The organism is Pseudomonas sp. DCB_BI (genome assembly GCF_026240995.1).
Classification (GTDB): domain Bacteria; phylum Pseudomonadota; class Gammaproteobacteria; order Pseudomonadales; family Pseudomonadaceae; genus Aquipseudomonas.
Map to the genome: position 1 here is coordinate 1 of NZ_JAPFCG010000006.1, position 53,564 is coordinate 53,564.

Consider the following 53,564-nt stretch of genomic DNA (forward strand, 5'->3'; position numbering starts at 1 on the left):
GCCCCAATCCCGCTCCCACTGGGATTGCGGTAGATAATTCTATTGAGCAAGCCAGTTGTTTCCCTAGGGACTGCATCAGCCTCAAGCCTGCGGGGTACCTGTGGGAGCGGGCTTGCCCCGCGAAGCATCCAACACGGTGCATGGCACGGGCTTCGCCCGTGTTCGCGGGACAAGCCCGCTCCCACAATGGTCACTGCGCGAGATTCTAGAAATTGAGCAAGCCAGTTGTTTCCTCAGGTACTGCATCAGCCTCAAGCCTGCGGGGTACCTGTGGGAGCGGGCTTGTCCCGCGAAGTATCCAACACGGTGGATGGCACCGGCTCCGCCGGTGTTTGCGGCTAAAGCCGCTCCCACAGGGGGGCGCAAGATCCTGGAAATTGAGTAGGACAGTTGCTCCGACAGGTCTCGCTTAGCTTGCAGCAGAGGGCTCAAGCCAGCACGGCGGCCCAGGCGGAAACCAACAAAATCCCCGCCAACACCTGATTGAACACTCGCAACCGCTGTGGCGCCTGCAACCAGCGCGTACTTCCCACCCCCAGCATCGCCCACGCCGTCATGCAGGGCAGAGCGATAAGCCAGAACACCAGTGCCAGCATCCACACCGGCAACGAGGGTGCGGCGAATACCCCGACCACCGCCACAGCCATCAACCACACCTTGGGGTTCACCACCTGCAGCGAGGCGGCGCTGAATGCGCTGAAGCCTTGCCCATTGCCTTCCCGCAGCGGTGCAGCGGCACTGCGCAGCATCTTCCACGCCAGCCAGCTCAGCCACAGCACCCCGGCCCAGCTCATCAGCTGTTGCGCCAGCGGGTGACGCAGCAACAGCTCGCCCAGCCCCAGCCCGACCAGCAAAACAATCGTCGCCGCTGCGCCACAGGCCGCCAGGATCGGCGCCAGGCTGGCACGCAGGCCCAATCGGGCGCCATGGGCCAGGATCAACAGGTTGGTCGGCCCCGGGCTGATACTGGACACCAAAGCAAACAGGATGAAGGGCAACAACGACTGCGACATGGTCAAGCACTCCGAGAAATCGAAGCACCATGCTCGCGGCTTGCAGGCACTCAGTCTGGAAGGTTTGAGCAGCGCCTGCGGTAGTCCGCTGGGGTCAACTGGTAGGCGCGACGGAACCAGCGGCCCAAGTGACTTTGGTCGGCAAAGCCCAAGGCCACGGCCACTTCGGCAGGCGTCTGGCCCTGGGCAAGCAGACGCCGCGCACGGGCCAGGCGCAACTGGATCAGGTAGGCATGCGGTGCAATGCCGAACGCGGCCTTGAATGCACGGGTGAGGCGAAAACGGTCGATGCCGCAGGCTTGCGCCAGGTCCTCCAGGCCGATGTCGCGTTCCAGGTTGGCGTGCAGGTAGTCCCGCGCGCGCTGCGCGGTCAGCGGCAGGCGCGGGTCGGGGTTGACGCGCCGGCGCCAGTGCAGGTGGCGGGTCAGGCAGGCCAGCAGGTCATCGGTGGCGGTTTGCCGGACGATACGCAAGTCCTGGTCGTGCACGGCGCGGAAGGCGAGGCCGGTGGCCCGGGCCAGGCGCTCATCCTGGCACAGGGTATCGGCAAAGCTGGGCAGGCTGTTGCCTGGTGCTTGCTCGAACAGCGCCCGCAGTTGCTGGTCGAGCCAGGCCGGCTCCAGGTACAGCGTCGAATAGGTGAAGCCTTCGTCGGTGGGGGCCAAGCCGTCGTGAATGTCGCCGGGCTCAAGCAGGAACACCTGCCCGGGGGTACTGCGGTGGCGCACCCGGCGACAGTTGAACTGCTGCACGCCCTGCTCGGTCACGCCGACCAGGAAGCTGTCGTGCCAGTGCGGGTCGTAGGCATGCCCGACAAAATGCGCACGGACCGACTCGATGCCGGTGTCGGCATCTTGCTTGAAGTCGATCCAATTGCTCATGAAGGTGTGCCTTGGGGGTAAAGGGCTACCTTAGCGTACCCGGCCTGTTCAGTCTGGAACGATTGTGCAGCCGTTGGTCAGTGCCCGGTCACGCAGATGGTCGAAGCGCTCGCGCAGCCAGCGGTGCAATTGCGTCACCGCAGGCGTGAGTTGCTTGCGGTGTGGGCAGACCAGGGTGACTGGGGTCGCTTCGCCGAGGAGTTCGGGCAAGACGATTTCCAATTCTCCGGCGGCAATGTTGGCGCTCACATCCAGCCACGATTTATACACGATGCCCTCGCCTTGAATGGCCAGGCGGCGGATGACGTCGGCATCGTCGCTCACCAGTGGCCCGTGCACGTGCACGGTGCGGTTGCCCAGCTGCCATTTGTCGTACACCCGGTTGTGCTGCATGTACAGCAGGCAGGCATGTTGCTGCAGGGCGTCGGGGTTAGACGGGCGACCATGGCGGGCCAGGTAGTCGGGTGAGGCGACCAGCACCCGGCGGTTCCAGGCGGCCAGCGGCAGGGCTATGTAGTTGGCGTCCTGGTTGAGGCCATAGCGGATGGCCACATCCACTGGGTCGCGGTTGAGGTCGGCAATCTGGTCGGAGAGGAAGAAGCGCAGCTGCAACGCCGGGTGCTCACGGCGAAAGGCACTCAGCCACGGCAGCAGCATATTGCGACCCATGTCGGACGGCGCCGAAACCTGCAGGGTGCCGCGCAGGGTGTTGGGGGTGCCGTGCAGGTCCTCGTGGCCCTGGCGCAGGCTTTCCAGCACATTCAGCGCGGTGGGCAGGTAGCGCTCGCCCTCGGCGGTCAGGCGCAGGCTGCGGGTAGTGCGGGCAAACAGGCGCACATCCAGGTCGCGCTCCAGGCGCTTGATTGCCGCAGCCACCTGGCCAGGCAGCAGGCCGGCTTCGTGGGCGGCGGCAGTGAAGCTGCCCAGCACGCTGCTGCGGGCAAACAATTGCAGGTCGGTGACGCGCAGCATTTTCACTCCAGGGATGAAAGTGTTGCTGAATATTCCCACTTTTTCTTTTAGTAGGGAAATATAAGATGCCAGGCAAACCACGTTCATACCCGGAGCTGTTGCATGGATACCGTCTCGCTGGCCAAGCGCCGCTACACCACCAAAGCCTACGATGCCTCGCGCCGTATTCCTCAGGCCACTGTCGATGCCCTGCTTGAACAACTGCGCCACAGCCCGTCTTCGGTCAACTCCCAGCCATGGCACTTCGTTGTTGCCGACAGCGCTGAAGGGAAGGCCCGCCTGGCCAAGAGCACAGCCGAACGCTATGCCTATAACACCCCGAAGATTCTCGACGCCTCGCATGTGATTGTGTTTTGCAGTCGCACCGAGATGACTGAAACGCACCTGAACAGCGTGCTCGACCAAGAGGCTGCCGACGGGCGTTTCCGTGACGAGCAGGGGCGTGCGGCGCAGAACCAGAGCCGTCGCCATTATGTGGACCTGCACCGTTTCGACTATAAGGACGTGCAGCACTGGATGGAGAAGCAGACTTATCTGGCGTTGGGTACGGCCTTGCTGGGTGCGGCAGCGCACGGGCTGGATGCCACGCCGATCGAAGGTTTTGACAGTAAGCTTCTGGACGCGGAACTGGGGTTGCGCGAGCGTGGGTTCACCAGCGTGGTGATGCTCAGCCTGGGGTATCGCAGTGAGAGCGATTTCAATGCGGACCTGAGCAAATCGCGGTTGCCGGCTGCGCAGGTATTCACCTTCCTGTGAGTTCCTGGGGTCGCATCGCCAGGCGAGGAGCGCAGCCTTGGCCAGCGCGTCCCAACGCCGCCCAGGTTGTGCAATGCTGAGGCATTCACCTCGTCGAGCGCGGAGCAGTGCCTGGTCCCAGGCTGGCATTGCTCCGGCATATGCCGCATACTTGTCGGCAAACGCCGAATGAGGACCTTGCCATGCTTGCCGAAGTGCTTCGCGACAACGGTTACCATGCGTACCGGGCGCGCCTTGAGGCGCTGCTGGAAATCCCCGAATTCGCCAGTGACTTTGAAATCCACACCCGCATTACCCATGGTTTCGCAGCCACTTGGCTGGTGACACTGACCGAGCGTGGGGTGTTCACCCCCGTGGAGCGTGACCAGATCATTCCGTTGCGTACCCTGAAAACCCGCATCGAACGCGACCAACCGCTTACCGTGGAAGAAAGCGATCGGCTGTTCCGCTCGGCGCATATCACCGCCATGGCCGAGGCCGTGTTCGGCGAAGCGGGCAAGGCCAAGCGCTGGTTGTCCAAGCCCAAGGAGCGCTTCTCGGGGCTGACGCCGATGCAGATGCTCACCACCCAGCAAGGCACCACCCAAGTCGAAGAGATGCTGTTGCAGATCGCCGAGGGTTTTGGTCTGTGATTCTATGGCGCATCAGCGCTTATGCAGACTTGAGTGGTACCGGCGGCTTGCGTGTCAGTGGTCGCTGGCATCAGGCGGGGCGGCCGGTTGTGTATGCCGCGACCAGCCCGTCGGGGGCCATGCTCGAGGTGCTGGTGCACCTGGAGATCGACCCCGAGGATTTCCCCACCACCATGCGCTTGATCCGCATCGAGTTACCCGACACTGTTACGCAAGCGCAGCTGCCTGCCTTGCAGCCTGGCTGGTCTGGGCATACCGAGCTGACCCGCGCCCTGGGCAACCGCTTTCTGGACGACTGTTCAGCGTTGCTGTTGCCAGTACCGAGCGCGATCATGCCCAGTACCACCAATTACCTGTTCAACCCCCGGCACCCGCAGGCGCAGAGCGCGACGATCCAGGTCGAGGACTTCACCCCCGACAGCCGCTTGTTCTGACGCGTGTCTACCACAGTGCTGCCGATGCCGCTGCCAGCACCCGGGCGAACACTTCAAGCGCCTTGTCTACTTCGGCGTCGGTGCTGAAGCGGCCGATGCTCAAGCGTAGGCTGTTGCGTGCCTGGTGCTCATCCAGCCCCAGCGCCAGCAGCACATGCGACGCTGCATTGCTTGCCGAGTTACACGCCGAGGTGGTCGACAACGCCAGCTCGCTGGCCAGCGCTGCACTGTTGAAGCCGGTGTGGGCGATGCGCAGGTTGAGGGTATGGGGAATGCGCTGCGTAGCGCAGCCATTGAGGGTGACGCCGGGTAATGCCAGCAGGCCTTCGCGCAGGCGCTGGGCCAATTGCGCAAGGCGCAGGTGCTCGCTGTCGCCGGGTTGACCGGCCAGGGCGAAGGCGCTGCCCATACCGGCGATCTGGTGGGTTGCCAGGGTGCCTGAGCGCAGGCCCTGTTCATGGCCACCGCCGTGTATCTGCGCACGCATCAAGGCGCGGGCGCGTGGCCCCACATAGAGCGCACCGATACCCTTGGGCCCGTACACCTTGTGTGCCGAGAACGACATCAGGTCCACAGCCAGGGCGCTGAGGTCGATCGCCAGCTTGCCAACGGCTTGCGCCGCATCCACATGCAGCAGGGCGCCATGAGCGCGAACGCTTTCGCCAATCGCGGCAAAATCGGTGACTGTGCCCAGTTCGTTATTGACCGCCATCAGCGATACCAGGCGGGTATCGGCGCGCAACGCTGCTTGTACGGCAGCTGGCTGGATCAGGCCGGCGGCATCCGGTGCCAGGCGGGTAACGGCCCAGCCCTGGCGCTGAAGTTCGGCCACGGTGTCGAGCACTGCCTTGTGTTCCAGCTGGCTGGTGATCAGGTGCCCGGGCTGGCCGACGCCTTGGGCAATGCCCTTGAGCGCCAGATTGTTCGACTCGGTCGCGCCAGACGTCCACACCAGGTCCGCAGCTTGTGCACCAACGCGGTCGGCCACTTGCTGGCGGGCATGCTCCACTGCATCGCGGGCAGCCTGGCCGAACGCATGGCCGCTGGATGCCGGGTTGCCGAAGTTGGCCTGGCTGCCCAGGCAGGCGAGCATGGTCTCGATGACCCGGTCGTCGACCGGGGTAGTGGCGGCGTAGTCGAAGTAGAGCGGGGCGCTAGGCATTGGGGCGGGTCCATGTCAGTCGGCGATCGATGCAATCAGCGTACCCGCGGATTGAGAGATATTTTTCACTTACAGCAGCTCTTAACCAAGATTCTGTGAAAAATATTTCTACATGGAGTGATTTAGATAGAAATATTTTCTCGCTCTGATGAAGGGCATGCAAGCAGCCCCTCTTTGACCTGCTCAGGCTAGCTCTACAGCCCTTTCTTCATCGGCCACCACACGCTCGCACAACTCCGTGATCTGCTCGCGCATCCAGCGGTTAGCCGGGTCCTGGTCGGTACTTTCATGCCAATACAGGTGGGTTTCCAGCGCGGGCACTTCCACCGGCAGGGGGTGGTAACGCAGTTGATGGCGGCGGGCGAATCGCTCGGGCACAGTCATCGCCATGTCAGTCTGCTGCAACACCTGCGAAGCCATCAGGTAGTGTTGCGACCGCAGGGCTACCTTGCGTTGCACGCCCATCTTGCCCAACGCCAGGTCGACATAGCCCAGGCCGTTGCGGCGGCTGGAAATATGGATATGGGTCATGCCCAGGTAGCTGTCGAGGGTCAGCTTGCTGTCGGCCAGCGGGTGACCCTGGCGCAAGGCACACACGTAGCGGTCCTGCATCAGTTTGACGTGACGTACTTGCGGGTCGGTGTTCAAGGGGGCGTCGATGGCGAAGTCCAGGCGGCCAGCAGCGAGTTCCTTGGTGGTCTCGCGGCGCTTGCACAGAAAACTTTCGATCAGCACCCCTGGGGCCAGGCGGCGCAGGCGCTGGAACAGTGGTGGCAGGATTACCGCCTCGGTCAGGTCGGTCATGCTGATGCGGAAGGTCTTGTTGGCCTGTTGCGGGTTGAAGATGCGGCTTTCCTGGACCGAAGTGCGCAGCAGCGCCAGGGCGTTGCGCACCGGGCCAATGATGTTCTGCGCCATGGGCGTGGGCACCATGCCTTGCGCAGTGCGGACGAACAGCGGGTCGTTGAAGGTTTCGCGCAGCCGCGACAAGGCGTTGGACACTGCTGGCTGGGTGATGCCGACGATCTGCCCGGCGCGGGTCAGGTTGGCTTCGGTGTAGATCGCATCGAACACGATGAACAGATTGAGGTCGACCTTGCTGAGGTTCATGGGCGCCGCTCTTTGTTGGAATTATCAGCCGATCATATATCGGTTATGAATGTTTATACACGCGGAAAATAGACTAGGTGGATGGGGCCATGCTGCTCTAGGCTCTGGCCATGTACTCCGAACCGTGAAGGTAGCCCCGATGGATTTCGCCTATTCGCCCAAGGTCCAGGCACTGCGCGAGCGCGTCACAGCGTTCATGGACACCTACGTCTACCCCGCCGAGGCGGTGTTCGAACGCCAGGTTGCCGAGGGCGACCGCTGGCAGCCAACTGCAATCATGGAAGCGCTCAAGGCCAAGGCCCGCGCCGAAGGGCTGTGGAATCTGTTTCTGCCCGAGTCGGAATACGGCGCCGGCCTCAGCAACCTGGAGTACGCCCCACTGGCAGAAATCATGGGCCGCTCGCTGCTCGGGCCAGAGCCGTTCAACTGCTCGGCGCCGGATACCGGCAACATGGAAGTGCTGGTGCGTTATGGCAGCGAGGCGCAGAAACGCCAGTGGCTGGAGCCGCTGCTGCGTGGGGAGATCCGGTCGGCATTCGCCATGACCGAGCCGGACGTAGCCTCCTCGGACGCTACCAACATGGCCGCCACAGCCGTGCGTGACGGTGACGAATGGGTCATCAATGGCCGCAAGTGGTGGACCTCCGGCGCGTGCGACCCACGCTGCAAGGTCATGATCTTCATGGGCCTGTCCGACCCTGAAGGGCCACGCCACCAGCAGCATTCGATGGTCCTGGTGCCCACCGATGCGCCGGGCGTGAAGATCGTCCGCCCGTTGCCGGTATTCGGCTACGACGATGCGCCGCATGGCCATGCTGAAGTGCTGTTCGAAAACGTGCGGGTGCCCTATGAAAACGTGATTCTCGGCGAGGGCCGTGGTTTCGAGATCGCGCAGGGGCGCCTGGGCCCGGGGCGTATCCACCACTGCATGCGTTCGATCGGCATGGCCGAGCGTGCGCTGGAATTGATGTGCAAGCGCTCGGTTGAGCGCACGGCGTTCGGCCGGCCACTGGCACGCCTGGGCGGCAACATCGAAAAGATCGCCGACTCGCGCATGGAAATCGACATGGCCCGGCTGTTGACGCTGAAAGCGGCGTACATGATGGACACCGTCGGCAACAAGGTAGCACGCAGCGAAATTGCGCAAATCAAGGTGGTGGCACCGAACGTGGCTTTGCAGGTAATCGACCGGGCGATTCAGCTTCATGGCGGGGCAGGGGTGAGCGGCGATTTCCCGCTGGCCTACATGTATGCCATGCAGCGCACCCTGCGCCTGGCCGACGGGCCGGACGAAGTGCACCGGGCGGCGATTGGCAAATATGAAATTGGCAAGTATGTGCCGGTGGAGATGTTGCGCAGCGGGCGATAGCGGGTTGCTACCGCAAGTTCGGGATAACTTGTAGGAGGCTTCTGATTCTCTGTTCCAAGCGCTTGAGGCCGCCCTGTGGGTGATAGGTTTCTAACCCTATCCACCCACAGGGAGCTTGAGGATGCGCGTCAGCCTAGAGGGAAAAGGTCAGGCGGTAGATGGCGATGTGACCACAACGGGGGCCGTGTGTATTGCGACGGATGCGGGCTATCTCGACGAGGGTCGAATGGTGCTGCGCGAAGGTGACCACACCACGGCATGCCCTGTTTGTGGGCAGGTGGGAATGGTCGCCGAAGGTGTGGAGCATGTTATTTCCGATGGCCGCCGGGTGGCCATGGACGGTGCGCTGGTTCTCTGTGGTTGCTCGCCGGGCAGCAATCGGGTTGTTGCACCGGTAAATGAAATACCGCCGTCCAGGCATTCCGTTGCAGTGCGCGCGAATACCCACGTTGGCGAGCCTTCAACCCTCGTTTACCCCGAACGTTTCTCCCAACCCATTGCCGTGGCGATGCCCGGTACCCTGGAGCCTGGCTTCTACGTTATTCCGCGACGCATGTCATTCGCACAGGTACTGCTGGAATTGGCCGAACACGATGCCACGTTGCCGATTTCCCGGCTGCAGCGGCTCAACCCTACGTTCGAACAGGGGTTCAAGGCCGGGGAAATTTTCGTTATCGGTGATCCTGACAATGGTGGCGCCTGCACCCGCGAGGAAGGCCAGCTGATGGCGGCGGCGCAGCATGCGCGGCGTGCGCTGGCGGTGCTCGATTTCGCCGAAGCGGATTTCATGATGAAGCATCAGGCCGAGATTGCGGGGTTGCTCAGCGACGCTAGCCTGTCCATGGGCGTGGGCAAGGATATGCTGGACCAAGGTTTGAAGCAGGTCAGCCATACCTTGACCAGCATCGAGCAATTGCACCAGCGGGAGTTCATTCGCCACGGGCACTTGAACAGCCCGGGCTTTTTTGCTGAACGGCGGCGGCTTCTGCAGCAGCTGGATGGGCAGTTGAAAACAGCACTTTTGAACAAACAGTTGAACCTTGGGAACTATGAGCGCTTGAGGAAGAGCTTGAATATTTCGACCAAGAGTCTAGTCCATCACTGGTCGAAAGCGGGCGGGCCGGGGCAGATTCCGGGGTATGCGACGCATCTGGACAAGGTGGCACGGCTCAGCAAGTATCTTGAATATGGAGGGTATGCCGCGATTGGGTTAGGTGGAGCTTCTTCATATTTAAAGGTGCAAGACGCTTGTCGGGCTGAGGAGACCGAAGACTGTAAAAAAGTCAGACTGACCGAGACTGGAGGTTTTGCTACTGGAACCGCCGGAGCAATGGCTGGCACTTTAGGAGCAAACCTCGTATCGGGAACAATTTGTGCCGCTGTTACTATGGGTTCGGCAGGTCTGGCTGCGCCGGTATGCGGGATTGTACTGGTGGGCGTCAGCGGGATGGCCGGAGGAGTGCTGGGCGGGAAGCTCGGTGAGTTCGTAGGCGAGTTTATTTACGAGGCAACCAGTGATTGACATTACTGGCTGGCAATCACTTGCTAAAGTGGCGCTTCTATTAAGTCCTTTCGCTATCGTCATACCAGGATTAGTCCTTAGTGCTGTCTCGACGCTGACCAAAGATTATGATGCCGCCTGCTCGGCCATCACCAGTAACCCCTATTTTGAAAGCATCAAGCGTTATTGGGGTTCTGGGTCATTCAAGTGGCGCTGGATGACGCTATGTACGGTAAGTGGGCTAGTGGCATTTCCATGGTTAGCGCTGCGAATGGGTCAACTGGATGCTGGCGAGCTAAATGCGTTTCCGAAGAAGCTTAAACGCAGGTTGAAAATTTCAGCCTGGCTAAGCATGGCTGGATGCATCTGGATGGTGGTTGTATGGGCGTTATTTAAGTTCAAGTAGGGGAAATCAGACCCGCATCTGCGGGTCTTCCTCTTTCTGGTCGACAGCACGATCGGCATTTGCAGGTTGCTCGAGGGGCTGATCTACGATCACTACCTTCTCCCCCCGTGTCTTGATCAACGAAACCACCACCCCACCCAGCAACAACCCGAACGTCACCCCCAACGACACCAGCGCCGGCACCTTGCCCACCATGCCGTGATAGAAAATCTTGCACCCAATAAAGATAAGTACCAGCGCCAACGCATACTTGAGGTACACGAACCGGTGCATCAACGACGACAGCGCGAAGTACAGCGAGCGCAGCCCAAGAATGGCGAAGATGTTCGAGGTGTAGACAATGAACGGGTCCTGGGTAATGGCGAAGATGGCGGGCACGCTGTCGACCGCAAACACCAGGTCGGCCAGTTCGATCAGCACCAGTGCCAGGAACAACGGTGTGGCGTAGCGCAGCGCCTTGCTGTGGCCGGCCGGGGTCTGGCGGATGAAGAAGTGCGAGCCGTGGATCTGGTCGGTAACCCGCATGTGCCGACGTACGAACTTGATGACCGGGTTATTGGCCAGGTCCGGGTGGCCGTCTTCCTTCGACAGCGCCATTTTTACCCCCGTGAACAGCAGGAATGCGCCGAAGATGTAGAGCACCCAGGCAAAGTTCTGCACCAGCGCGGCGCCGACGCCGATCATGATCGCCCGCAGGAATACCACCCCGAGGATGCCCCAGAACAAGACGCGATGCTGGTAGCGGCGGGGGATGGCGAAGTAGCTGAAGATCATCGCCATGACGAACACGTTGTCCATCGACAGCGACTGCTCGACGAGGAAACCGGTGTAGAACTCCAGGGCCGACTGCGCGCCCAGCTGGTACCAGACCCACACGCCGAACAGCACACCGACACTGAAGTAGCCTGAATACAGCAGCAGGCTCTCGCGCATTTCTATCTCGCGGTCGTGGCGGTGCAGCACGCCGAGGTCGAGTACCAGCAAACCGATGACGATGGCCAGGAATACCAGCCACAGCCAGGCGCTGGTACCGAGAATCGGAGTGGTGAGGAATGCTTGCAGAGCTGTCATGAGCCCCTCCTTGAATGTCGACGTTGCATGGCAACAGTGATCCGACATCACGGCATGGAAGCCGTCAGAGGGGCCCGGTATCACATGGGCTTGAGCCTAGACCCGTTTGCCGGTGATGCCGAATGGGGAGCTGTTACATTTCTTTGCCAGCGCCCCTGCAGCACCCGCCGGGTCTCGTGGACAACACATAATCCATGCTCAAGCAGGGGCTCTGTGGGAGCGGGCTTGCCCGCGAAGAATCCAACACTGTGGAAGGCACCGGCTCCGCCAGTGTTCGCGGCCAAGCCCGCTGCCAAAATTCAGTACACCCATACCTCGACCCGTCGATTGCGCAGCCGCCCTTGTTCCAGTTCGTTCCCGGCCACCGGCAGTTCATCGCCCATGCCGGTGACCTCTAGCACCTCCACCCCATCGCGTGCCAGTTCGCGGCGTACCGCCTGCGCGCGCAAGCGCGAGAGCAAGGCGGCGCGGCCGGGTGTTTCCTTAGGGTCGCCAAAGCCCACCAGCACCGCCTTGCCCTGCAGTTTGCCAGCCTGGCGCAGGTACTCGGCCACCCGCTGCACATCGCGCAGGGCCTTGGTGTCGAGGCTGGCGCTGCCTTCCTGGAAGCGGAAGTTCACGCTTAGGCGCTGCGCCTGCTGGGCCAGGCTGCGGTAGCGTGGCGGCATGTCGGCCTGGGGTACTACTGGCTGGGCCTTGATCTGCTGCGAAACAAAGCCCTGCTGGGCGACGATCGCCTGGCCGGCCGGGCTCTGGGCAAAATCGGCCAAGGCCTTTGCCTCGGGCTTGGCGTTGGCTGGCAGATAGAAGTAAAGGCGTCGCGACAGCGGGTAGTCCTCGCTGGCCACCAGCGCACGCTCGGGCAGCATGGCCGGTGCGTCGCCTTCGGCGACGGCAAGTACCTTGGCCCCGTGGACAGCAGCCAGGCTGCTGAAACCGATGGCCTGGCGGTCGCCGCCCACCCGCGCGGCCAGTTCTTCACTGGATTCGAACCGGCGGGCCTTGGCGGACAGTTCAGCATGCTGCGGCTCCAGCACCAGAGCCTTGAAAGTCTCGAAGGTACCGGAGCGGTCATCCCGGGCGTACAGGTGAATGGCGCCACCGCTGACCCCCAGTTGCTCCCAGCGCTGGACCTCCCCGGAGAAAATCTGCGCCAGTTGCCCGGTGGTCAGTTGTGGCAACGGGTTGTCGGGGTGCACGATAACCGCGACACCATCCAGGCCGATGACCTGCTCGGCGCTGGCTGCGCGCAGGTCGCCCAGGGCCCGCAACTGCTGCAGTTCGCTGTCGTTTATCGGCCGAGAGGCAGCGGCCAGGTCGGCCTCGCCACGGCCCAGGGCGATGAAACCGGTGCTGGAACCGTGGGCAGCGATGTCGATGCGCAACGGCCGGCCATGCACGTCGCGCGCGCTGATCACGGTTTCGTTGGGCCGTTGGCCAGGCTGCTGTTCGATGGCGCTGGCCTGCTGTGCACGCAATTGCCCCTGCACCAGCGCCGGCAGCAACGCTGCCCCGATGGTGTTGGAGCCTTGCGCACGTAAATGCACGGGTTCGGCCAGGGTGGCCAGGGGTAGCAACGTGAGCAGCAGGACAAGCAGACGGGGCATGCCGGGTGGCCCTGTGGCATAGAGTTGGCCGGCAGATTACGACAAAGGCGTGATGAAAATGTGACAGGCCGTGGGGCCGCAAAGCGGCCCCGGCGACCTCAATGCGCCCCGGCCGATTTGCTCAGGTCACTTTCGGCCCATTCGGTGTAGATGCACGCATCGGCCACTGCCCAGCGCACCTTCACGCTGTCGCCCGGCTGCATGGGCATGCCCGCGGCCGACAGGGCCTTCACCGTCAGCTCGGTACCCCCTGCAGTCACCACATGACAGGTCTGGCTTTCACCCAGGAACAGCACTTCGCCAACCTTGGCACTGACCTCGTTCCAGCCCGCCGGCAGTGGCTCGCGCGCTGCTTGTTCGGCGGTCAGGGCCAGGGCTTTTTCCGGGCGCACCATGATCAGTGCGTCCTGTGCAGCGGCCAGGCCTGGGGTGAGGCGGATGGCCACTGGCTGGCCCTCGAAGCTGCCTGCGCCATTGCTGCTGGCCTTGATCCGCAGGAAGTTGGAGTTGCCGAGGAACGACGCAACAAAGGCATTCGGCGGATTCTGGTACAGGTCGTACCCGGTGCCCAGGCCGACGATCTTGCCGTGGCTGAAGATGGCGATGCGCTGCGACAGGCGCATGGCCTCTTCCTGGTCGTGGGTCACGTAGACAATGGTAATGCCCAGGCGGCGGTGCAGCTGGCGCAGTTCGTCCTGCAGGTCTTCACGCAGCTTCTTGTCCAGCGCGCCAAGCGGCTCGTCCATCAGCAGGATGCGTGGCTCGTACACCAGCGCCCGGGCAATCGCCACGCGCTGCTGTTGGCCGCCAGACATCTGCGACGGCTTGCGGTGGGCGAACTTCTCAAGTTGCACCAGCTTGAGCATGGCGTCGACGCGCTTGCTGGTTTCGGCAGCATTGAGTTTGCGGATGGCCAGCGGGAAGGCGATGTTGTCGCGCACGTTCAGGTGCGGAAACAGCGAATAGCGCTGGAACACCATGCCGATATCGCGTTTGTGCGGCGGCACATTGACCAACGACTGGCCGTCGACCAGGATCTCGCCGCTGCTGGGTGTTTCGAAGCCGGCCAGCATCGACAACGTGGTGGACTTGCCCGAGCCGCTGGAGCCGAGGAAGGTCAGGAACTCGCCATCCTGGATTTCCAGGTCGAGGTTGTCCACGGCGGTGAAGTCGCCGTAGTGCTTGTTCAGGCCGCGCAGGCTGACCAGGGTCTTGCCGTGCGCGTTGTCTTTGATCACTGCACTCATTGTTGTTTTCTCCGCGCTCAGGCGTTTTCGGTGCGCCGGCGCAAGGCGGCGGCAATGAACATGACCAGCAACGACAGGCCGATCAGCAAGGTCGAAGCCACGGCGATGACCGGGCTAAGGTCCTGGCGCAGGGTGGTCCACATCTTCACCGGCAGGGTTTGCAGGTCGGGGCTGGCCATCATCACGCTCAACACCACCTCGTCCCACGACACCAGAAAGGCGAACAGGCCACCCGCGATCATGCCCGGGCGAATCGCCGGGAAGGTCACCTTGTAGATCGCCTGCAGGCGCGAGGCGCCACAGATCACCGCGGCATCCTCGATCGACTGGTCGAACAGCTTCAGCGAGTTGATGATCGAAATGATGGTGAAGGGCAGGGCGACGATCACGTGGCTGACCACAAAGGCGAACAGCGTGCCGGTGTAGCCCAGCTTGAGGAACAGCGCGTACACCGCTACGGCAATGATCACCAGCGGCACGATCATCGGCATGGTGAACAGCCCGTACAGCAGCTCGCGGCCCGGGAAGCGGCCACGCACCAGGGCGAACGCGCTGGGCAAACCGAGCAACACGGCGGCGATGGTGGTCAGCACGGCCACTTTCAGGCTGGCCAGGGCGGCGTCCATCCACTCCGGGTTGGAGAAGAACTGGCCGTACCATTTGAACGTCCAGCCCGGCGGGGGGAACACCAGCCACTGTGACGAGCCGAACGACAGCAACACGATGAACACGACGGGCAGCAGCAGGAATGCCGCAATCACCCCGGTGGTCAGGTACAGGCCGGTGCGCAGCGGGCGGCCCATGGCATTGGGAGACAGGAGCATGGCGGTTTACCTCGCGTTGCCAACCGGGGATTCCGGCTGCAGCTTCAGGTACAGGTAGAAGAGCACCAGGGTGATCACCACCAGCAGTGCGGCGGCGGCGCTGGCCAGGCCCCAATTGAGGAACGATTGCACCTGCTGGATGATGAATTCGGGCAGCATCATGTTCTGCGCCCCGCCCAGCAGAGCCGGGGTGACGTAGTAACCGAGCGACATCACGAACACCATCAGCGCCCCGGAGAACAGCCCCGAGCGGCACAGCGGCAGGAACACCTTCCAGAAGTTGGTCCACGGACTGGCGCCACAGATCGAGCCGGCCTGCAGCACCATCGGGTCGATGGCGTGCATGGTCGCCTGCAACGGCAGCACGATGAACGGGATCATGATGTAGCTCATGCCAATTACCACGCCGGTGAGGTTGTGCACCATTTCCAGCGGGGCATCGATGATGCCCATGGCCATCAACGCCTTGTTGATCACCCCCGAGCTCTGCAGCAGCACCAGCCACGAGTAGGTACGTGCCAGCAGGCTGGTCCACATCGACAACAGCACGATGTTCAGCAGCCAGCGGCCCCAGCCCTTGGGCACCAGGGTGATTGCCCAGGCCAGCGGGAAGCCCAGCAGCACGCTGATCAGGGTGACCACACCGGCCACCGAGAAGGTGTTGAACAGCACCCGTGCATAGGCCGAGTTGGCGAACAGCTGCTCGTAGTTACCCAGCCCTGGTGTTGGCTCCAGCACCCCGCGCAGCAACAGGCCGACCAGCGGGGCGAAGAAGAACAGGCCAAGGAACAGCAGGGCTGGCAGCAGGTTGCGGCTGCCTTTCCAGCGCTGGCTCAGGCTGGCACGGCGCGGTGCGGTGCCCGGGGCGCCGGCACCCGTAGGGGCACCTTGCGCGTTTTGCAGGGCGTTGATGGCGACTTTCATTTGACCAACCACTCATTCCAGCGCGCGGCGATGGCTTGACCGTTCTTGGCCCAGTAGGCGAAGTCGAGGGTGACCTGGTCCTGGGCGTAAGCAGTCGGCAGGTTTGGCGCGAGGTCCTTGTTCAGTTTGGCCACGCTGTCGACGTTCACCGGGGCGTAGGCCGTCTTGTTGGCGAACTCGGCCTGGCCTTCGGCGCTGCTGGCGTTGGCCAGGAACTTCATGGCCGCGTCCTTGTTCTTGGCGCCTTTGGGGATGACCAGGAAGTCGGCCATGACCAGGTTCTGTTTCCAGCTCACGCCCACCGGAGCACCGTCCTGCTGCAGGGCGTAGACACGACCGTTCCAGAACTGGCCAAGCGAGGCTTCACCAGACGCCAGCAACTGCTGCGACTGGGCGCCACCGCCCCACCAGACGATGTCTTTCTTGATGGTGTCGAGCTTCTTGAAGGCGCGGTCAAGGTCCAGCGGGTAGAGCTTGTCTGGCGCTACGCCGTCGGCCAGCAGGGCCAGTTCCAACACACCGGGGCTTGGCCATTTGTACAGGGCGCGTTTGCCCGGGTAGGTCTTGGTGTCGAACAGGGCGGTCCAGTCGACCGGTTTGTTGGCACCGAGCTTGCCTTCGTTGTAGCCCAGTACGAAGGAGAAGAAGAACGAGCCGACGCCGTGGTCGGAAACGAAGCGCGGGTCGATCTTGTCACGTTTGATCTGATTGAAATCGAGGGGCTCCAGCAGGCCTTCGCTGGCGGCGCGCAGGGCAAAGTCGGCTTCCACGTCGACCACGTCCCATTGCACGTTGCCACTCTCGACCATGGCCTTGAGCTTGCCGTAGTCGGTAGGGCCGTCCTGGACAACCTTGATGTCCGTGGCCTTGGTGAAAGGTACGGCCCATGCTTCTTTCTGGGCGTCCTGGGTAGTACCGCCCCAGCTGACAAAGTTCAGGCTCTCGGCGGCCTGGGCGGCCTGACAAGCCAGGGTCAGCAGGCTGGCGGACAGCACTGCGGTTACACGTTTGCTCAACAGCATGGTTACGCCCTCGTTGCTTTTGTTATTCGAGGCGGGGCTTGTGGTGCGCCCGCCAACAGTGTTCGGGGAGCAGCTAAAACAAAGTGTCAGGTGGCCGTTTGTGATTGTAGGTGCCGGCCTGCAGATTCAAGGTCTACGGGATATCATATTATGGTATTCCAAACTTTTGGCAAGAGGTATGAGGCGACCGGCCATCACTCCGCTTTCAGCCCGGGGCTGTTGCTGGTCGGGGTAACTGACTTGAACGGTGCCTAAAAGCTTGCGCGGTCCCTGTGGGAGCGGGCACCCAAGCGAACACGGGCGAAGCCCGTGCCATGCACCGAGGTGTCTGCGTCGCGGGCTTGCCCGCTCCCGCAGGGGCCGTGGATCAACCTGTAATCCCAGGCTCGAATGGGATGCTCTGCACCACCTCCAGCTCATAACCCGCCAGCCCCGCGTATTTCAGCGGCGGCCCCAGATGGCGCAGCTTGCCCACGCCCAGGTCCTGCAGAATCTGCGCCCCGGTACCCACCTCGGAGTACACCTTCGACTGGCCACGCTGGTATGGCCGTACCGGCTGGGTCAGCTGGGGCACGCGCTCAAGCAAGGCCTGCGAGGATTCATGATTGGCCAGGATCACCACCACGCCCGCGCCTTCCTCAGCCACCTTCTGCAGCGCCGCCCACAGCGTCCAGTTGGCCGGCCCGGCGTACTCGGCACCGACCAGGTCGCGCAGCGGATCGATCACATGCACCCGCACCAGGGTCGGCTGCGCCCGGCGGATGTCGCCCATGACCATGGCCATGTGCACGCCCCCTTCGATGCGGTCTTCATAGGTGACCAGGCGGAAGGTGCCATGCACGGTCGGCAGCTCACGCTCGCCGATGCGCTTGATGGTCTGCTCGGTGCTCAGGCGGTAGTGGATGAGGTCGGCGATGGTGCCGATCTTGATGCCATGCTGCGCGGCGAATATTTCCAGGTCCGGGCGGCGGGCCATGGTGCCATCGTCGTTGAGCACTTCGACGATCACCGAGGCTGGGCTGAAGCCCGCCAGGCGCGCCAGGTCGCAGCCAGCTTCGGTGTGGCCGGCGCGGGTCAGCACGCCGCCTTCGCGGGCACGCAGGGGGAAGATGTGGCCGGGTTGGACCAGGTCTTCGGGGCGGGCGTTGGGCGCCATGGCTGCCGCCACGGTACGCGCGCGGTCGGCGGCGGAAATGCCGGTGGTGACGCCGGTGGCCGCTTCGATCGACACGGTAAACGCAGTGCTGAATACGCTGCCGTTGGCCGGCACCATCTGCTCCAGGCCCAGGCGCTGGCAGTGATCGTCGGTCAGGGTCAGGCAGATCAGCCCACGCGCTTCGCGGGCCATGAAGTTGATGGCCCGGGCGTCGCAACGCTCGGCGGCGATCAGCAGGTCGCCTTCGTTTTCGCGGTCCTCGTCATCCACCAGCAGGACCATCTTGCCTTGCCGGTAGTCCTCGAGAAGTTCCTCGATGGTGTTGAAAGCCATGTTGCACGCTCACTGTGGTGGGGTGGTTTTTATGGTATACCATCATACACAAATATCGCCGTAGCAGGAGAGCAGCGCATGAAGGCTTATTGGATCGCCCATGTGGACGTGACAGACCCCGAGCAATATCAGCAATACACCCAGCGAGCGCCGGCGGCCTTCAAGGCGTTCGGCGGCCGCTTCCTGGCCCGTGGCGGGCGCAGCGAGGCGATGGAAGGGCGGCCTACCCCTCAGCGTAGCGTGGTGATCGAATTCGACTCGTACGCACAGGCGGTGGCGTGCTATCGGTCCGAGCTGTACCAGGAGGCGTGCAGCCATCGCCACGGTGCGGCAAAGGCTGAGGTGATCATCGTCGAAGGGTTTGAGGCCTGAGTCTGGCTCGCCGGCCGGTTCGCGGCGGCGAAATGTCGAAAGGACAAGACCCGCTTATGCGGGTCTTGTCCTTACTGACTCATTGCAGATGTGTTTTCAGCTCCCCCGCTGCCTGGCGCATGGCGGCTTTGACCGCCGGCACCTGGCTCAGCGGGTTGAGCAGGCCGTAGTCATGAATCATCCCGTTGTAGCGCACCGAGGTCACTGTCACGCCGGCCGCATTCAACTTGCGGGCATAGGCCTCGCCTTCATCCCGCAGCACATCGAACTCAGCCGTCTGCACCAGCGCCGGTGGCAAGCCTTTCAACTGTTCACTGCTGGCCCGCAGTGGCGAGGCGTAGATCTGTTCCCGCGCTTTGGCATCCGTGGTGTAGTTGTCCCAGAACCACTTCATCATCCCGGTGGTCAGGAAGTGCCCTTCGGCAAACTGTTTGTACGACGCAGTCTCGAAACTGGCGTCGGTCACCGGCCACAGCAGCAGCTGGAAGCGCAAGGCAGGGGTGCCAGCTTCTTTGGCCTTCAGCGCTACCACCGCCGCCATGTTGCCGCCGACGCTGTTGCCGGCCACGGCCAGGCGCTTGCCGTCCACGCCGATTTCCTTGCCATGCTCGGCCACCCACTGGGTCGCGGCGTAAGCCTGGTTGATCGCGGTCGGGTAGTGCGCCTCAGGTGAGGGGGTGTAGTCGACATAGACCGCAACTGCACCAGAGCCAACCACCAGGTCGCGGATCAGCCGCTGGTGGGTAGGGAAATCACCCAGCACCCAGCCGCCGCCGTGGAAGAACATGAATACCGGCAATTCACCTTTGACATTGGCCGGGCGCACCACTTGCAGCTTGATCGACTGGCCGTTGGCCTGGATGGTGCGTGCCTTCACCTCGATGCCGGAGAGGTCCACCTTGACCGAGGCCTGGGCGCCGGTCAGCACCGCACGGGCGTCTTTCGGGCTGAGCTGCTCGAGTGGCTTGCCGCCGCCTTGTTCCAAGGCTTCGAGGAAGGCCTGGGTGTGTTGTTCGACGCCTGGGCTGCCAGCGGCGAAGGCGCTGGAGACGGACAGGGCCAGAAGGGAAGCGGTGAGGGTTTTGTGGACAATGTTCATGAGCGAATCCTTTTCTGTGCAAGTGTGGGTAATGGGCGTCTTGCCTGGCCTGCTGGGCCATCGCTGCGACTTGTGCGTAGATTAGGCAGGTGCAGCGATGGGAAAAAGCCGCTATAAAGCGTTTTACTGTCACCAAGAGCGAGACAATGAACCCTTACGAAGACATGCGGATCTTTGCCCAGGTCATGGAGGCTGGCAGTTTCACTGCCGCCGCCGATCGCTTGGGCATGTCCAAGCAATCGGTCAGCCGGCGCCTGATGCAGCTCGAAGAACGCCTGGGCGTGCGTCTGCTCAACCGCTCCACCCGGCGCCTGGACGCCACGCCCCTGGGCCAGCATTACTACCAGTCAGCGCTGCGCCTGCTGGGCGAGGTGCAGCAGGTGGAGCACGACATCAGCGGCCAGGCCCAGGCCTTGCGCGGCACCTTGCGGCTGAGCGCGCCGTTGTCCTTTGCCATGGCGCACCTCGGCTGTTTGCTGACCGAGTTCCTGCAGTTGCACCCGCAGGTGGATGTGGAGGTGGACCTGAGTGATCGTGCGGTAGACCTGATTGGTGAGGGCTATGACCTGGCGCTGCGGATTGGCGCGCTGGAGGACTCCAGCCTGATTGCCCGGCGAATTGCCGATGTGGAGCGGGTGTATTGCGCGAGCCCGGCGTATCTGGCGGCGCGGGGCGTGCCGGCCAGGCCGGAAGATCTGGCCGCGCATGACTGCCTGCCTTATGGGCACTCGCGGCAGGTGCAGTGGCAGTTCAGGCAGGCTGGCAAAGCCCAGTCGATCCAGGTGGCCGGGCGGATGCGCGCGAATAACGGCGAGATGCTGAGGGATGCGGCGATTGCCGGGATGGGGGTGACCTACCTGCCGACGTTCATCGTTGGGCAGGCGCTGGCGGATGGGCGCCTGGTGACGGTGCTGGATGAGTGGGTAACACCGGCGTTGCAGCTGTCAGCGGTGTACCCACAGCACCGGCAGGTGGCGCGGCCGGTGCAGGGGTTCGTGGCCTTCCTGCGTGAGCGGCTGGTGCAGCTCTGATCTTCGATACCGAGTTGGCTGCTTCGCGGGCGCGCCCGCGAAGAGGCGGGTACAGGGCGCTACATCAGCTCATCCACCCCGACCCACCCGCCATCGAATTCCGCCATGGCATCGAGTAGCGCATCACGGAAGTACGCCAGCGATGCCCGATCAAACAGCAACTGCAACGCCGGTCGCTGATCGCTGCCCACATTGAGCACGATCACATTGATCCGTGCCGCCGAGGTTTGCGCCACCGCGCCAGGCCCAAACGCCTCGGCACGCAAATCCACCCCGCACAACTTGGCCATCACCGCACTGGCAAATTCACCCGACAGCTGCAGCCAGGCATGGCTGTCCTGGCGTGGCAGCAGGTAGTTGCGCTGGGCATCCTGTGCCCATTCGGCCTCAGCGCCAGCCACCCGTGCACCCTCATCGGCCAGGCTGCCCAGCAGCAGGTACTCGGTCTGCGACAACCGCGCTACCCAGCCACCGTCTTCCTGGCGCACGGCATTGTTGGGGAGCGGCGGCAAACGGTAGCCTCGGTTCTGCAAATACGCCGCGCTGTCAGCGCCCCGGAACCCGACTCGCGCCAATTCGGTAAGGTCAGTCAACGCACAGGTGTGCAACACATCAGCCCGAGGGCTGCGAGAAACAAAGGCTTCGGCTGGCAAACTGTTCATGGCTCAGAGCTCCTGGCGCAGGTTGTCGGGGTCGTGGAACGGCAGTTGCACCACCTTGGCATTGACCATCACGCCGCCTTCCACGCGGATCGGGATGTGCATGCCCGGGGTTGCCTGGTGGGCGCCGGCATAGGCCAGACCAATGATCTGCCCCAGGGTCTGCGAGTACTCGCACGAGGTGACGTTGCCGCTGATGTCTGGCCCATCGAGCACCAGGTGCCCCTCCAGCGGCTGCGGGCTACCCTTGGGCAGGGTGAAGCCGACCAGCTTGCGCTTGAGCGGCTGCGCCTCGAGGATTTCGATCGAGCGCTTGCCAACGAAGAATGGCTTCTTGCGGGCGATGGCCCACTGCATGTCTATCTCTGCCGGGTGGGTCATGCCATCGGTGTCCTGGCTGATGATCACATGGCCTTTTTCCAGGCGCAGCAGGCGCTGGGTCTCGACGCCGAACGGGCGGATGCCCAACCCGGCGCCGGCCTGCATCAAGGTGTCCCACAGGCGTTCGGCGTGGCGCGCTGGGACGTGTATTTCATAGCCCAGCTCACCGACAAAACCCACCCGCAGAATGCGCGCCGTGATGCCAGCCACCTTGCCCTGGCGCACGCCTAGGTAAGGGAAGGCCTCGGCCGACAGGTCCACGTCATCACACACCTTGGCCAGCACCTGGCGTGACAGCGGCCCGGCCAGGTTTACCGCAGCCAGTGCGGCGGTGACGTTGGTGATGTCCACGTCCAGGCGCCATTGTGCGTTCCACTTCAGCATCTGCTGGTAGATACGGTCGACACCGCTGGTGGTCGCGCTCACATAGAAGTGCTGCTCGCCCAGGCGGGCGCAGACGCCATCGTCGATCACCACGCCGTGCTCGTTGGTCATCAGCGCGTAGCGGGTACGACCGATGGCCAGCCTGGCGAAGCCGAAGGTGTACAGGCGCTCCAGCAGTTCGGCGGCATCCGGCCCGCGTACGTCCAGGCCGCCGAGGGTGGAAACGTCGATCAACCCGACTTTCTCGCGTACGTGACGGGCCTCCTCCTGCATGCAGCGTTCACGGTCCTCGGGCTTGCCATAGTAGGCCGGGCGCTGCCAGATGCCGGCCGGCATCATCTTCGCCCCGGCTTGCAGATGGCGGTGGTGCATCGGCGTTTGCCGGTACGGGTCGAACGCGCGGCCGGCGACATGCGCAAGTTTTTCCGCCTGGAACGGTGGGCGGGCGGTGGTCACCCCGGTTTCGCTGATGCTGCGGCCGGTGGCATGGGCCACCAGCCGCGCAGTGGGCAATGCCGAGTGGCGACCTTGGGACGGGCCCATGCCGACCGTGGAAAAGCGCTTGACCAGTTGCACATCGCGGTAACCGCTACGGGTGGCATTGACGATGTCGCGCACTTGCAGGTCTTCGTCGAAATCGACGAAATCCTTGCCCTTGGGGTGCGGGAAGATTGGCCAGGGGAAGTTGACCCTGGGCTCGGCACTGAACACCGGCTGCGCCGGCGCTTCAAGCCCCAGCGCAGCCACCGCTTCGGCAGCCCCGCGAGTGGCGTCGGCCAGCACGTTGGCCAGCGCGTGGCGGCCATTCACGGAACCGGCGATATCCAGCCCTGCCGGCAGGTTGCTGATGGCGAATTCGTCGCGGTTGACGTCATAGGCCAGCTTGCCACCCGCCTGGCACAACAACTGGTACACCGGCATGTAGCCTGCCGACATGCACAGCAGGTCACAGGCCAGGCGCAGGCCATGCGGGCCCACCTTGCCCTGGCCGGTGATCGGGCGAATGTCGACGCCACTGACATGGCGCATGCCTGCGTCATGCAGCGCTTCGTACACGGTGCTGCCCAGGTGCACGGGGATATCGCGGCGCTTCAGCTCCGCGGCCAGCGTGGCATCGGCCGGCGCCGCGCGCATGTCGACCACCGCTGCTATGGCTACGCCTTGCTCCTGCAAGTCAAGTGCGGCGAGGTAGCCGTCATCGTGGCCGGTCAGGACGACCGCACGCTCGCCCGGCTTGACCGCATACAGTTTCATCAACCGCTGTGCAGCGCTGGTCAGCATCACGCCGGGCAGGTCGTTGTTGCGGAACACCACCGGCTGGTCGAACGAGCCGGCCGTTACCAGGCAGCGGTTGGCGCGGACCTTGTACAGGCGTTTGTGCTGGATCACCGGCAGGTAGTTGTCGGTGAACCAGCCGTTGCAGGTGGCTTCCAGCAATACCTGGATGTTCGGGTGGCTTTCCACGGCTGCCAGCAGCTCCTGGCGCAGGGCGGCGGCACGGGTGCCGGCGATATCGAAGCGGGCATAGGTGAGCGAGCCGCCGAGCACTGGCTGCTGTTCGATCAGTAGCACCTGGGCCCCGGCATTGGCCGCGTCCAGCGCCGCGCGCAGGCCGGCCGGGCCGGCGCCGATCACCGCCACCTCGACAAACAGGTAGGCCTTATCGTAGTACTGCGGCTTGAAACCAAGGTCGAGCACGCCCAGGCCGGCCTTTTTGCGGATCAGCGGCTCCCAGACCTTCCACATGCCCTTGGGCTTGTAGAACGAGCGGTAGTAGAAGCCCACAGGCATGAAACGCGAGAACTTGCCCAGGTAGGCGTCGCGGTCGTGCTCCAGGCTGCCGTTGAAGTTCTGGCCGTCGACCACCTGGCCGTCCCGGGCGGGTTCCATGTCGGCCAGCACGTTGGGTTCTTCCGGCAGTTGGACCAGGGTGTTGGCGTCCTGCCCGGCCATGCTCAGCGGGCCGCGTGGGCGGTGGTATTTGAACGAGCGCGACAGCAGCCAGCGGCCGTTGCCGAGCAGGGCACTGGCGATGGTGTCACCGGCAAAGCCTGCGCAAGCCTGGCCGTCGAACTGGAAACGCAGGGGCCGCTCGCGGTCGATCAGCAGGCCCATGGGCGCGGGGAGGCGAGTGTGGCTGGTCATCCGGCAATCTCCGCGGTGGCGGTTGGGGCAAAGTCGACGCGGCGGTCGAACAGTGCCTTGGGGTCGAAGGTGCGCAGCACCTGGTCACTTACCGTGTGGCGTTCGGCCAGGAACCAATAGCTGGAGGCGTTGTGCAGCCACCACTCCAGCACCACCCCGGCCAGGTTGTCGCTGTTGAACACATGGTCGGCCCACTCGGCGTCGCTGCAGCTGGCCGGGTCGGGCATGTGCTTGAGCTCGCCGCCGTAGGTGAACTCGCTGATGTTGCGCGGGCCATTCAGGGGGCAGGTCAGGATCTTCATCGTCGTCGCTCCTTAGTGGCTGGCCGCGGTGGCGCCCATTTCGTTGACTTGCTGGAAGCGGCTGAAGCGCTCCAGGGCGAACGGGGCGATCAGCTCGGGCACCTTGCCGCCGCTGGCGACCAGCTCGGCCATGGTCTTGCCGCAAATCGGTGTAGCCTTGAAGCCCCAGGTGCCCCAGCCCGCGTCGAGGTAGTAGTTTTCGACGGGTGACAGCCCCATGATCGGGCTGTAGTCCGGGGTCATGTCGGTCATCCCGGCCCACTGGCGCATCAGCTTGGCGTTGGCCATGAACGGGAACATCTCGATGGCATGGGCCAACAGGCTTTCCTTGAGGTCGAGCGTGGAGCGGGTGTTGTACAGCGGGTAAGGGTCGGAACCGCCGCCGAAGACGATTTCGCCACGACTGGTCTGCTGTACGTAGCAGTGCAGCGCCGACGAGCTCACCAGGGGGTCGAGGAACGGCTTGAACGGTTGGGTGACCATGGCCTGCAGCGGGTAGGTGTGGATCGGCGCGCGGATGCCGGCCTTGGCCATCAGCAGCGAGCTGGCGCCGGCCACCGCCTGCACCACGCAGCCGCACTGCACGGTGCCACGGTTGGTCTTCACTGCTTCGATGCGGCCATTGCGAATCAGCAGGTCCTGCACTTCGGTCAGCGGGTGGATTTCCACGCCGCGCTTGGCCGCCTGCTTGGCGTACCCCCAAGCCACGGCGTCGTGTCGAGCAGTGGCGCCGTCGATGTGCCAGAGACCGGCGAGCACCGGCAGGTGGCCGGGGTCCAGGTTCAGGCTGGGGACCAGCTCACGAATCTGTTGACGGTCGATCATCTCGGTTCGCCCGCCGAAGTGCTTGTTGACCTCGGCGCGCTGGCGGAAGGCGCGCACGGTGGCGTCGGTGTGCGCCAGGGTCAGCTGGCCACGCTCGGAGTACATGATGTTGAAATCGAACTCGTTCGACAGGTTCTGGAACATGCGCACCGATTCGGCGTAAAAGCGCACACCTTCGCTGGTCAGGTAGTTGGAGCGGATGACGGCCGTGTTGCGCGCGGTATTGCCGCCACCCAGGTAGGCTTTCTCCAGTACGGCGACGTTGGTCACGCCGTGGTACTTTGCCAGGTAGTAAGCAATGGCCAGCCCGTGCCCGCCACCGCCGATGATCACCACGTCATAGCGCGGCTTGAGTTCGCACGGTGGCGGCAGGTCGACCTCCACCGGATAGTCGGCGCTCAGGCCGTATTTCAGCAGGGCGAAAGGCATGCGGTGCGCTCCTGGTGGGCGGCCTGCTGTTGCAGGTCGAGGGCGAGCAGGGTGTTTTTCATCAGGTAGGCGATGGTCATGGGGCCGACACCGCCGGGCACCGGGGTGATCCCGGCAACCTGGGGGAGGGCAGCGGCGAAGTCGACATCGCCGACGAGGCGGCTGTGGCCACCCTCATCAATGCGGTTGATGCCCACATCGATCACCACTGCGCCGGGCTTGAGCCAGTCAGCGCCGATCAGCAGAGGCTTGCCTACAGCGGCCACCAGGATGTCGGCCTGGCGGCACAGCGCTGGCAAGCCCTGGCTGCGCGAGTGCACCACGGTCACCGTGCAGTCGGCTTGCAGGAGCAGGGCCGCCATGGGCTTGCCGACGATGTTCGAGCGGCCAACCACCACAGCGTGCTTGCCACGCAGCTCGCCGCAGGTATCGCGCAGCAAGCGCATGCAGCCGCTGGGCGTGCAGGGGGTGAGCACGTCACGCCCTTGGGCCAGGCCGCCGACGTTCTCGCTGTGGAAGCCATCCACGTCCTTGAGCGGGTTGATGGCTTGCAGTATGCGGTGTTCGTCGATATGCCCGGGCAAGGGCAGTTGCACCAGAATGCCGTTGACCTCGGTGTCGCGGTTCAGGCGCTCGATCAGGGTCAGCAGTTCGGCCTGCGTAGTGTCGGTGGGCAGGCGATGCTCCAGTGAGCGAATACCCACTTCCTCGGCGCGCAGCACTTTGTTGCGCACGTACACCTGGCTGGCGGCATCGACGCCAACCAGCACCACGGCAAGGCCCGGTTGCACGCCGCCGTCGCGCAGCTGCTGCACCTGCTCACGCACCTCGGCCAGCACGCGCGCAGCCGTGGCCTTGCCGTCGATCAGCTTGACGCTGGGAATGGCGTTCATTTGAAAATCACCGTGCGGTCGTGGTTGAGAAACACCCGGTGCTCAAGGTGGTATTTCACCGCGCGGGACAGGGCGATGGTCTCGGTGTCGCGGCCGATGGCTACGAGGTCGTCCGGGGCGTAGGCGTGGTCGACGCGCTGCACTTCCTGTTCGATGATCGGCCCTTCGTCGAGGTCGCTGGTAACGTAGTGGGCGGTGGCGCCGATCAGCTTGACCCCGCGTTGGTAGGCCTGGTGATAGGGCTTGGCACCCTTGAAACCAGGCAGGAACGAGTGGTGAATGTTGATCGCCCGGCCCGACAGCTGACGGCACAGGTCGTCGGAGAGGATCTGCATGTAGCGCGCCAGCACCACCAGTTCGGTGCCGGTGTCCTCGACGATGCGCAGCAGCGCTGCTTCCTGCTCTGCCTTGGTGTCCTTGGTCACCGGCAGGTAGACGAAGCGAATGCCCTGGCGCTCGGCCATCGGGCGCAGGTCCAGGTGGTTGGAGACCACGGCCGTGATCTGCATGTCCAGCTCGCCCTTGGCGTGCCGGTACAGCAGGTCGGACAGGCAGTGGTCGAACTTGCTCACCATCAGCAGCACGCGCATGGGCCGGGCGCTGCTGTGCAGGCTCCACTGCATGTCGAAACGCTGGGCGACATCGCTGAAGCCGCTTTCCAGCTGCGGCGTGTCGCCTGGGGTACCGGTGTTGTAGCGGAACACCGCGCGCATGAAGAAGCGCCCGTTATCCTCGTCGTCGAACTGCGCCATCTCGCTGATATAGCAACCGTGCTCGGCCAGGTAGGTGGTCACCGCCGCGACGATGCCGGACACCGCCGGGCAACTGACGCGCAGGATGAAATGATCGGGAGCGGGGTGCATGTGGAATAGGCCTCGTGATGGAGTGGGGCAGGTCGGGCACAAGGGCAAAAGAGGCTTCGCGAGCGGCGAAGTGGTGTTTCTTGGTAGGAATATAAATTTCCTTTAGGAGATTTATAGGCCAAGAGGGGGTTGGCGGTCTAGCGGTTTGTGAAATTTTTTATCCTGACAGGAAACCTTTCACGGCCTGCGCCGGCATACCCGCGCAGCGCAGTACACGCTATGCTTGCCCTATGAGTACACCAGCCCCTTTACGCCAACCGTGCCCCCCTGGCGCCTGTATCTGCGGCCGTGAACACCTGGCCGAGCACCCGCAGACCGCCCAGCGCATCCTCCTGCTGACCCGCCAGGAAGAAAAACGCCTGCTCGAACGCCTGGAAAACCTCAAGGACCTCGAAGACCTGCAACGCTTGCAGCAACGCTTGTACGAGAACCTCGGCATCCGCGTGCACATTGCCCCAGGCTTCAACGAAGTGCGGACCATGCGCGGTATCGTCATCGAACTGGACGACCAGCCCGGGCTGTGCCGCAAGACCCGGCAATCGATCCCGGCGGCGATCCGCCGGGGGCTGGAGCGCAACCCGCAGGTGGCCTTCCGCCTGCTCGATAACCACGACTTGTTGCGGGATGCTTGAAGTGAAATACGGCCTTTTGTAGTTGCGCGGGCCACTGCCACACGCAAGTGCGTCAGGCCCACTAATTTTCCCACCGTTCGCTACGTCTACTTGAAAGCCCCCCTGCGCGAAGCCCGCAGCGGTATTCATCATTCAAGGAGACAGGCAATGACTTCCGTTTTCGACCGCGACGATATCCAGTTCCAGGTAGTGGTCAACCACGAAGAGCAGTATTCGATCTGGCCCGACTACAAAGCCATCCCCAACGGCTGGCGTGCCGTGGGCAAGAGCGGCCTGAAGAAGGACTGCCTGGCCTACATCGACGAAGTCTGGACCGACATGCGCCCGCTGAGCCTGCGCCAGAAAATGGCCGAAGCTGCCGCCCAGTGACCCCATTGAACCTGCTGTGCCTGCCGTACTCAGGCGCCAGCGCGATGGTCTACAGCCGCTGGCGGCGCAAGCTGCCTGCCTGGTTGCAGGTACGCCCGGTGGAATTGCCCGGGCGCGGTGCGCGCATGGCCGAACCGCCGTACACCGACATGCAGGCGCTGGCCCGGCAACTGGCCAGCGAGCAGCGCCTGACGGCCAGTACGCCTTACGCGTTGCTTGGCCACAGTCTCGGTGCGTTGCTGGCCTTCGAGCTGGCCCACGAGCTGCAAGCGCTGGGCTGCCCGGCGCCCGTGGCCTTATTCGCCTGCGGGACGGCGGCACCGACCCGGCGCGAGGACTACGACGGCAAGAACTGGGGCCAGCCCAAGAGCGACGCCGAGCTGATCAGCGAGTTGCGTGAGCTGCAGGGCACGCCTGAGGAAGTGTTGGCCAATGCCGAACTGATGAGCCTGACCTTGCCCACCCTGCGCGCCGATTTCCTGTTGTGCGGCACCTACGCCTACCGTCAGCGCCCTGCATTGCAGTGCCCGCTACATGTGCTGGGTGGCACCGATGACCGGGCCAACGATGAGCAGCTGCAGGCCTGGGGCAGTGAAACCCACGGTGAATTCACCCTGCAGATGTTCCCGGGTGGCCACTTCTTCATCCATGAACATGAAGACCGTGTGCTGGACGCCCTTACCGCCGCGCTGCAACCGCTGCGGCTGACAGCCTGATTGACGTTACCGCTTGCCTGGGGGAGGCTAGGCCTTTTCCCAGGCAAGGGGCATGCAATGCTGATCGATCCACACAAGGCCACACTGCTGGTCGTCGACATCCAGGAAAAACTCATCGGCGCCATGAGCGACCCCGAAGGCACTCGAGCGCGGGCGCGCTGGTTGCTGGCTGCGACCGCCGAGCTGGAGCTGCCGACGGTGATCTCCGAGCAGTACCCCAAGGGCCTGGGTCATACCTTGGCGGAGCTGCTGGCCGCTGCACCGGCTGCCGACGTGGTGGAGAAAAGCCATTTTTCCTGTGTGACCGCCGAGTGCCTGCCGGCCAGCCTGATGGCGCGTGGGCAGGTGATCGTGTGTGGCATGGAAACCCATGTCTGCGTGCTGCAGACCGTGCTCGGCCTGCTGGCGCTGGGCAAACAGGTGTTCGTGGTCGAGGATGCCTGTGACAGCCGCACTGCGGCCAGCAAGGCTGCGGGCCTGGCACGCATGCGAGCCGCCGGGGCGCAGGTGGTGACCCGGGAAATGGTGCTGTTCGAGCTGATGGGCAGTGCCAGCCACCCCTTGTTCCGCCACATCAGCAAGACCTACCTGGTCGGTGAACAGCCCTGAACGGCCGGTTACTGGCCAGCGGCTTGATGGCCCTGGCGCTGCTGCAAGGCTGTGCCGGGCGCCGCGAGGAGGCCCCCGAAGCGGACCCCGCCAAGGTTCGCGCCCAGCTGCTGCGGCTGCTACCTGCCCAGGCCAAGGATCGCGACGGTTGGGCCAGGGATATCCAGGTAGCCTTCGAAGCCCAGCGCATTGCCCCGAGCAAGAGCAACCTGTGCGCCGTGCTGGCGGTGACCGAACAGGAATCAACCTTCACTGCCGACCCCCAGGTGCCCAACCTGGGGCGTATTGCCCGCGATGAAATCGACCGCCGCGCCGCGCGTTTGCATATCCCCAAGCTGCTGGTCGATGGTGCGCTGAAGACGCCGTCAGGCAACGGTCAGAGCTACCAGCAGCGGTTGCAGGCGGTGCGTAGCGAAAGGCAGCTGAGCGAGTTGTACGATGAAGTCATCGCTCGCGTCCCACTGGGTAAGACCTTGCTGGGCGGGCTCAACCCGGTGCATACCGGCGGGCCGATGCAGGTGAGTATCGATTTTGCCGAAAAGCATGCACAGGATTACCCGTACAGCCACGATGGCAGCATCCGCCAGGAGGTGTTCAGCCGGCGTGGCGGTATGTACTTCGGTATCGCCCACTTGTTGGGGTACCCGGCCAGCTACGAGCGCCAGCTGTATCGCTTCGCCGATTTCAACGCGGGCTGGTACGCCAGCCGTAATGCGGCGTTTCAGGCGGCCCTGAGCAAAGTGACTGGCGTGCAGCTGGCGCTGGACGGCGACTTGATTGCACCGGGTTCGATCATGCCGGGCACGACCGAAATGGCGGCGCGCAAAGTGGGCGTGAAGCTAGGCCTGCGCAACCCGCAGATCCGTAGCCAGCTGGAAGACGGTGACAGCCTGGCATTCGAGGACAGCAAGCTGTACAGGGGGGTGTTTACCCTGGCCGATGCTGCTGCCGCCAAGCCGGTGCCGCGGGCGGTGCTGCCGGGGATCCAGCTGAAGAGCCCGAAGATCACCCGCAAGCTGACCACAGCGTGGTTTGCGGGGCGGGTTGATGAGCGTTATCGGCGGTGCATGAAGCGCTAGCAGCGGTTACCGGTGCCGGCCGTTTCGCGGGCTTGCCCGCGAGAAGGCCGGCACCGCCGCTTTCAGCTTTCGCCCAATGCCCCAACCACCTGATCGACAGTGGCCTTCAAGCCGGCAAACGCATCCTCAGGGTCGCTGTCCACCACCACTAGCTTCGCCCCGGCCGCCTTGATCACTTCGGCCACCCCCGCGTCCGGCTGCCGGTGGTGCAGCACCAGCGCCACATCCTGTGCCTTCAGGTTTTCCTCCAAGGCCTTCAACGCGGCCGCATCCCATTCGGCAGGCAGCGGCTGCTCGACCACGTCCAGGTTCAACCCGCTGGCCAGATAACCCAGCCGCTCCGACAGGTTCACCACGGTCAGGTTGTCGACCTTGGCCAGGCGTGTCTGGCTGCTGGCCGCAAGCGCCAGCAGCTGGCGCTTGAGCCCGGCCAGGTTGTGCTGGATCTTCGCTTTGTCGCCAGGCGCCAGGCGCTCCAGATCATTGGCCACCACGTCGGCCATGCGCCCAAGGTTGGTCGGGTTGAGCCAGGGGTAGGCGCCATAGGCATCGTCACCACTCACCGCGATACCGGGCAGGGCGCCATCCACCGGCCGTGCAGCATCGATCTCGACAATGCGGATATTGCTGCGCCTGGCCATGGGGTACAGCGGGTCGTCACGCCAGATCGAACGCACCCCGATCACCGCGTCGGCCTGTTGCGCCGCCTTGTCCAGGCTGGCGCCGCCGCGCCCGCTGAAATACGACGGCTGGCGGCTGGCCGGGAGGTTGGCCGGTGCCGCCCGCTTGAGCTGCACCGTTGTGCCGTCGAGCAGGGCGCTGGCCAGGCTGTGGGTGACGGGCAGGGTGGTCAGCACCTGCGTGGCGAAAGACAGCGACGGCAGGCCGGCAAGGGCCAGTGCCAGGGTCAGGTGTTTGAGGTTCATGCCGGGTTTCCTTGCAGGCGGGGAACGAGGGCGCGGGCCAGCGCGGCCAGGGCGAAGCAAATGCCGGCGACCAGGATGATCGCGGCGCCCGATGGCACCGGCAGATCGAAAATGATCGGCAGCAGGATGCCGAACAGGGTGCTGATGGTCGCGATCAGCACCGACAGGAAGAAAAAGCCCTTCAGCGACTGGCTGACCAGGCGTGCCGCGGCGGCAGGGATCACCAGCAGCGCACCGACCAGGATCGCCCCGATCACCTTCACTGCCGCTACGGTCACCAAGGTCACCAGCACCACGAACAGATAGTCCAGGGTTTTCACGGCTACCCCGCGCACGGCGGCCAGTTGCGGGTTGAAACTGGCCAGCATGATGCGGTTGTACAGCGGTAGGGCCAGCGCCAGCACCAACACTGCGACGATGCCCAGCACCACCAGGTCCTGGCCACTGACGGTCAGCACCGAGCCGAACAATACGTTTTCGAGGATATGCACATTGATCTTGCCTGCCAGCATCAACAGCAGGCTCGCGCCCAGCGCCAGCGACACCGACAGGAACACGCCGATCAGCGTGTCCGGCGATAGCCCGGTGCGGTTGCGCAGGAAGTTGAGCAGGATGCCGAACAGCAGGCAGTAACCGAACAGGCTGCCGTAAGGGCCGGTGTAGGGCTCACCCAGCAGGATGCCGATTGCGACGCCGGTCAGCGCGGCATGGCCAACGGCTTCGGAGAAAAAGGCAAAGCGCTTGACCACCACGAGGGTGCCCAGGCCGCCCAGTACCGGGCCGATCATCAGGCCGGCCAGCAACGCGTTGACCACGAAGCCGTAGGCCAGCGCCTCGGGCAGGTAGCCGACAGTGGCCCAGTCCTGGACCGTTTGGCGAAAGGTTTCAAAACTCATCAGGCAAGGCGCTCGCTACGCGGGTGAACGGAGAACAGGCCGAGCAGGCGCTCTGGGGTCAGGGCCTGGGCGGGCGGGGCGTCGAACAGCACCTGGCGGCTCAGGCCAGTGACACGGTCGGCCAGGCGCAGCACAGCTGCCAGATCATGCTCGATCCACAGCACGGTGGTACCCGCCTGGCGCCAGCCCAGCAGCAGCTGTTCGAACACCTGGATACCCGCTTCGTCGAGCGCCGACATCGGCTCGTCCAGCACCAGCAGCTGCGGCTCGGGGATCAGACCCTGGGCCAACAGCACGCGCTGGCGTTCACCGCCAGACAACGCGCCCATGCGTCGCTTGCGCTTGTCGAGCATGCCGACCCGCGCCAGCGCGGCATCGATGGCCGGCTGCACACGCCGTGACAGGCCGAGAAAGGCCGGCCGGCGCTGGCACATGGCCGCCATGAAGTCGTCGACGGTCATCGGCAGCCCGCGGTCGAACTCCAGCGCCTGGGGCACGTAGCCGATCACTTCGCGCTCCGTTGGCCAGTGCAGGGTCAGTTGGCCCTGGTGCGGCATCTGCCCGAGCAGGGTCTTGATCAGCGAGCTCTTGCCGCCGCCGTTCGGGCCGACGATGGCATGCACGCTGCCAGCGGCCACGCTGAAGCTGACCTCTTCGAGGATGCGGGTGCGGCCCAAGGTCAGGTCGATGCCGGTAAACTCGATGCGCGGCCCACAGGCGGCAGCCAGGTTGGCGGCGGCGGTCATGCGCGGTTCTCCTGGATGGCACGGACCACCGTGTCGAGGTTGCGCTTCATCTCCACTTCGTACTTTTCCTTGGTGTATTCACCGTAGGAAATGTGCGTCAGCGGGTACAGGCGTACGCCGGATTCGCGCTGGATGGTCTCGACATAGGCCGAGGGGAAATCCATTTCCGAGAAAATCACCCGTACATCCAGCGCCTTGAGCTGATCGATGGTTTTCTTCAGTTGCGCCGGGCTTGGTTCGATGCCATGCGCCGGTTCGACCACGGCGGTCACCTCCAGGCCGAAGTCGCGTACCAGATAGTCGTAGGCGGCATGGATGGTGGCAACGCGGAAGGTGGCGCTGGGTGCCTCGGTGACCTTGGCCAGTGCGTCGGCACGCAGGGCGCGCAGGCGCTTGGCGTAGGCACGGGCATTTTGCGTGTACAGCTTGGCATTGTCCGGGTCGAGCTTGCCCAGCTCGCGGGCGATGTTGTTGACCTGGGCGATGGTGGTGCTGATGGACAGGAACGTGTGCGGGTTGACGACCTTGCCGGCGCCGCGCGCAGCAATGCCGGTGGCCGCCAACAACGGTACGTTCTGGTTGGCCTCGATGGTGGCGATGTCGGGCTTTTCGCTGGCCGCGATCATGCGGTCGGCGAAGTCGTCATGGCCGACGCCGTTGAGTACCACTACGTCCAGCGAGCCGATGCGTTTGATGTCCTCCGCCCGTGGCTCATAGGCATGCGGGTTGAAGCCCGCCGGTATCAGCGGTACCACTTCGGCTTTGTCGCCGACGATGTTGCTCACGTAGCTGTAGTAAGGGTGCAGGGTGATGCCGATACGCAGCGGCTTGCCGTTATCGGCCAGGGCCAGTGTCGGCAGGGCAAGGGCCAGGAGCAGGGCGAGGGCGGAGCGGAACATGGGAGAGTCCTTGAGTTCAGTGACGGTGTTCGCGGGTAACCCCGGCGTCATAGTGGCTGACCACCTGCTGCCAGCCGGCAGCGATCAGGGCGGCCTGGCCAAGATCGTCCGGCATGACGGCGGCGCTGTCGCGACGCAGCCAGACATCGGCCTCGCCAGTGCTGTCGGCCGGCAGAATCAGCAGTAGGCTGCCGGCAACCTCGGGTGCGTGGCTGCGGCCCAGGTAGGCGCCGGTTTCCAGCCATGACCATTGGTGGTTACCGCGGCTCTGGCTGCCGGCATCCACCACGAACGGCGGCAGGCCTTCATCGGCCAAGGCCTGTACGCTGGGTGCGACGGTGTTTTCCTCGCGCAGCAGCTGGATCTCGTCGAAGGCCACCCGCAGGTCGGTGTACAGGCCTTGTTCGGCGGCGGTGAGGTCGCGGCGGGCGTCGATCTGGTGGCTGGCAATGGCCTGTTCGTCCTCGCGCTCACCACGCAACAGCACCACGCCGGCGGCCAGCGCCACGATCAGCAGGCTGGTCAGCAACACGTACAGGGTTTCGTGCCCGGCACCGGCCGGGCGAATCACTTGGGCGCGGCTCATGGCTGGGCAATATCGGCGTAGTCGACTTCCACCACGTGCCCGGGGCCGGCATCGAACAGCACGTAGAATTCGCCGTCAGGGCGCTTGAAGGTCAAGGTCGAATCATCACCGAGCTTGCCACCGACCAGCACCTGCTCGTCATAGCCGATCACGTCCAGGGTTACCCCGGCGGCACCGCTGCCATCCGAGAAGCCACCGGTGCACTTGACCTGGCCGCCGGCCAGTTCTTCGCATTCACACATCGGGTTGTGAGCCAGGGCGGGGCCGGCGGCCAGCGCCAGCAGGGGCAGGGTGAGGGTTCGCAGCAGGTAGTTCATTTCTTGCCTCCTTGTTTCTCGAGCCAGGCCACAGTGGCTGGCGATGCCTTGGCCAGGGGGACGGATGCCTGGTGCATGCTGCCGTCCCAGCCTTCCAGGGTGATCCAGATTCGGGCGTCAGGTTTGGTGCGTGGCGGGATCGGCAGCGAAGTGCCCATGTGGTACGGCGCGCCGAAGAAGATGGTGCCGGCGGCGCGTAGGCTGCGTGGTTTGCCGATGCGCAGGTAAACGGCCTTGACGTCCTTGATGCAGGCCTTGCACAGCGCTGCGTTGAACGGCTTGAAGTAACCGGCCGGGCCGTCGGCGCGTGGCGCTTCGTCATGCAGTTCGGCCAGGTTCAGGCGGTAGGGGCCGACCTGGATATCGCTGATGATAGTGGCGCCCAGGCCGGCTTCGCCGCGGAACAGCTTGGCGTCGGCGAAATACTTGGGCATGAACCCCAGCGGGATCAGGATCAGCAGGATGTTCAGGTGAAAGCGCCATTTCAGCCACAGTTGCTTCAACGGGCTGGCGGGCAGGGCCTGGGCCTGGCTCATGGGCGCACCTCCACGGTGGTTTCATTACGTGCCCCACGCGGTGTGCGCGCGCTACGCTTGAGGGCCGCAACAGAGGCCTGGGCGGTGCGTTTGGTCCAGATCAGCAAGCCACTGAAGACCATCAGGGTCAGGATGAGGCCGAAGAAGAACCAGATGAGCTTGATCGGCAAACCGCCGAAATCGCCGGTGTGCAGCGGGCGCATGGATTCGGTCACGAATTCCAGTGCCGAGCGGTCGCTGATCAGGAACTGGCTGTCGACATTGCGCGTGTACGGGTTGACCGAAGCGCTCTGCAACATTAGCGGGTACCAGCCCGGCCCGGACAGGGAAACATGGCTGTAGGCGGTAGCCGGCAACGAGACGGAGTTGATCGCAAGGCCCGGGATCGCCAGGCCGGCAAGGCGCGCCGCTTCATCCAGGTCGATGCGCTGGGCCGGGCTGCCGTCTGGCGTTTGTGGTACTTCTTCACGGGCGATTACCGGCACGATGGGCCGGCTGGAAATGGTGATGTGATTGTCGAACAGGATCGCCTGGATCAGGAACCAGATGCCGGTGATGGAAATGACTGCGATGAACCAGATCGACCATACCCCGGCCAGGCGGTGCAGGTCCCCCCAGAAAATCCGCGGACCTTGGCCGGTGCGCACGGGTTTGAAAAAGCCCTTCCAGAACTTCTTGTACACCACCAGCCCGGTGACCAGCGACGCCAGCATCGGTAGGCCCAGTAGTGACACCAGGTACCAGCCCCAGCTGAAGCCGTTGGTGAACGGCACCAGCCACCAACCGTGCAACGCACGGGTGAAGCCTTCAAAATTGAAGTCCGGGGTCTTGCCCTGGATGGCGCCGGTGTAAGGGTTTACATACAAGGTTGGGCTGGTGCCGTCTGGCAGCGTGACATGCGCCTTTACCGCGAAGTGCGAACCGTCCGGCTGGCTCAGGCGCTCCACCACCATGTCAGGCTCGGCTTCGTTCAAGGCCTCCAGTACCTGCTGAAAGCTCATGCGCTCGACGTCGGCGTCTGGTTTGTTGGCGCGCACCGCCGGGTCGGCCAACCAGACGATTTCCTGGCTGACCACGGCGAGCATGCCGGTGAAGCAGACGATCAGGACAAAGAACCAGATCGGTAGCGCTAGCCAACTGTGAACCAGGAACCACACCCGGGATTTCGATTTTTTCGGTGATTTGGCCATCAGACGGTCTTCTGCAGTAAGTGGTCGAGCATGTGCCCAACCAAAGAGGGCTGTACTGATAAGGACGAATGAGAATCGAAAACCTGCCGTTTAAAATGAAAGCAAATGTTTCAGACGACAAAAGCCGGCCTGTGCACGAGGGATCAGGCCGGCCTTGCGCGTGAGGTAAATGCGGGGTCAGGCGCTGGTCAGGGCCACCGCTGCTTGCGCCCTGCCGTGCAGCTGCGCCAGGTCCTGGTACAGGGCCAGGCCAATTTCTGCGGCGCGCGCCGGCAGCACCGAGAGCAGGGTGTCGCTCAAGCCGTGGCTGCTTTCACAGAACCCTTGCAGGTACACCGAGGCCTGCAGGTCGGGGCTGGCCAGCATGCGGTAGTTGCGGTCGACGTTGAAGTCATCCAGGTAGCCGGCCAGGGGTGCCAACAGGTCACGGTGCGAGCGGCGCTCGTAGCCCGTGGCGAGAATCACGGCATCGTAGCGGTGCGTTTGCTGCTGGCCGGTGGCGAGGTCGCGCAGGGTCAGTTCCAGGCCCTCGCGGGTGGCCACCACCGCTTCCACCTGGCGGCGGCACAGCACGTTGTGGCGGTGCTGATGGGCCACTTTCTGCCGGTAGAGGATGCCGTAGATACGTTCGATCAGGTTGAGGTCTACCACCGAGTAGTTGGTGTTGTGGTATTCGCCCAGCAGCTTGCTGCGCTGGTCGGCCGGCTCGTTGTAGACCAGTTCGGTGTAGTCGGGCGAGAAAATCTCGTTGACGAACGGGCTGTCATCCGCGGGTTTGAGCGCCGAGCCGCGCAGGACCATGTCGACCTTGACCGACGGGTAGCTGTCGTTGAGGTCGATGAAGGCCTCGGCGGCGCTTTGGCCGGAGCCGATCACGGCAATGCGCATTGGCTTGCCGGCCGCACAGGGCAGCTTGTTCAGGCTGCTCAGGTATTGCGAGTGGTGGAATACCCGTGGGTCGTCCTTGAACGCGCCGAATTTTTCCGGAATTTTCGGCGTACCGCCGCTGGCGACCACCACCGAACGGGTGCGGCGGCTATATTCGCGGCCTTGTGCGTCACGCGAGATCAGCCGCAGGTGTTCGACCCGGCCGGCCTGTACTACCGGCTCGATGCGCAGCACTTCCTGGCCATACACTGCCTGGGTCGAGAAGTGCTCCGCGGCCCAGCGCAGGTAGTCGTTGTACTCCAGGCGGCAAGGGTAGAAGGTGCCGAGGTTGATGAAGTCGGCCAAACGCTGCTTCTGGTGCAGATAATTGACAAAGCTGTAGGGGCTGGTGGGGTTGCGCAACGATACCAGGTCCTTGAGGAACGAGATCTGCAGCTCGCTCTGGGTGGCCAGGGTCTCGCCGTGCCAGCGGTAGTCTTCTTGCTTGTCGATGAACAGCGCGTCCAGGGCATGCCCCTGGGACTCGGCGAGTTCCTCCAGGGCAATGGCCAAGGCCAGGTTGGAAGGGCCGAAGCCCACGCCGATCAGATCTTTGATGGTTTCCTGCTGTGATTGCTGGCTCATGGCTGCGATTCCCTGAATGATCGAATATGGACGCCCGCCGAGGCGCTGGCTCCTGCGCAAGTACATGTGTTGGAACGAGCCAGCCAGAAGGGAATTTAAGCGGCTAAAGAACGGGGTGACGCTGCCGATAGGGGGTTAAGGCAAGGACCCAACTATGAACCAGGGAGTCGGCATGACATCCATATCCGCAAATCTGAACATCAACGGCGTTTCGGCGCAGACGCTGAGTGCGAATGCTGCTGCGGAGCGTGACCAGGCGGGGGCGGCGGAACAGGCGGAGAAGGATGGGGCACTGCGCATCAGCGGTGAAACGTCGAAAGTCGGCGCTGCAGGCCAGGCCCAGCCTTCAGGGAACAGTGCCAGCAGCGAATCGACAGTTGTAGAGTCATTGCGAGAGTTGATCAAAGAGCTGCAGAAGCAGTTGGCCGACGAACAGCAACGGCTGGCGCAATTGATGGCAAGCAAGATGGAAGAGACTGCCAAAGCCACTGCAGTGAGTGCCAAGCAGGCCAGCATCGCCACGATCACCGGGCAGATCATGGCGGCGACGGCGCAACTGCTGGCGTTGCTGCAGCAGGAGGGCGGTAGCAGCGCTGGCGGTGTGGTCAGCACCGCTGCTTGATAAAGTGGCCCAGAAGCCAAGCGTTACCCGACCGCTGCCTGGCAGCGGCGTTGCGCCGCGAAGCGCCGGGTAACGGCAGTTACTCGGCCGCCACCCGCCCTTTGCTCTGCCGGTCAGCCTTGTACTGCATGGCCACGGCCGGTGCGGGCTTGGCTGCGCCGGTTTCCAGCCACTGGCGCATGCGGCTGGCATCGGCGAAGTGGGTGTACTTGCCGAAGGCATCGAGGATGACCATCGCCACCGGGCGATTATCCATGCGCGTCAGCAGCACCAGGCAGTGCCCGGCTTCGTTGGTGAAGCCGGTCTTGGTCAGCTTGATGTCCCAGTTGCTTTTGTTCACCAGGTGATCGGTGTTACGGAAGCCCAGGGTGTAGTTGGGCTTGCGGAAGGCTACGGTCTTTTCGCGGGTGGTCGACAGCTCGCTCAGCATCGGGTATTTGCGCGAGGCCATCAACAATTTGGCCAGGTCGCGTGCGGTAGACACGTTCTGCGTCGACAGGCCGGTCGGCTCGACGTAGCGGGTATGCGCCATGCCCAGGCTGCGGGCCTTGGCGTTCATCGCCTTGATGAAGGCCGGGTAGCCGCCAGGGTAAGCGTTGGCCAGGCTGTTGGCAGCGCGGTTTTCCGACGACATCAGGGTAATCAGCAGGGTTTCGCGGCGGTCCAGCTGGCTGCCCAGGCGCACGCGCGAATACACGCCTTTCATTTCCGGGTTGTTGGCAATGGTCATGGTGAGCATCTCATCCATGGGCAGCTTGGCATCCAGCACCACCATCGCTGTCATCAGTTTGGTGACCGATGCGATAGGGACCACGCGGTCGGCGTGGCTCGAATACAGTTCCTGGTTGCTGTTCAGGTCGATCAGCAGGGCGCTGCCTGAAGCCAGGTGCAGCTTGGACGGGTCACGTTGGACCTGGGCCGGGGGTTGTGCAGCAGCAGTCGACGGAAGGGTCGCAGTTCCTGTGAGCAACAGCAGCAGGCTGAGGATGGACAGGGATGTTTTCACGTTGAGGCTCACTAAAAGTTGGTATGTCGTTGGCTGTGCAAGGGTTTTCCCCCTAAAACCGCTGCATTCTGGAGTATGGCTGAATTGCTGTCGAATGCCTTATGACTAAAGGGCGCAAGGTGAACGAAATTTAATCCTGTACCAATTCTGTACCCATTACGTTCTTCGCCTCCGGGCCAAGGCAGCAAGGTGAATGCGCTGGCGGGTAACCCGTAAATGGGCTTTGCTTGCTCGTCTATGAACACGCTGAAGGAGCTGAAAATGAAGCGTTTGCTGCTCGGGGCTTGTCTGGTCGCATCTGGCGCGGCCCAGGCCGGGATACCGATGCTGAATGCAACCTGTCCAGGCAACATCGAGGTCCACGCCGACAAGGGCGGCCCGATTTACATCAACGGCAAGGAAGGGAAGCTGAAGAAATTCAACGATAACTACTTCGAAGCCAAGGGCAGCGGTGTGACGATCTCGCTGTCCATCAACCCAGATGGTTCGCCTGATGTTTCGTACACCGGCAAGAACAGAGCCAATGGTGTCTGCCAGGTAAAGGAAGACGCCTGATCCTTTTGCGTGGGGCTCCCGCAGCGGCAGCGCGTGGGGTATGCGCTGCCCTGCAGGAGCCTGGCCCTGTTAATCAGTCATGTAGCAATGAGAGCTCGCTGATGATGCAGATCGAGCCATCATCGGCCGGCGTTGCATCGTTGTAGTCAACCTGGTTGTAGACCCCACCGTGGAATTCGAACAGCCGCGAAGCCCAGCTGCTGTCGAGTTGCAGCCCGCCTGAAGACCCGGACACCCCGTTACAGCTCGCTGTCACCGTAACCAGGCCGTCGCGGGTGGTGTGAATGCTCACATCGAACTTCGCGCCCAGCGGCACGCCTTTGAGCACAGTCGAGTTTACCGGGTCTGGCTGGTCGTAGGTCTGCCGAAACCCCAGGGTGATATCACCCTTCTTCCAGAACACTTTTACCGGTGGGCTGTCGTCCCCGCGCACGTGCATCTGGGCAATCACCACCTTCAGCGCAGCGTTGACCTTGGTCAGCGCCATGGTCTGGCGGTTCCAGTGATTCTGGGCACTCGCAAGTGTCCAGCTTTGGGTTTCTGTCCACTCGCAGCGCGTGCGGTGGGTGCTTTTGCTGGATGCACCTTTGGTGGGGGCGGAAAACTGGATCGAACCGTCGCTAAGCACGGTGACCACACTGGGGAAGCGGGCGATGGCTTCGGCGCCGTTGAGTTCGAGTGCAACGGGGTTGGTTGCGGAGACGGCTACAGGGGTGGCGATGATGAGGTTGCTGATGTCTACGGCCATGTTGGCGCTCCTGACTAAAGTAGGGTTGTGTGGCGACTACCTGGCAGCCGTGTAGCTGGCTGCCAGGCAAAAGTTAGCCGCAAGCTAAAACCGCGTCAATAGCTTCAAGCTAAATAAATTTCGCTTGACGACAAATTACCTGTTGGCGAAATTTTTCCACCCTGGGGGTTTACGCTGGATTTGGCGGTGCGATAAGCTTTGCCTGAGTACTGTACGAATATACAGCTATCAGGATGAAGTTATGCCTAAGCACATGAAGTCGACACCCCAGCATCAGCAGGAACTCACCGGCTTAGAGCGGCTTGGCCTGCGCGTCTCATCGATGATCAACCACCCGGTGGCACAAACGCAGCGCTGGGTTCTGGTGCATCGCCTGGATACTGATGGTGATGCGGAATGGGAGGAGGTGATGGGCCTGCTGAAGGACACGCCAGAGCTGGACCTGACCTTCAACGATGACGAGAGCGTGATGGTGCGCTGGGCGCGTAGTAGTGTGGAGCAGCGCGACGACTTCGTCATCGAGCACAACAGCGAAGAGCAGGTCGATTTGGCGGCGCCTTTCTGATGATCGACAAACGCCCGCCGGGGTGAGCGGGCTGAGGGGTTAAACCAGGTGGGCATTCCATACCAGTAGCACCCTGGCCTGAATGTAGGTTTCTTCCCGACGAATCATGCGGTCCTTGTGCCGCGCGTTGTCGGAGATCATCTCGAAATGGTCCTCGTCGGCGATCTGCAGGCGCTTGATGTAGATGTGCTCGCCCCAGGAGAAGAAGTAAATGCCGTCGCCGACGAATTCACGAATGCTGACATCAACGATCAACGGGTCGCGATGCCGGATGGTCGGCTCCATTGACTGGCCCCAGCCGGTGACCATCTTCAGGTGGTGGTGCTCGGTGAACTCCACGCCCAGTTCACGCAGGTGGCTGGGGCTGACGCGCACGTCTTTGAACATTTCGGGGTAGTCGTGGGGGATCTGTCCACCGCCCATGGCAGCGCGCACATCGTAGTGGGCGATCCATACTTCATCCCCGACCAGGCCGGGGCGGCTCAGGTCGGCCTTCAGCAGAACGGCATCGGCGGGCTCCGCCGCGGCGGCCAGCAGCCTTTGCCGGGTTTCTTCAGGGATACCTTTGCCGCTTCGGGCCAGCATCTGCCTGACCAGGTCCGCCGCAGTCAGCTTGCTTTCGGCAGGCTCGGCTGCAGCTTGGGCGTGGTCGCCGGCCGCCATTGCGTCGAACCAGCCGCGTGGCAAGCCTTCTATGGCCTCGATGCGCCGGGCTACGTCGTCACCGAGGTTCTTGACGGTCTTGTCAGAAAGAATCTGGCTCAGGTGCGCAGGGGCCATCCCCCAGCGTTCTGCACAGGATCCTTTTCTCTGGCTGCCGATCAGCTTGACCAGGTTGTGCTTGCGTATTTCATAGATGTCCATGAGCCGAAGCATGCCAGTATTTAGCTTTCTGCTAAATGTGCGCATGGCTAAATTTACTCTTGCGAGAGATTTAGCCTAAGGCTAAATTAATTATGTGAAGAAAAACAGCCGCCGAGACATTTTTCTGCGGCTATGACATTACCTTTGAGCGATGAGGTTTACATGGATCCGACTGACCTCGGCCCGGGCACCATCACTTGGCTGGGCGGTACGGGCACCGTGTTGCTGGGCGCATTTCTATGGCTGCGCAAATGGCTGTCCAGGGATGCCGCAGACCGTGCGATGGACAATGCAGACATTGCAGTCGTCCGCCGCCTCACAGAGCTGCTGGATATCGAGCGGGATGCCCGCAGGGAGGCGGAAGCCAAGGCTGAGCATTTCGCCAAGGAACGCAATCAGCTGGTGATAACCGTAGGCCGGCTTCAAGGCAAGGTCGTGGCGCTGACCAGCCAGTTGGCCGATGCCGTGCCCCAGCCAGCCAGAATGCAAAAAAAAGCCCGCCAGTTCGGCGGGCCATAAGGGCGTAGGGAGCAACGCACAACAAATTCGGGTCAGGCAACCAAGGTGCCTGGCTGCAACTGTTCAACCAAGGCCTGGGCCGAGGCAAGGGTAGGCATCGGGCCGCTGACGGCTTCGCCATTGCGTACCAGGTACCAGCACGCCAGCAGGCCTTGTTCACGCAGTGAAGCAGGGACGGCGCTACCGACAACGGACATGATATGGATTGTGGCCATGTGGACCTCCTGTGAAACATGGCTCTACCTTACGCAGCAGCCGCAGCGGTTTGAAATCAACTTCCTCGATAGTGGTCATTAGTTCTATCAACCATTACCAACGTGGCGGGCCGTAATACACCGGTGGCGGGCCGTAGTAGGCGCGATAGCCCGGTGGTGGCGGTGCTGGCGCGTAGTACGGCTGGTAGTACACCGGCTGTGGCGGTGGCTGCACGTACACTGGCTGCGGTGGGTAATAGACAGGCTGGCGCTCGACATACACGGTACGGTCACGCCCGCCATACACCGTTGCGCCGACCACTGCGCCCACCACCGCTGCGCCCAGCAACGGGCCAGGGCCATACCAACCGCCGCCGCCATGGCCGCCATAACCATGGGCAGCAGCAGGCCCGCTGATGGCCAGGGCACCGACCAGCAGCACGATTCCGGGAATATGACGGTTCATAGGCAACCTCGCAGGAAACCCCCAGTGTGGGGTCCTGCTAATATGACTCCAGTCTCCGTCAGCTGAGCACAGGGAAACGGTAAAGGTTGTGTAAGGGACGACCAGCGGTTGCCTCTGTTACGCTGCACAAACGTTTCAGTCATGACAGAGGAGCAGGTTATGTCGCTAACTCCCAGCCGGGACACGGTGCTGTGCATTTCCCTGGCCGGCCGCCCTGGTACCTTCGGCGTACGCTTTCACAACCACCTGTACCAGCAGTTGGGCCTGGACTTCTACTACAAAGCCATGCGCACCGATGACCTGCCGGCGGCGGTGGCGGGTATCCGCGCCCTGGGCATACGGGGTTGTGGGGTGTCGATGCCATACAAGGAGGCCTGCATGGCCCTGGTCGACGAAATCGATCCGTCGGCGGCGGCCATCGAGTCGGTCAATACCCTGGTCAACGACCAGGGCCATCTCAAGGCCTACAACACCGATTACTTGGCGGTGCGCCAATTGCTGGCGCAGCACAGGGTCGACCCGGCCACGGCCTTTGCCCTGAGGGGCAGTGGTGGCATGGCCAAGGCCGTGGCCAGCGCCCTGCGCGATGCCGGGTTTGCCGAAGGTGTCATTGTTGCGCGCAACGAGCAGGCTGGGCGGCAGTTGGCGGATGTTTGCGGTTACCGATGGTTGCCTGAGCTGGGCGACATCTGCCCGCCGATGCTGGTGAATGTCACGCCGATCGGCATGGCGGGTGGCCCGGAAGCCGAGGAACTGGCGTTTTCCGAGCATGCCATCGCGGCAGCGGAGCGGGTGTTCGATGTGGTGGCGATGCCAGCGCAGACACCCTTGATTCGCCGGGCGCAGGCGTTGGGTAAACCGGTGATTACCGGGCTGGAGGTGATAGCGCTGCAGGCGCTGGAGCAGTTCGTGCTGTATACCGGGGTAAGGCCGACGCGGGCGCAGGTGGATGCGGCGGTGGCTTACGCCCGGGATATCTAGTGGATCTGCACTGGCCACTTCGCGGGTTTGCCTGCGAAGTGGCAAGCACAGGCGCAAACCCGATCAGAACACTTTTTGCCCGTCATCCAGCTGTTGGTCAACCAGTGCCCGGCCATGAGCCAACGACACATGCTGCGCATTCTCAAGGTCGGAAAAGAACTTCATCGGCATGGACATGCGCTTGCTGGTGTGGCCGTCGGGGGCGGTGATCAGGCAGCCTGCGGCATAGGGCAGGGGAGAGTCGGGGTGGGGCATCACGCTGGCGGTGATGGTGTGCTCGCGGTATTCACAGTGAAGAGATTGCATCGTCCTTACCTCGCTGTGGCATGTGAAGCAGTTACCTTCATATACCACAGCAAGGGGCCGGGAGTTCCCGGCCCGACGAGCGAACCGCGACGAACGCCTAGCCTTTCAGCTCGGTCGGCTGGATCACTTCTACCCAGTAACCGTCCGGGTCCTTGACGAAGGCCAGGTGGTTCATGCGCCCGTCCTGCAGGCGTTTCTGGAACGGCACTTCAAGCGCTTCGAAGCGCGCGCAGGCGGCGCGCACGTCGGGCACCGAAATGCAGATGTGGCCGAAGCCGCGCGGGTCGGTGTTGCCGTTGTGATAGGCGAACTCGGCGTCGTTTTCGGTGCCGTGGTTGTGGGTCAGCTCCAGGACGCCAGGGATCGACTTCATCCACTGGTGGCGTGCGGCGTCATCGGCAGGGATTTGCGCAGGGTCGACCAGGGCCAGGAAATACAGGCTGAAAGCGGCTTCAGGGAAATCACGCTTGTCGACCAGGCGGAAGCCCAGCACACGGGTGTAGAAGTCCAGCGACTTCTCGATGTCCTTGACCCGCAGCATGGTGTGGTTGAAGACAAACTGTGCGGTCGCGGCGTCAGGTTGCGCGGTGACGCCAGGCAGGGTGTTCAGATCGTGCAGGCTCATGGAAACTCCTGAGTCGGGGCCGGGCGCAGGGCACCGGCAAAAACAGACAGGCGACCATGATACGGCAGTGTGCCGATTGCGCAAATGAAAGCGCCCTGCACAAGGCAGGGCGCTGGAATTAGAGGCCCGCATGTGCGGGCGCGTGATGGGGTCGCTAGTCCTTTAGCTGTCTCGATACTGAGCCAGCCCTTGTGAAAAAAGTGTGAAGTGGACGTTGATGTTTCATCAGCGGACCCAGCTTTCCACCGTCGCGGCGCCATATTCTTCCTTCCAGGCTTTTAGCCCGCGGTGGTTGCCGCCTTTGGTCTCGATGCGCTCGCCGGTGTGCGGGTTCTGGTAAACCTTTACCACGCGCGGGCGGCGCTGTTGCTTGGGGGCGGCACTGGAAACGCGGGCCACGGCTTTCGGGTCGAGGATGGCGATGATGTCGCGCAGGCTCTTGTCATAGCTTTTCATCAGGCCGACTAGTTTCTGCTCGAATTCGATTTCGCGTTTGAGGCCGGCATCCTTTTTCAACGCTTCCAGTTGCGCCATCTGTTCCTGGAGCGCTTTTTCGGCAGCACGAAACTCTGCAAGTCTGGACACTGTAATCACTCCTGTACGTCGGTCGTGGCAAGGCGTGACGAACATTGAAGAAGAATGAAAACGCCGGCCACGCGGTTGGGTTTTGCTGTTCGCTGATATCGAGTGTAGTCACTCATGGGAACTGGGTAAACTGCAAACTTTTGTAAGTAAGCCAGGAACTTTCCTAGTTTTGCGTGCGGTATTTTCCGCGTTTTCTCTGGGGCCCCGTCGGCGCGCTTAGACCATGGTCCAATGGCCCGTGCCAGAGCCCTTGCGAGAAAATTTCAGATGATTGCCGGCTGAAGTTCGGCCCTGCCGCAGTAGCGTGGTCAAGCCGTGCCACAGGTTGTTAACCCGCCTTATTTCTGGATGTTTCTCGCATGTTTGCCCCTTTCCCCCTCGCCCCAGGGCGTCGTGTTGCCGGCTTGTTCCTGTTGTGTGCCGGCGCCAATGCCCAGGCCGCCGGTTTTCTTGAAGACAGCAGCGCCAAGGTCGAAGCACGCACTGTCTATTTCAACCGGGACTTTCGTGACGGCCACAGCAGTTCCAGCCAGGGGGCTTCCAAGCGTGAAGAATGGGCCCAGGGTTTCATTCTCAATGTTCAGTCAGGTTTTACCCAGGGCCCGGTCGGCTTTGGGTTGGATGCACTGGGCATGTTCGGTTTCAAACTGGATTCCAGCCCGGCCGACAGTAACAGCGGTTTGCTGCCGTCTTCCGGTCACGACCCGCGACACGCTGCGGACCAGTACGCGAAGATGGGCCTGGCGGCCAAGGTCAAAGTGTCCAGCACCGTGCTCAAGTTCGGCTCGATGATGCCGGATATGCCACTGCTCAAGTACAACGATGGCCGCTTGCTGCCGACCATGTTCCATGGCGCCATGTTGACCTCCGAAGAACTGCAGGACCTGAAGTTCACCCTGGCCCGCCTGGACAAGTACACCGCGCGCGACTCCACCGACCGCCAGGACATTCGCGTGCATTGCAAGAACAAGCGTTATGCCTGCGATACCGAAGCCGACCACTTTGACCTTGCCGGTGTCGATTACCGATTCAACGAGCGCTTCAGTGCCCAGTACCAGGTGGCCAAACTGGAGAATATCTACCGCCAGCACTTCCTCGGCCTGGTGGCAAGCCAGGCGTTGGCGGTGGGCAGCCTGTCGGCCGACCTGCGCATGATCAAGAGTGATGACATTGGCAATGCCCGTGCTGGCGCCATCGACCACCACGCCTTCAGTGGCATGCTTGGCTACAGCCTGGGTGGCCACAAGCTCAGCGCCGGCTGGCAGCGCATGTACGGCGACAGCGCCATGCCTTACCTGGATGGCAGTAACCCGTACCTGGTCAACTACGCCCAGGTGAACGACTTCGCCGCTGCCCAGGAGCGCTCTTGGCAGTTACGCTATGACTATGATTTCAAGGCACTGGGTGTCCCCGGGCTGACGTTCTTCACCCGCTATATCAACGGTGACCACATCAAGGTGCCGGGTAGCAGCGCCGAAGGCAAAGAGTGGGAGCGCGACACCGAATTCAAGTATCAGGTGCAAAGTGGCACTTTCAAGGACGTCAGCGTGCGTCTGCGTAATTCCACTTACCGCAGCAACTACGAGAAGTGGGCGCGTGACATGGATGAGACGCGCGTCATCATCAGCTACAACTTCTCAATCCTCTGAGTGGTCGCTTTGCCAAATACCGGCCGCCGCCTGACAATGGTTGCATGTTCCGGCAAAGGGCAGGGCAATGAAAGACCTGTTGTTGATCGGCATCGGCCCGGGTGACCCGCGTCAGGTCACCTATGAGGCGGTCGATGCACTACGCAGCGCCAGTGTGTTCTTCGTGCTGGACAAGGGCAGCGACAAGGACGAACTGCTGCATCTGCGCAAGGCCATCCTGCAACGCTACCGCCCCGAGGGCGGCTATCGGCTGGTACAGGTGGCCGACCCCTCGCGCGATGGCCAGGCGCCGGACTACCTGGCTGCAGTGCAGGACTGGCACCGAAGGCGTGCGGTGTTGTATGCGCAGTTGTTCGAGCAGGAGATTGGCGACGGTGAAATCGGTGCCTTTCTGCTGTGGGGCGAGCCTACGCTGTATGACAGCACCTTGCGGATTCTTGACCTGGTTCGCGACCGCGGCGTGGCCCTGCGCCTGCAGGTTATTCCCGGTATCAGCAGCGTGCAGGCACTGGCGGCGCGGCATCAGGTTGCGCTCAACCGTGTCGGCGAGCCGCTGACCGTGCTGGCGGGGCGCCGGCTGGCCGGGCAGGGGGATATCGACAACGTGGTGGTCATGCTCGACGGGCGGTGCGCGTTTGCCCAAGTCAATGACCCGGCGCTGATGATCTATTGGGGCGCTTACCTGGGCACTGAAGATGAGGTGCTGATTGCCGGGCCGTTGGTTAGCGTGAAAGCGCAGATTCTGGAGGTGCGTGAGCGGGCGCGGGCGCGCAAGGGGTGGATCATGGATACCTACCTGTTGCGCAGGGAGCTGTAGGCGCGGCCTTGGGCTGCGAAGAGGCCAGCCTGGGCAACAGTCTGTGCCGACAAGGGTGGCGCCTTTGCAGCTCAAGGCTGCTTCTACAGGTGACGGGTGAACATGAAAATGATGCCCGCCGACGTCAAGGTGTGCCCAGTATGGCCACGACTTTGTCGCGTAGCTGGTCAATGGTGAACGGTTTGCCGATTATGTGCATGCCTTCCGGCACATTGATGCTGTCTGCATAACCACTGGCAAACAGCACCGGCAACAGCGGCCGCAGTTCGCGGGCCTTGGCCGCCAGCACTTCGCCGCGCATGTCCGGCAGCCCCACGTCGGTCATCATCAAGGCCAAGGCCTGCTCAGCGTTTCCGAGAATGCGTAGCGCCGCGCTAGCATTTTCCGCTTCAAGGACTTCGTAGCCCAGTTCGTCGAGCACTTCGACCATCAACATACGGACGATGTCGTCGTCTTCGACTACCAGAAGGTGCATGGTTGGGTTCCTGTGCAAATGAATGTCTTTAATCTGTGCTCTGGGCGGCAGCAGAAGTTCCCGAGGATACCGATACGCGCAAATAGATGGAACGATTGTCGACCCTACCTTTCAAATACTGGCTAAATGCCCTGCCAGACCCGGCAAAGCTGGTTAGACTCGCTTAACAGGACGGCGCAGTGGCAGATAACTACAACGACTGATCGGCCACTCTTTTCAATGGACTTTTCTTGCTCGGGCGTTTTCTCATGATTCAAGCAGCCTCGATGGACCAGCGAAGCTTCCGCAAACTGCTGAGCCGCAATGTCGGCCTTCCCCTGGGTGTGGGCCTGCTGGGTGCCGTGGCCTTTGTCGCGGTAATCAACTACCTGCTCTCGGCCATGCAATGGGTCGAGCACACCGACCGGGTGATCGGCAATGCCAACGAAACGGTCAAGCTGTCGATCGACATGGAAACCGGCATGCGCGGCTTCCTGCTGACCGGTGACGAGCGCTTCCTCGACCCGTACGAGGTGGCTAAACCGCGTATTCTCAGCAGCCTGCAGGGCTTGCGCAGCTTGGTCGAAGACAACCCACAGCAAGTCGACCGCATCGACAGGCTGATTGCGTTGCAGCAGGCGTGGAACGAATTCGGTAGCAACATGATCACCCTGCGTCGCAATGACGGCGCCTATCGGGAGCTGATCGGCAATGGCCGAGGCAAGCGCCTGACCGATGAAATCCGGAAAGAGTTCGACAACCTCATCGGCATCGAGCAGCAATTGCGCACGGCCCGCAACGAGAAGGTCAGCACCGTCACCGTGACGGCGATTTCGGCCTTCGTGCTGCTGATCGTGGGCCTCAGCGCCTTGCTGGCCTACCTGGGGCGGCGCGACCTGATGGCGTTGTCTGACAGCTATGACGAAAATCTCAAGGCCCAGCAGCGCTCGGCCGAGCGCCTGGAGCACCAGGCCTGGCTGCGCAACGGGCAGACCCAACTGGCCGAGCAGGTCCTGGGCCAGCTGACCCTGCCGATGCTGGGTGACAATATCCTGCGTTTCTTTGCCGGCTACCTGGGCAGTGTGGTCGGGGCGCTGTATGTGCGTGACGAGCATGGCCGGATGGTGCGTGTGGCCACCTACGGCCTGGATGCCGAAGAGCAGGCCCGCGAGCAAGTGCTCGGCAATAACGAGGGCCTGCTGGCCCAGGCAGTGCGTGAAGAAAGGCTGCTGCGCCTGGACGATCTCCCGGAAAATTATTTCCACTTCAGCTCAGGCCTGGGCAAGGGGCTGCCGCGCAGTGCCATGCTGATGCCGGCCAGCGATGGGGGGCAGATCAATGGTGTGGTGGAGCTGGGCTTCCTGCGGCCATTGCAGGAGCGCGACGATGAACTGCTGCAGCGGGTCGAGGGCAACCTCGGCATGTCCATCGAAAGCGCCCGCTACCGTCAGCGCTTGCAGGAGGTGCTGGCCGAGACCCAGCAGTTGAACGAAGAGCTGCAAGTGCAGCAGGAAGAGCTGAAAACCGCCAACGAAGAGCTGGAAGAGCAATCGCGCGTGCTCAAGGAATCCCAGGCCCACCTGGAAACCCAGCAGGCGGAACTGGAGCAGACCAACGAGCAGTTGTCCGAACGTACCGAAGCGCTGGACCGCAAGAACGACGAACTGCTCCAGGCCCAGGAGCAATTGCAGGCCCGGGCCGACGAGTTGCAGCGCTCGAGCAAGTACAAGTCCGAATTCCTTGCCAACATGTCCCACGAGTTGCGCACGCCGCTGAACAGCTCGCTGATCCTGGCCAAGTTGCTGGCGGAGAACGGCGAAGGCAACCTCAGCGACGAACAGGTCAAGTTCGCCGAGTCCATCTATTCGGCCGGCAACGACCTGCTCAACCTGATCAACGATATCCTCGACATCGCCAAGGTCGAGGCCGGCAAGCTTGAAGTGCGGCCCGAGAGCACCCAGGTGGCGCGCCTGGTCGAAGGCCTGCGCGGCATGTTCGAACCGTTGGCCGGGCAAAAGGGCCTGGCTTTCGAGGTGACTGCCGAGGGGCAGGTGCCGGCCACTTTGTTCACCGACCGCCAGCGCCTTGAGCAGATCCTCAAAAACCTGCTGTCCAACGCCATCAAGTTCACCGAGCGTGGCCAAGTCAGCCTGAATATCGGCTACCAGCCGGACAGCGGTATCGTGTTTGCCGTGCGTGATACTGGCATTGGCATTGCGGCCGATCAGCAACAGGCGATTTTCGGTGCCTTCCACCAGGTCGACGGCACCAGTAACCGGCGCTACGGCGGCACTGGGCTGGGCCTGTCGATCTCCCGCGACCTGGCGCATTTGCTGGGTGGGCAGATCAGTGTAGAAAGCACCCCGGGGCAGGGCAGTGTTTTCAGCCTGGTGTTGCCGGAGCGCTTCGAGAACCAGGCACAGGACGTCGAGCCGTTGAGCCTGCGCCCGGCAGTCGACGCGCTGCCGCCCGTGCCGCAGGTGGCGGCCGTCGCTGCGCCGAAGCGCCCGGTGCTGGCATTTGCCGACGACCGCGAACGGGCACCGTTCGGCAACCGCTGCATATTGGTGATCGAAGACGAACCGAACTTCGCCCGCATCCTGTTCGACCTGGCGCATGAGCTGGGTTACAGCTGCCTGGTGGCGCACGGCGCCGACGAAGGCTTCGAGTTGGCTGCCCAATACATCCCTGATGCGATCCTGCTGGACATGCGCCTGCCCGACCATTCCGGGTTGACCGTGCTGCAACGCCTGAAGGAGCAGGCCGATACCCGGCATATCCCGGTGCATATCATTTCTGTGGAAGACCGCGTCGAGGCCGCCATGCACATGGGCGCCGTCGGCTACGCCGTCAAGCCGACCAGCCGAGAAGAGCTCAAGGAAGTGTTCGCTCGCCTGGAGGCCAAGCTCACGCAGAAGCTCAAGCACATCCTGCTGGTCGAAGACGACGACCTGCAGCGCGAGAGCATTGCGCGTCTGATCGGCGATGACGATGTCGAGATCACTGCTGTGGGCATGGCCCAGGACGCCCTGGCGCTGCTGCGCGAGAACATCTACGACTGCATGATCATCGACCTCAAGCTGCCGGACATGCTGGGCAACGAACTGCTCAAGCGCATGACCGCCGAAGATATCCGCGCCTTCCCGCCCGTGATCGTGTATACCGGGCGCAACCTGACCCGCGAAGAAGAAACCGACCTGCTCAAGTACTCGCGTTCGATCATCATCAAGGGCGCCCGCTCGCCAGAGCGCTTGCTCGACGAAGTGACGCTGTTCCTGCACAAGGTCGAATCGCAGTTGTCCAACGAACGCCAGCGCATGCTCAAGACTGCACGCAGCCGCGACAAGGTGTTCGAAGGCCGCAAGGTGCTGCTGGTGGACGACGACGTACGCAATATCTTCGCCCTGACCAGTGCGCTGGAGCACAAGGGGGCGATTGTCGAGATCGGCCGTAACGGCCGTGAGGCCATCGAGCGCCTGGAGCAGCATGACGACATCGACCTGGTGCTGATGGATGTGATGATGCCGGAAATGGACGGCTTCGAGGCCACCCGCCTGATTCGCCAGCAAGCCCGCTGGCGCAAGCTGCCGATCATCGCCGTGACCGCCAAGGCGATGAAAGATGACCAGCAGCGTTGCCTGCAGGCAGGTGCCAATGATTACCTGGCCAAACCGATCGACCTGGACCGCCTGTTCTCGCTGATCCGTGTATGGCTGCCGCAACTGGAGCGAATTTGACTAGCGAACGTAACACCGACATCGAGATCCGCTTGCTGATCGAGGCCATCTACCT

General features: G+C 62.8%; 59 protein-coding genes (1 of these 59 running past the window's edge). 22 read left to right on the forward strand and 37 right to left on the reverse strand.

Annotated features, from left to right (window positions below):
* Positions 1-428: 428 nt before the first annotated feature.
* The 3 genes from OO258_RS08025 to OO258_RS08035 are packed head-to-tail and all read right to left on the reverse strand — an operon-like array spanning position 429 to position 2,866.
* Positions 429-1,013 carry a LysE family translocator gene (locus OO258_RS08025; protein WP_110743287.1) on the reverse strand — a complete coding sequence of 195 codons (585 nt, stop codon included), beginning with the start codon at positions 1,011-1,013 and terminating at the stop codon, positions 429-431.
* 50 nt (positions 1,014-1,063) lie between these two features.
* Positions 1,064-1,894: an AraC family transcriptional regulator gene (locus OO258_RS08030; RefSeq protein WP_266029658.1), complete on the reverse strand. Its 831-nt coding sequence runs from the start codon at positions 1,892-1,894 to the stop codon at positions 1,064-1,066.
* Between the two features lie 48 nt (positions 1,895-1,942).
* Positions 1,943-2,866 (reverse strand): LysR family transcriptional regulator, encoded by a 924-nt coding sequence (locus OO258_RS08035; protein WP_266029659.1) that lies wholly within the window; start codon positions 2,864-2,866, stop codon positions 1,943-1,945.
* A gap of 102 nt (positions 2,867-2,968) precedes the next feature.
* Here OO258_RS08035 and nfsB point away from each other — a divergent pair, with 102 nt between their 5' ends.
* From nfsB to OO258_RS08050, 3 genes are all read left to right on the forward strand, one after another.
* Positions 2,969-3,622, forward strand: coding sequence for an oxygen-insensitive NAD(P)H nitroreductase (gene nfsB / locus OO258_RS08040; protein WP_266029660.1), 654 nt, complete (start codon positions 2,969-2,971; stop codon positions 3,620-3,622).
* A gap of 182 nt (positions 3,623-3,804) precedes the next feature.
* Positions 3,805-4,254, forward strand: coding sequence for an antitoxin Xre/MbcA/ParS toxin-binding domain-containing protein (locus OO258_RS08045; RefSeq protein ID WP_110743283.1), 450 nt, complete (start codon positions 3,805-3,807; stop codon positions 4,252-4,254).
* Positions 4,251-4,688 (forward strand): RES family NAD+ phosphorylase, encoded by a 438-nt coding sequence (locus OO258_RS08050; protein WP_110743282.1) that lies wholly within the window; start codon positions 4,251-4,253, stop codon positions 4,686-4,688. Before OO258_RS08045 ends, OO258_RS08050 begins: the two co-directional genes overlap by 4 nt.
* Positions 4,689-4,695: 7 nt before the next feature.
* On the opposite strand, the gene OO258_RS08055 is transcribed toward OO258_RS08050, so the two are convergent.
* On the reverse strand, positions 4,696-5,850 hold the full coding sequence (locus OO258_RS08055; RefSeq protein ID WP_266029663.1) for a cysteine desulfurase family protein: 1,155 nt from the start codon (positions 5,848-5,850) through the stop codon (positions 4,696-4,698).
* A 183-nt stretch (positions 5,851-6,033) separates the two neighbouring features.
* Positions 6,034-6,960 carry a LysR family transcriptional regulator gene (locus OO258_RS08060; protein WP_266029664.1) on the reverse strand — a complete coding sequence of 309 codons (927 nt, stop codon included), beginning with the start codon at positions 6,958-6,960 and terminating at the stop codon, positions 6,034-6,036.
* A gap of 139 nt (positions 6,961-7,099) precedes the next feature.
* Between OO258_RS08060 and OO258_RS08065 the strand changes: the two genes are divergently transcribed.
* The 3 genes from OO258_RS08065 to OO258_RS08075 all read left to right on the forward strand — a co-directional run bounded on the left by OO258_RS08065 (position 7,100) and on the right by OO258_RS08075 (position 10,236).
* Complete coding sequence (locus tag OO258_RS08065) at positions 7,100-8,329, forward strand: acyl-CoA dehydrogenase (RefSeq protein WP_266029665.1); 1,230 nt, start codon at positions 7,100-7,102, stop codon at positions 8,327-8,329.
* A gap of 121 nt (positions 8,330-8,450) precedes the next feature.
* On the forward strand, positions 8,451-9,851 hold the full coding sequence (locus OO258_RS08070) for a PAAR domain-containing protein (RefSeq protein WP_266029666.1): 1,401 nt from the start codon (positions 8,451-8,453) through the stop codon (positions 9,849-9,851).
* Positions 9,844-10,236: a hypothetical protein gene (locus tag OO258_RS08075; protein ID WP_266029667.1), complete on the forward strand. Its 393-nt coding sequence runs from the start codon at positions 9,844-9,846 to the stop codon at positions 10,234-10,236. Before OO258_RS08070 ends, OO258_RS08075 begins: the two co-directional genes overlap by 8 nt.
* A gap of 6 nt (positions 10,237-10,242) precedes the next feature.
* Here OO258_RS08075 and OO258_RS08080 read toward each other — a convergent pair whose 3' ends face one another.
* The 7 genes from OO258_RS08080 to ribBA form a co-directional block, all read right to left on the reverse strand.
* Positions 10,243-11,307 (reverse strand): TerC family protein, encoded by a 1,065-nt coding sequence (locus tag OO258_RS08080; RefSeq protein WP_266029669.1) that lies wholly within the window; start codon positions 11,305-11,307, stop codon positions 10,243-10,245.
* 299 nt (positions 11,308-11,606) lie between these two features.
* Positions 11,607-12,914 carry a phosphate ABC transporter substrate-binding/OmpA family protein gene (locus OO258_RS08085; protein ID WP_266029670.1) on the reverse strand — a complete coding sequence of 436 codons (1,308 nt, stop codon included), beginning with the start codon at positions 12,912-12,914 and terminating at the stop codon, positions 11,607-11,609.
* Between the two features lie 98 nt (positions 12,915-13,012).
* A complete protein-coding gene (locus OO258_RS08090) occupies positions 13,013-14,161 on the reverse strand; it encodes an ABC transporter ATP-binding protein (protein WP_266029671.1) in 1,149 nt (382 codons plus the stop codon).
* 17 nt (positions 14,162-14,178) lie between these two features.
* Positions 14,179-14,985: an ABC transporter permease gene (locus tag OO258_RS08095; protein WP_266029672.1), complete on the reverse strand. Its 807-nt coding sequence runs from the start codon at positions 14,983-14,985 to the stop codon at positions 14,179-14,181.
* A 6-nt stretch (positions 14,986-14,991) separates the two neighbouring features.
* Positions 14,992-15,909, reverse strand: a complete 918-nt coding sequence (locus OO258_RS08100) for an ABC transporter permease (RefSeq protein WP_110743268.1) — start codon at positions 15,907-15,909, stop codon at positions 14,992-14,994.
* Positions 15,906-16,931, reverse strand: coding sequence for an ABC transporter substrate-binding protein (locus OO258_RS08105; protein WP_110743267.1), 1,026 nt, complete (start codon positions 16,929-16,931; stop codon positions 15,906-15,908). Before OO258_RS08105 ends, OO258_RS08100 begins: the two co-directional genes overlap by 4 nt.
* Before the next feature lie 367 nt (positions 16,932-17,298).
* Complete coding sequence (ribBA, locus tag OO258_RS08110; RefSeq protein WP_266029674.1) at positions 17,299-18,420, reverse strand: bifunctional 3,4-dihydroxy-2-butanone-4-phosphate synthase/GTP cyclohydrolase II; 1,122 nt, start codon at positions 18,418-18,420, stop codon at positions 17,299-17,301.
* Between the two features lie 78 nt (positions 18,421-18,498).
* Between ribBA and OO258_RS08115 the strand changes: the two genes are divergently transcribed.
* On the forward strand, positions 18,499-18,792 hold the full coding sequence (locus OO258_RS08115; protein ID WP_266029675.1) for a DUF1330 domain-containing protein: 294 nt from the start codon (positions 18,499-18,501) through the stop codon (positions 18,790-18,792).
* A gap of 79 nt (positions 18,793-18,871) precedes the next feature.
* On the opposite strand, the gene OO258_RS08120 is transcribed toward OO258_RS08115, so the two are convergent.
* Positions 18,872-19,891 carry an alpha/beta hydrolase gene (locus tag OO258_RS08120; protein ID WP_266029676.1) on the reverse strand — a complete coding sequence of 340 codons (1,020 nt, stop codon included), beginning with the start codon at positions 19,889-19,891 and terminating at the stop codon, positions 18,872-18,874.
* Between the two features lie 146 nt (positions 19,892-20,037).
* Between OO258_RS08120 and OO258_RS08125 the strand changes: the two genes are divergently transcribed.
* Positions 20,038-20,922: a LysR family transcriptional regulator gene (locus OO258_RS08125; RefSeq protein ID WP_266029677.1), complete on the forward strand. Its 885-nt coding sequence runs from the start codon at positions 20,038-20,040 to the stop codon at positions 20,920-20,922.
* A 59-nt stretch (positions 20,923-20,981) separates the two neighbouring features.
* On the opposite strand, the gene OO258_RS08130 is transcribed toward OO258_RS08125, so the two are convergent.
* From OO258_RS08130 to purU, 6 genes are read right to left on the reverse strand one after another with little or no spacing between them, the layout of a single operon-like run.
* Positions 20,982-21,584 (reverse strand): sarcosine oxidase subunit gamma, encoded by a 603-nt coding sequence (locus tag OO258_RS08130; RefSeq protein WP_110743262.1) that lies wholly within the window; start codon positions 21,582-21,584, stop codon positions 20,982-20,984.
* A 3-nt stretch (positions 21,585-21,587) separates the two neighbouring features.
* Positions 21,588-24,491: a 2Fe-2S iron-sulfur cluster-binding protein gene (locus tag OO258_RS08135; protein WP_266029679.1), complete on the reverse strand. Its 2,904-nt coding sequence runs from the start codon at positions 24,489-24,491 to the stop codon at positions 21,588-21,590.
* On the reverse strand, positions 24,488-24,793 hold the full coding sequence (locus OO258_RS08140; RefSeq protein ID WP_266029680.1) for a sarcosine oxidase subunit delta: 306 nt from the start codon (positions 24,791-24,793) through the stop codon (positions 24,488-24,490). The genes OO258_RS08135 and OO258_RS08140 overlap by 4 nt, the downstream gene beginning before the upstream one ends.
* Before the next feature lie 12 nt (positions 24,794-24,805).
* Positions 24,806-26,047: an FAD-dependent oxidoreductase gene (locus OO258_RS08145; protein WP_110743259.1), complete on the reverse strand. Its 1,242-nt coding sequence runs from the start codon at positions 26,045-26,047 to the stop codon at positions 24,806-24,808.
* A complete protein-coding gene (gene folD, locus OO258_RS08150) occupies positions 26,029-26,940 on the reverse strand; it encodes a bifunctional methylenetetrahydrofolate dehydrogenase/methenyltetrahydrofolate cyclohydrolase FolD (RefSeq protein WP_266029681.1) in 912 nt (303 codons plus the stop codon). The genes OO258_RS08145 and folD overlap by 19 nt, the downstream gene beginning before the upstream one ends.
* Positions 26,937-27,803, reverse strand: a complete 867-nt coding sequence (gene purU, locus OO258_RS08155) for a formyltetrahydrofolate deformylase (protein WP_266029682.1) — start codon at positions 27,801-27,803, stop codon at positions 26,937-26,939. Before purU ends, folD begins: the two co-directional genes overlap by 4 nt.
* Positions 27,804-28,033: 230 nt before the next feature.
* On the opposite strand from purU, the gene OO258_RS08160 reads away from it, so the two are divergent.
* From OO258_RS08160 to OO258_RS08180, 5 genes are all read left to right on the forward strand, one after another.
* The gene (locus OO258_RS08160) at positions 28,034-28,435 is read left to right on the forward strand and encodes a hypothetical protein (RefSeq protein WP_110743256.1); all 402 of its coding nucleotides are present in this window, start codon (positions 28,034-28,036) and stop codon (positions 28,433-28,435) included.
* A gap of 147 nt (positions 28,436-28,582) precedes the next feature.
* The gene (locus OO258_RS08165) at positions 28,583-28,804 is read left to right on the forward strand and encodes an MbtH family protein (RefSeq protein WP_003256222.1); all 222 of its coding nucleotides are present in this window, start codon (positions 28,583-28,585) and stop codon (positions 28,802-28,804) included.
* Positions 28,801-29,520, forward strand: coding sequence for a thioesterase II family protein (locus tag OO258_RS08170; protein ID WP_266029683.1), 720 nt, complete (start codon positions 28,801-28,803; stop codon positions 29,518-29,520). The genes OO258_RS08165 and OO258_RS08170 overlap by 4 nt, the downstream gene beginning before the upstream one ends.
* 57 nt (positions 29,521-29,577) lie before the next feature.
* The gene (locus tag OO258_RS08175; protein ID WP_266029684.1) at positions 29,578-30,129 is read left to right on the forward strand and encodes a hydrolase; all 552 of its coding nucleotides are present in this window, start codon (positions 29,578-29,580) and stop codon (positions 30,127-30,129) included.
* A 26-nt stretch (positions 30,130-30,155) separates the two neighbouring features.
* On the forward strand, positions 30,156-31,208 hold the full coding sequence (locus OO258_RS08180) for a DUF1615 domain-containing protein (protein ID WP_266029685.1): 1,053 nt from the start codon (positions 30,156-30,158) through the stop codon (positions 31,206-31,208).
* Between the two features lie 62 nt (positions 31,209-31,270).
* Here the strand turns inward: OO258_RS08180 and OO258_RS08185 are convergent, their stop codons facing one another.
* The 9 genes from OO258_RS08185 to OO258_RS08225 all read right to left on the reverse strand — a co-directional run bounded on the left by OO258_RS08185 (position 31,271) and on the right by OO258_RS08225 (position 38,816).
* Positions 31,271-32,134: a metal ABC transporter substrate-binding protein gene (locus OO258_RS08185; RefSeq protein ID WP_266029686.1), complete on the reverse strand. Its 864-nt coding sequence runs from the start codon at positions 32,132-32,134 to the stop codon at positions 31,271-31,273.
* A complete protein-coding gene (locus OO258_RS08190) occupies positions 32,131-33,030 on the reverse strand; it encodes a metal ABC transporter permease (RefSeq protein ID WP_110743251.1) in 900 nt (299 codons plus the stop codon). The genes OO258_RS08185 and OO258_RS08190 overlap by 4 nt, the downstream gene beginning before the upstream one ends.
* The gene (locus OO258_RS08195; RefSeq protein ID WP_266029687.1) at positions 33,030-33,776 is read right to left on the reverse strand and encodes a metal ABC transporter ATP-binding protein; all 747 of its coding nucleotides are present in this window, start codon (positions 33,774-33,776) and stop codon (positions 33,030-33,032) included. The genes OO258_RS08190 and OO258_RS08195 overlap by 1 nt, the downstream gene beginning before the upstream one ends.
* On the reverse strand, positions 33,773-34,675 hold the full coding sequence (locus OO258_RS08200; protein WP_110743249.1) for a metal ABC transporter substrate-binding protein: 903 nt from the start codon (positions 34,673-34,675) through the stop codon (positions 33,773-33,775). Before OO258_RS08200 ends, OO258_RS08195 begins: the two co-directional genes overlap by 4 nt.
* 16 nt (positions 34,676-34,691) lie before the next feature.
* Entirely contained in the window at positions 34,692-35,261 is a 570-nt protein-coding gene (locus OO258_RS08205; RefSeq protein ID WP_266029688.1) for a DUF6162 family protein, read from the reverse strand.
* Positions 35,258-35,578 carry a hypothetical protein gene (locus OO258_RS08210; RefSeq protein WP_110743247.1) on the reverse strand — a complete coding sequence of 107 codons (321 nt, stop codon included), beginning with the start codon at positions 35,576-35,578 and terminating at the stop codon, positions 35,258-35,260. Before OO258_RS08210 ends, OO258_RS08205 begins: the two co-directional genes overlap by 4 nt.
* Positions 35,575-36,114 (reverse strand): thiamine pyrophosphate-binding protein, encoded by a 540-nt coding sequence (locus OO258_RS08215; protein WP_266029689.1) that lies wholly within the window; start codon positions 36,112-36,114, stop codon positions 35,575-35,577. Before OO258_RS08215 ends, OO258_RS08210 begins: the two co-directional genes overlap by 4 nt.
* Positions 36,111-37,304 (reverse strand): PepSY-associated TM helix domain-containing protein, encoded by a 1,194-nt coding sequence (locus OO258_RS08220; protein WP_266029690.1) that lies wholly within the window; start codon positions 37,302-37,304, stop codon positions 36,111-36,113. Before OO258_RS08220 ends, OO258_RS08215 begins: the two co-directional genes overlap by 4 nt.
* A 177-nt stretch (positions 37,305-37,481) precedes the next feature.
* Complete coding sequence (locus OO258_RS08225) at positions 37,482-38,816, reverse strand: lysine N(6)-hydroxylase/L-ornithine N(5)-oxygenase family protein (protein WP_266029691.1); 1,335 nt, start codon at positions 38,814-38,816, stop codon at positions 37,482-37,484.
* Positions 38,817-38,988: 172 nt separating this feature from the next.
* Between OO258_RS08225 and OO258_RS08230 the strand changes: the two genes are divergently transcribed.
* Positions 38,989-39,438: a hypothetical protein gene (locus OO258_RS08230; protein ID WP_266029692.1), complete on the forward strand. Its 450-nt coding sequence runs from the start codon at positions 38,989-38,991 to the stop codon at positions 39,436-39,438.
* A gap of 79 nt (positions 39,439-39,517) precedes the next feature.
* Here the strand turns inward: OO258_RS08230 and pbpG are convergent, their stop codons facing one another.
* Positions 39,518-40,444 carry a D-alanyl-D-alanine endopeptidase gene (pbpG, locus tag OO258_RS08235; protein ID WP_110743243.1) on the reverse strand — a complete coding sequence of 309 codons (927 nt, stop codon included), beginning with the start codon at positions 40,442-40,444 and terminating at the stop codon, positions 39,518-39,520.
* Positions 40,445-40,705: 261 nt separating this feature from the next.
* Between pbpG and OO258_RS08240 the strand changes: the two genes are divergently transcribed.
* Positions 40,706-40,999 carry a hypothetical protein gene (locus OO258_RS08240; RefSeq protein WP_266029693.1) on the forward strand — a complete coding sequence of 98 codons (294 nt, stop codon included), beginning with the start codon at positions 40,706-40,708 and terminating at the stop codon, positions 40,997-40,999.
* A gap of 73 nt (positions 41,000-41,072) precedes the next feature.
* On the opposite strand, the gene OO258_RS08245 is transcribed toward OO258_RS08240, so the two are convergent.
* Positions 41,073-41,747 (reverse strand): polysaccharide lyase family 7 protein, encoded by a 675-nt coding sequence (locus tag OO258_RS08245; RefSeq protein ID WP_266029694.1) that lies wholly within the window; start codon positions 41,745-41,747, stop codon positions 41,073-41,075.
* 241 nt (positions 41,748-41,988) lie between these two features.
* On the opposite strand from OO258_RS08245, the gene OO258_RS08250 reads away from it, so the two are divergent.
* Entirely contained in the window at positions 41,989-42,312 is a 324-nt protein-coding gene (locus OO258_RS08250; protein WP_266029695.1) for a DUF1654 domain-containing protein, read from the forward strand.
* A 39-nt stretch (positions 42,313-42,351) separates the two neighbouring features.
* Here the strand turns inward: OO258_RS08250 and OO258_RS08255 are convergent, their stop codons facing one another.
* A complete protein-coding gene (locus OO258_RS08255; protein ID WP_266029696.1) occupies positions 42,352-43,176 on the reverse strand; it encodes a S24 family peptidase in 825 nt (274 codons plus the stop codon).
* A gap of 162 nt (positions 43,177-43,338) precedes the next feature.
* On the opposite strand from OO258_RS08255, the gene OO258_RS08260 reads away from it, so the two are divergent.
* On the forward strand, positions 43,339-43,695 hold the full coding sequence (locus OO258_RS08260) for a chemotaxis protein (protein WP_266029697.1): 357 nt from the start codon (positions 43,339-43,341) through the stop codon (positions 43,693-43,695).
* A 32-nt stretch (positions 43,696-43,727) separates the two neighbouring features.
* Here the strand turns inward: OO258_RS08260 and OO258_RS08265 are convergent, their stop codons facing one another.
* Both OO258_RS08265 and OO258_RS08270 read right to left on the reverse strand, forming a co-directional pair.
* Complete coding sequence (locus OO258_RS08265) at positions 43,728-43,910, reverse strand: hypothetical protein (protein WP_016711139.1); 183 nt, start codon at positions 43,908-43,910, stop codon at positions 43,728-43,730.
* Positions 43,911-44,004: 94 nt separating this feature from the next.
* Positions 44,005-44,355 carry a hypothetical protein gene (locus OO258_RS08270; protein ID WP_266029698.1) on the reverse strand — a complete coding sequence of 117 codons (351 nt, stop codon included), beginning with the start codon at positions 44,353-44,355 and terminating at the stop codon, positions 44,005-44,007.
* Positions 44,356-44,514: 159 nt separating this feature from the next.
* Between OO258_RS08270 and OO258_RS08275 the strand changes: the two genes are divergently transcribed.
* Entirely contained in the window at positions 44,515-45,336 is an 822-nt protein-coding gene (locus OO258_RS08275) for a shikimate 5-dehydrogenase (protein WP_266029699.1), read from the forward strand.
* Positions 45,337-45,399: 63 nt separating this feature from the next.
* Here OO258_RS08275 and OO258_RS08280 read toward each other — a convergent pair whose 3' ends face one another.
* The 3 genes from OO258_RS08280 to OO258_RS08290 form a co-directional block, all read right to left on the reverse strand.
* Positions 45,400-45,642: a hypothetical protein gene (locus OO258_RS08280; protein ID WP_110743235.1), complete on the reverse strand. Its 243-nt coding sequence runs from the start codon at positions 45,640-45,642 to the stop codon at positions 45,400-45,402.
* Positions 45,643-45,739: 97 nt separating this feature from the next.
* Positions 45,740-46,267 (reverse strand): lactoylglutathione lyase, encoded by a 528-nt coding sequence (gene gloA / locus OO258_RS08285; RefSeq protein WP_110743234.1) that lies wholly within the window; start codon positions 46,265-46,267, stop codon positions 45,740-45,742.
* A 225-nt stretch (positions 46,268-46,492) separates the two neighbouring features.
* Positions 46,493-46,852 (reverse strand): histone-like nucleoid-structuring protein, MvaT/MvaU family, encoded by a 360-nt coding sequence (locus OO258_RS08290; protein WP_110743233.1) that lies wholly within the window; start codon positions 46,850-46,852, stop codon positions 46,493-46,495.
* Between the two features lie 359 nt (positions 46,853-47,211).
* On the opposite strand from OO258_RS08290, the gene OO258_RS08295 reads away from it, so the two are divergent.
* Both OO258_RS08295 and cobF read left to right on the forward strand, forming a co-directional pair.
* The gene (locus tag OO258_RS08295; RefSeq protein WP_266029700.1) at positions 47,212-48,501 is read left to right on the forward strand and encodes an OprD family porin; all 1,290 of its coding nucleotides are present in this window, start codon (positions 47,212-47,214) and stop codon (positions 48,499-48,501) included.
* A 67-nt stretch (positions 48,502-48,568) separates the two neighbouring features.
* A complete protein-coding gene (cobF, locus tag OO258_RS08300) occupies positions 48,569-49,318 on the forward strand; it encodes a precorrin-6A synthase (deacetylating) (protein ID WP_266029701.1) in 750 nt (249 codons plus the stop codon).
* A gap of 124 nt (positions 49,319-49,442) precedes the next feature.
* On the opposite strand, the gene OO258_RS08305 is transcribed toward cobF, so the two are convergent.
* Positions 49,443-49,793, reverse strand: a complete 351-nt coding sequence (locus tag OO258_RS08305) for a response regulator (RefSeq protein WP_266029702.1) — start codon at positions 49,791-49,793, stop codon at positions 49,443-49,445.
* A gap of 248 nt (positions 49,794-50,041) precedes the next feature.
* Between OO258_RS08305 and OO258_RS08310 the strand changes: the two genes are divergently transcribed.
* Both OO258_RS08310 and OO258_RS08315 read left to right on the forward strand, forming a co-directional pair.
* Positions 50,042-53,509 carry a response regulator gene (locus tag OO258_RS08310; protein ID WP_266029703.1) on the forward strand — a complete coding sequence of 1,156 codons (3,468 nt, stop codon included), beginning with the start codon at positions 50,042-50,044 and terminating at the stop codon, positions 53,507-53,509.
* Positions 53,506-53,564: the 5' portion of a CheR family methyltransferase gene (locus tag OO258_RS08315; RefSeq protein ID WP_110743228.1), read on the forward strand. 763 nt of this gene lie beyond the right edge of the window; only the first 59 of its 822 coding nucleotides appear in the window; the start codon lies at positions 53,506-53,508; its stop codon lies beyond the right edge, outside the window. Before OO258_RS08310 ends, OO258_RS08315 begins: the two co-directional genes overlap by 4 nt.

Excerpts from the sequence above, each read along its gene's own strand:
- OO258_RS08025 (WP_110743287.1), bottom strand. The coding sequence starts at position 1,013 with ATGTCGCAGTCGTTGTTGCCCTTCATCCTGTTTGCTTTGGTGTCCAGT.
- OO258_RS08030 (WP_266029658.1), bottom strand. The coding sequence starts at position 1,894 with ATGAGCAATTGGATCGACTTCAAGCAAGATGCCGACACCGGCATCGAG.
- OO258_RS08035 (WP_266029659.1), bottom strand. The coding sequence starts at position 2,866 with ATGCTGCGCGTCACCGACCTGCAATTGTTTGCCCGCAGCAGCGTGCTG.
- nfsB (WP_266029660.1), top strand. The coding sequence starts at position 2,969 with ATGGATACCGTCTCGCTGGCCAAGCGCCGCTACACCACCAAAGCCTAC.
- OO258_RS08045 (WP_110743283.1), top strand. The coding sequence starts at position 3,805 with ATGCTTGCCGAAGTGCTTCGCGACAACGGTTACCATGCGTACCGGGCG.
- OO258_RS08055 (WP_266029663.1), bottom strand. The coding sequence starts at position 5,850 with ATGCCTAGCGCCCCGCTCTACTTCGACTACGCCGCCACTACCCCGGTC.
- OO258_RS08060 (WP_266029664.1), bottom strand. The coding sequence starts at position 6,960 with ATGAACCTCAGCAAGGTCGACCTCAATCTGTTCATCGTGTTCGATGCG.
- OO258_RS08065 (WP_266029665.1), top strand. The coding sequence starts at position 7,100 with ATGGATTTCGCCTATTCGCCCAAGGTCCAGGCACTGCGCGAGCGCGTC.
- OO258_RS08070 (WP_266029666.1), top strand. The coding sequence starts at position 8,451 with ATGCGCGTCAGCCTAGAGGGAAAAGGTCAGGCGGTAGATGGCGATGTG.
- OO258_RS08080 (WP_266029669.1), bottom strand. The coding sequence starts at position 11,307 with ATGACAGCTCTGCAAGCATTCCTCACCACTCCGATTCTCGGTACCAGC.
- OO258_RS08085 (WP_266029670.1), bottom strand. The coding sequence starts at position 12,914 with ATGCCCCGTCTGCTTGTCCTGCTGCTCACGTTGCTACCCCTGGCCACC.
- OO258_RS08090 (WP_266029671.1), bottom strand. The coding sequence starts at position 14,161 with ATGAGTGCAGTGATCAAAGACAACGCGCACGGCAAGACCCTGGTCAGC.
- OO258_RS08095 (WP_266029672.1), bottom strand. The coding sequence starts at position 14,985 with ATGCTCCTGTCTCCCAATGCCATGGGCCGCCCGCTGCGCACCGGCCTG.
- OO258_RS08100 (WP_110743268.1), bottom strand. The coding sequence starts at position 15,909 with ATGAAAGTCGCCATCAACGCCCTGCAAAACGCGCAAGGTGCCCCTACG.
- OO258_RS08105 (WP_110743267.1), bottom strand. The coding sequence starts at position 16,931 with ATGCTGTTGAGCAAACGTGTAACCGCAGTGCTGTCCGCCAGCCTGCTG.
- ribBA (WP_266029674.1), bottom strand. The coding sequence starts at position 18,420 with ATGGCTTTCAACACCATCGAGGAACTTCTCGAGGACTACCGGCAAGGC.
- OO258_RS08115 (WP_266029675.1), top strand. The coding sequence starts at position 18,499 with ATGAAGGCTTATTGGATCGCCCATGTGGACGTGACAGACCCCGAGCAA.
- OO258_RS08120 (WP_266029676.1), bottom strand. The coding sequence starts at position 19,891 with ATGAACATTGTCCACAAAACCCTCACCGCTTCCCTTCTGGCCCTGTCC.
- OO258_RS08125 (WP_266029677.1), top strand. The coding sequence starts at position 20,038 with ATGAACCCTTACGAAGACATGCGGATCTTTGCCCAGGTCATGGAGGCT.
- OO258_RS08130 (WP_110743262.1), bottom strand. The coding sequence starts at position 21,584 with ATGAACAGTTTGCCAGCCGAAGCCTTTGTTTCTCGCAGCCCTCGGGCT.
- OO258_RS08135 (WP_266029679.1), bottom strand. The coding sequence starts at position 24,491 with ATGACCAGCCACACTCGCCTCCCCGCGCCCATGGGCCTGCTGATCGAC.
- OO258_RS08140 (WP_266029680.1), bottom strand. The coding sequence starts at position 24,793 with ATGAAGATCCTGACCTGCCCCCTGAATGGCCCGCGCAACATCAGCGAG.
- OO258_RS08145 (WP_110743259.1), bottom strand. The coding sequence starts at position 26,047 with ATGCCTTTCGCCCTGCTGAAATACGGCCTGAGCGCCGACTATCCGGTG.
- folD (WP_266029681.1), bottom strand. The coding sequence starts at position 26,940 with ATGAACGCCATTCCCAGCGTCAAGCTGATCGACGGCAAGGCCACGGCT.
- purU (WP_266029682.1), bottom strand. The coding sequence starts at position 27,803 with ATGCACCCCGCTCCCGATCATTTCATCCTGCGCGTCAGTTGCCCGGCG.
- OO258_RS08160 (WP_110743256.1), top strand. The coding sequence starts at position 28,034 with ATGAGTACACCAGCCCCTTTACGCCAACCGTGCCCCCCTGGCGCCTGT.
- OO258_RS08165 (WP_003256222.1), top strand. The coding sequence starts at position 28,583 with ATGACTTCCGTTTTCGACCGCGACGATATCCAGTTCCAGGTAGTGGTC.
- OO258_RS08175 (WP_266029684.1), top strand. The coding sequence starts at position 29,578 with ATGCTGATCGATCCACACAAGGCCACACTGCTGGTCGTCGACATCCAG.
- OO258_RS08180 (WP_266029685.1), top strand. The coding sequence starts at position 30,156 with ATGGCCCTGGCGCTGCTGCAAGGCTGTGCCGGGCGCCGCGAGGAGGCC.
- OO258_RS08185 (WP_266029686.1), bottom strand. The coding sequence starts at position 32,134 with ATGAACCTCAAACACCTGACCCTGGCACTGGCCCTTGCCGGCCTGCCG.
- OO258_RS08190 (WP_110743251.1), bottom strand. The coding sequence starts at position 33,030 with ATGAGTTTTGAAACCTTTCGCCAAACGGTCCAGGACTGGGCCACTGTC.
- OO258_RS08195 (WP_266029687.1), bottom strand. The coding sequence starts at position 33,776 with ATGACCGCCGCCGCCAACCTGGCTGCCGCCTGTGGGCCGCGCATCGAG.
- OO258_RS08200 (WP_110743249.1), bottom strand. The coding sequence starts at position 34,675 with ATGTTCCGCTCCGCCCTCGCCCTGCTCCTGGCCCTTGCCCTGCCGACA.
- OO258_RS08205 (WP_266029688.1), bottom strand. The coding sequence starts at position 35,261 with ATGAGCCGCGCCCAAGTGATTCGCCCGGCCGGTGCCGGGCACGAAACC.
- OO258_RS08210 (WP_110743247.1), bottom strand. The coding sequence starts at position 35,578 with ATGAACTACCTGCTGCGAACCCTCACCCTGCCCCTGCTGGCGCTGGCC.
- OO258_RS08215 (WP_266029689.1), bottom strand. The coding sequence starts at position 36,114 with ATGAGCCAGGCCCAGGCCCTGCCCGCCAGCCCGTTGAAGCAACTGTGG.
- OO258_RS08220 (WP_266029690.1), bottom strand. The coding sequence starts at position 37,304 with ATGGCCAAATCACCGAAAAAATCGAAATCCCGGGTGTGGTTCCTGGTT.
- OO258_RS08225 (WP_266029691.1), bottom strand. The coding sequence starts at position 38,816 with ATGAGCCAGCAATCACAGCAGGAAACCATCAAAGATCTGATCGGCGTG.
- OO258_RS08230 (WP_266029692.1), top strand. The coding sequence starts at position 38,989 with ATGACATCCATATCCGCAAATCTGAACATCAACGGCGTTTCGGCGCAG.
- OO258_RS08240 (WP_266029693.1), top strand. The coding sequence starts at position 40,706 with ATGAAGCGTTTGCTGCTCGGGGCTTGTCTGGTCGCATCTGGCGCGGCC.
- OO258_RS08245 (WP_266029694.1), bottom strand. The coding sequence starts at position 41,747 with ATGGCCGTAGACATCAGCAACCTCATCATCGCCACCCCTGTAGCCGTC.
- OO258_RS08250 (WP_266029695.1), top strand. The coding sequence starts at position 41,989 with ATGCCTAAGCACATGAAGTCGACACCCCAGCATCAGCAGGAACTCACC.
- OO258_RS08255 (WP_266029696.1), bottom strand. The coding sequence starts at position 43,176 with ATGGACATCTATGAAATACGCAAGCACAACCTGGTCAAGCTGATCGGC.
- OO258_RS08260 (WP_266029697.1), top strand. The coding sequence starts at position 43,339 with ATGGATCCGACTGACCTCGGCCCGGGCACCATCACTTGGCTGGGCGGT.
- OO258_RS08265 (WP_016711139.1), bottom strand. The coding sequence starts at position 43,910 with ATGGCCACAATCCATATCATGTCCGTTGTCGGTAGCGCCGTCCCTGCT.
- OO258_RS08270 (WP_266029698.1), bottom strand. The coding sequence starts at position 44,355 with ATGAACCGTCATATTCCCGGAATCGTGCTGCTGGTCGGTGCCCTGGCC.
- OO258_RS08275 (WP_266029699.1), top strand. The coding sequence starts at position 44,515 with ATGTCGCTAACTCCCAGCCGGGACACGGTGCTGTGCATTTCCCTGGCC.
- OO258_RS08280 (WP_110743235.1), bottom strand. The coding sequence starts at position 45,642 with ATGCAATCTCTTCACTGTGAATACCGCGAGCACACCATCACCGCCAGC.
- gloA (WP_110743234.1), bottom strand. The coding sequence starts at position 46,267 with ATGAGCCTGCACGATCTGAACACCCTGCCTGGCGTCACCGCGCAACCT.
- OO258_RS08295 (WP_266029700.1), top strand. The coding sequence starts at position 47,212 with ATGTTTGCCCCTTTCCCCCTCGCCCCAGGGCGTCGTGTTGCCGGCTTG.
- cobF (WP_266029701.1), top strand. The coding sequence starts at position 48,569 with ATGAAAGACCTGTTGTTGATCGGCATCGGCCCGGGTGACCCGCGTCAG.
- OO258_RS08305 (WP_266029702.1), bottom strand. The coding sequence starts at position 49,793 with ATGCACCTTCTGGTAGTCGAAGACGACGACATCGTCCGTATGTTGATG.
- OO258_RS08310 (WP_266029703.1), top strand. The coding sequence starts at position 50,042 with ATGATTCAAGCAGCCTCGATGGACCAGCGAAGCTTCCGCAAACTGCTG.